The organism is Nonomuraea sp. NPDC004186, from assembly GCF_053603495.1.
In genome coordinates, this window is record NZ_JBSGFQ010000104.1 from 1 (window position 1) to 43973 (window position 43973).

The 43973-nt window shown below is 73.1% G+C and carries 37 protein-coding genes; 25 read left to right on the forward strand and 12 right to left on the reverse strand.

The window, feature by feature from the left end; genetic code table 11:
* The 3 genes from ACWEPL_RS50625 to ACWEPL_RS50635 form a co-directional block, all read left to right on the forward strand.
* A partial coding sequence (locus ACWEPL_RS50625) for an ATP-binding cassette domain-containing protein (RefSeq protein ID WP_452440582.1) occupies window positions 1-749 on the forward strand: 749 nt, incomplete at its 5' end.
* Entirely contained in the window at window positions 743-1756 is a 1014-nt protein-coding gene (locus ACWEPL_RS50630; protein ID WP_452440583.1) for an ABC transporter permease, read from the forward strand. The genes ACWEPL_RS50625 and ACWEPL_RS50630, both read left to right, overlap by 7 nt.
* Window positions 1753-2856 carry a substrate-binding domain-containing protein gene (locus ACWEPL_RS50635; RefSeq protein WP_452440584.1) on the forward strand — a complete coding sequence of 368 codons (1104 nt, stop codon included), beginning with the start codon at window positions 1753-1755 and terminating at the stop codon, window positions 2854-2856. Before ACWEPL_RS50630 ends, ACWEPL_RS50635 begins: the two co-directional genes overlap by 4 nt.
* A 3-nt stretch (window positions 2857-2859) precedes the next feature.
* On the opposite strand, the gene ACWEPL_RS50640 is transcribed toward ACWEPL_RS50635, so the two are convergent.
* Window positions 2860-3627, reverse strand: a complete 768-nt coding sequence (locus ACWEPL_RS50640; protein WP_350726953.1) for an alpha/beta hydrolase — start codon at window positions 3625-3627, stop codon at window positions 2860-2862.
* A gap of 75 nt (window positions 3628-3702) precedes the next feature.
* On the opposite strand from ACWEPL_RS50640, the gene ACWEPL_RS50645 reads away from it, so the two are divergent.
* From ACWEPL_RS50645 to ACWEPL_RS50660, 4 genes are read left to right on the forward strand one after another with little or no spacing between them, the layout of a single operon-like run.
* Window positions 3703-4950, forward strand: coding sequence for a CoA transferase (locus ACWEPL_RS50645; protein WP_452440586.1), 1248 nt, complete (start codon window positions 3703-3705; stop codon window positions 4948-4950).
* Window positions 4947-5813 (forward strand): FAS1-like dehydratase domain-containing protein, encoded by an 867-nt coding sequence (locus tag ACWEPL_RS50650; RefSeq protein ID WP_452440587.1) that lies wholly within the window; start codon window positions 4947-4949, stop codon window positions 5811-5813. Before ACWEPL_RS50645 ends, ACWEPL_RS50650 begins: the two co-directional genes overlap by 4 nt.
* Before the next feature lies 1 nt (window position 5814).
* Entirely contained in the window at window positions 5815-7431 is a 1617-nt protein-coding gene (locus ACWEPL_RS50655; RefSeq protein WP_452440608.1) for an acyl-CoA dehydrogenase family protein, read from the forward strand.
* Window positions 7432-7481: 50 nt separating this feature from the next.
* Window positions 7482-7934 carry a GNAT family N-acetyltransferase gene (locus ACWEPL_RS50660; protein WP_355198100.1) on the forward strand — a complete coding sequence of 151 codons (453 nt, stop codon included), beginning with the start codon at window positions 7482-7484 and terminating at the stop codon, window positions 7932-7934.
* Here the strand turns inward: ACWEPL_RS50660 and ACWEPL_RS50665 are convergent, their stop codons facing one another.
* Together ACWEPL_RS50665 and ACWEPL_RS50670 are read right to left on the reverse strand one after the other, a co-directional pair.
* Window positions 7935-11378: a BTAD domain-containing putative transcriptional regulator gene (locus ACWEPL_RS50665; RefSeq protein WP_452440588.1), complete on the reverse strand. Its 3444-nt coding sequence runs from the start codon at window positions 11376-11378 to the stop codon at window positions 7935-7937.
* 35 nt (window positions 11379-11413) lie between these two features.
* On the reverse strand, window positions 11414-12082 hold the full coding sequence (locus ACWEPL_RS50670; RefSeq protein ID WP_452440589.1) for a hypothetical protein: 669 nt from the start codon (window positions 12080-12082) through the stop codon (window positions 11414-11416).
* 159 nt (window positions 12083-12241) lie between these two features.
* On the opposite strand from ACWEPL_RS50670, the gene ACWEPL_RS50675 reads away from it, so the two are divergent.
* Both ACWEPL_RS50675 and ACWEPL_RS50680 read left to right on the forward strand, forming a co-directional pair.
* On the forward strand, window positions 12242-14281 hold the full coding sequence (locus ACWEPL_RS50675; RefSeq protein WP_363972581.1) for a sensor histidine kinase: 2040 nt from the start codon (window positions 12242-12244) through the stop codon (window positions 14279-14281).
* Window positions 14271-14918, forward strand: a complete 648-nt coding sequence (locus ACWEPL_RS50680) for a response regulator transcription factor (RefSeq protein WP_350726960.1) — start codon at window positions 14271-14273, stop codon at window positions 14916-14918. Before ACWEPL_RS50675 ends, ACWEPL_RS50680 begins: the two co-directional genes overlap by 11 nt.
* A gap of 38 nt (window positions 14919-14956) precedes the next feature.
* Here the strand turns inward: ACWEPL_RS50680 and ACWEPL_RS50685 are convergent, their stop codons facing one another.
* The gene (locus ACWEPL_RS50685) at window positions 14957-15634 is read right to left on the reverse strand and encodes a TetR family transcriptional regulator (RefSeq protein WP_452440590.1); all 678 of its coding nucleotides are present in this window, start codon (window positions 15632-15634) and stop codon (window positions 14957-14959) included.
* Between the two features lie 99 nt (window positions 15635-15733).
* Here ACWEPL_RS50685 and ACWEPL_RS50690 point away from each other — a divergent pair, with 99 nt between their 5' ends.
* From ACWEPL_RS50690 to ACWEPL_RS50700, 3 genes are read left to right on the forward strand one after another with little or no spacing between them, the layout of a single operon-like run.
* Complete coding sequence (locus ACWEPL_RS50690) at window positions 15734-17272, forward strand: acyl-CoA carboxylase subunit beta (protein WP_350726962.1); 1539 nt, start codon at window positions 15734-15736, stop codon at window positions 17270-17272.
* A complete protein-coding gene (locus ACWEPL_RS50695; protein ID WP_357735408.1) occupies window positions 17269-17457 on the forward strand; it encodes an acyl-CoA carboxylase subunit epsilon in 189 nt (62 codons plus the stop codon). Before ACWEPL_RS50690 ends, ACWEPL_RS50695 begins: the two co-directional genes overlap by 4 nt.
* Window positions 17458-17465: 8 nt before the next feature.
* Window positions 17466-19211, forward strand: coding sequence for an ATP-binding protein (locus ACWEPL_RS50700; protein WP_452440609.1), 1746 nt, complete (start codon window positions 17466-17468; stop codon window positions 19209-19211).
* Window positions 19212-19232: 21 nt separating this feature from the next.
* Here ACWEPL_RS50700 and ACWEPL_RS50705 read toward each other — a convergent pair whose 3' ends face one another.
* Window positions 19233-20591 carry a cytochrome P450 gene (locus tag ACWEPL_RS50705; RefSeq protein ID WP_452440591.1) on the reverse strand — a complete coding sequence of 453 codons (1359 nt, stop codon included), beginning with the start codon at window positions 20589-20591 and terminating at the stop codon, window positions 19233-19235.
* A 207-nt stretch (window positions 20592-20798) separates the two neighbouring features.
* On the opposite strand from ACWEPL_RS50705, the gene ACWEPL_RS50710 reads away from it, so the two are divergent.
* Together ACWEPL_RS50710 and ACWEPL_RS50715 are read left to right on the forward strand one after the other, a co-directional pair.
* Window positions 20799-22238 (forward strand): serine/threonine-protein kinase, encoded by a 1440-nt coding sequence (locus ACWEPL_RS50710; protein WP_452440592.1) that lies wholly within the window; start codon window positions 20799-20801, stop codon window positions 22236-22238.
* Window positions 22239-22411: 173 nt separating this feature from the next.
* The gene (locus tag ACWEPL_RS50715; protein WP_363972567.1) at window positions 22412-23464 is read left to right on the forward strand and encodes a TerC/Alx family metal homeostasis membrane protein; all 1053 of its coding nucleotides are present in this window, start codon (window positions 22412-22414) and stop codon (window positions 23462-23464) included.
* Window positions 23465-23473: 9 nt separating this feature from the next.
* Here the strand turns inward: ACWEPL_RS50715 and ACWEPL_RS50720 are convergent, their stop codons facing one another.
* A complete protein-coding gene (locus ACWEPL_RS50720; RefSeq protein ID WP_355198119.1) occupies window positions 23474-24034 on the reverse strand; it encodes a TetR/AcrR family transcriptional regulator in 561 nt (186 codons plus the stop codon).
* 77 nt (window positions 24035-24111) lie between these two features.
* Here ACWEPL_RS50720 and ACWEPL_RS50725 point away from each other — a divergent pair, with 77 nt between their 5' ends.
* The 3 genes from ACWEPL_RS50725 to ACWEPL_RS50735 all read left to right on the forward strand — a co-directional run bounded on the left by ACWEPL_RS50725 (window position 24112) and on the right by ACWEPL_RS50735 (window position 28473).
* A complete protein-coding gene (locus tag ACWEPL_RS50725) occupies window positions 24112-24984 on the forward strand; it encodes an NmrA family NAD(P)-binding protein (RefSeq protein ID WP_452440593.1) in 873 nt (290 codons plus the stop codon).
* Window positions 24985-25123: 139 nt separating this feature from the next.
* Entirely contained in the window at window positions 25124-26791 is a 1668-nt protein-coding gene (locus ACWEPL_RS50730; protein WP_452440594.1) for an RNA polymerase sigma factor, read from the forward strand.
* A gap of 68 nt (window positions 26792-26859) precedes the next feature.
* The gene (locus tag ACWEPL_RS50735; RefSeq protein ID WP_452440595.1) at window positions 26860-28473 is read left to right on the forward strand and encodes an AbfB domain-containing protein; all 1614 of its coding nucleotides are present in this window, start codon (window positions 26860-26862) and stop codon (window positions 28471-28473) included.
* Between the two features lie 155 nt (window positions 28474-28628).
* Here the strand turns inward: ACWEPL_RS50735 and ACWEPL_RS50740 are convergent, their stop codons facing one another.
* Together ACWEPL_RS50740 and ACWEPL_RS50745 are read right to left on the reverse strand one after the other, a co-directional pair.
* Window positions 28629-30560, reverse strand: coding sequence for an ABC transporter ATP-binding protein (locus ACWEPL_RS50740; protein WP_452440596.1), 1932 nt, complete (start codon window positions 30558-30560; stop codon window positions 28629-28631).
* Window positions 30560-30763, reverse strand: coding sequence for a hypothetical protein (locus ACWEPL_RS50745; RefSeq protein WP_452440597.1), 204 nt, complete (start codon window positions 30761-30763; stop codon window positions 30560-30562). The genes ACWEPL_RS50740 and ACWEPL_RS50745 overlap by 1 nt, the downstream gene beginning before the upstream one ends.
* Before the next feature lie 21 nt (window positions 30764-30784).
* Here ACWEPL_RS50745 and ACWEPL_RS50750 point away from each other — a divergent pair, with 21 nt between their 5' ends.
* From ACWEPL_RS50750 to ACWEPL_RS50780, 7 genes are all read left to right on the forward strand, one after another.
* Complete coding sequence (locus ACWEPL_RS50750; RefSeq protein WP_452440598.1) at window positions 30785-31087, forward strand: hypothetical protein; 303 nt, start codon at window positions 30785-30787, stop codon at window positions 31085-31087.
* Window positions 31088-31213: 126 nt separating this feature from the next.
* The gene (locus ACWEPL_RS50755) at window positions 31214-32425 is read left to right on the forward strand and encodes a cytochrome P450 (protein ID WP_452440599.1); all 1212 of its coding nucleotides are present in this window, start codon (window positions 31214-31216) and stop codon (window positions 32423-32425) included.
* Between the two features lie 75 nt (window positions 32426-32500).
* A complete protein-coding gene (locus ACWEPL_RS50760; protein WP_452440600.1) occupies window positions 32501-33490 on the forward strand; it encodes a class I SAM-dependent methyltransferase in 990 nt (329 codons plus the stop codon).
* A 52-nt stretch (window positions 33491-33542) separates the two neighbouring features.
* On the forward strand, window positions 33543-33878 hold the full coding sequence (locus ACWEPL_RS50765; RefSeq protein ID WP_452440601.1) for a hypothetical protein: 336 nt from the start codon (window positions 33543-33545) through the stop codon (window positions 33876-33878).
* A gap of 39 nt (window positions 33879-33917) precedes the next feature.
* Entirely contained in the window at window positions 33918-36131 is a 2214-nt protein-coding gene (gene secD / locus ACWEPL_RS50770) for a protein translocase subunit SecD (protein ID WP_452440602.1), read from the forward strand.
* Window positions 36132-36183: 52 nt separating this feature from the next.
* Window positions 36184-36510, forward strand: a complete 327-nt coding sequence (locus ACWEPL_RS50775) for a hypothetical protein (RefSeq protein WP_452440603.1) — start codon at window positions 36184-36186, stop codon at window positions 36508-36510.
* Between the two features lie 168 nt (window positions 36511-36678).
* Complete coding sequence (locus tag ACWEPL_RS50780) at window positions 36679-37899, forward strand: MalY/PatB family protein (protein ID WP_452440604.1); 1221 nt, start codon at window positions 36679-36681, stop codon at window positions 37897-37899.
* An 11-nt stretch (window positions 37900-37910) separates the two neighbouring features.
* On the opposite strand, the gene ACWEPL_RS50785 is transcribed toward ACWEPL_RS50780, so the two are convergent.
* The 4 genes from ACWEPL_RS50785 to ACWEPL_RS50800 all read right to left on the reverse strand — a co-directional run bounded on the left by ACWEPL_RS50785 (window position 37911) and on the right by ACWEPL_RS50800 (window position 43279).
* A complete protein-coding gene (locus ACWEPL_RS50785) occupies window positions 37911-40004 on the reverse strand; it encodes a SpoIIE family protein phosphatase (RefSeq protein WP_363972524.1) in 2094 nt (697 codons plus the stop codon).
* 228 nt (window positions 40005-40232) lie between these two features.
* Window positions 40233-40847, reverse strand: a complete 615-nt coding sequence (locus ACWEPL_RS50790; RefSeq protein ID WP_452440605.1) for a TetR/AcrR family transcriptional regulator — start codon at window positions 40845-40847, stop codon at window positions 40233-40235.
* Between the two features lie 124 nt (window positions 40848-40971).
* A complete protein-coding gene (locus ACWEPL_RS50795; protein ID WP_350726985.1) occupies window positions 40972-42375 on the reverse strand; it encodes an L-fucose/L-arabinose isomerase family protein in 1404 nt (467 codons plus the stop codon).
* 88 nt (window positions 42376-42463) lie between these two features.
* The gene (locus ACWEPL_RS50800) at window positions 42464-43279 is read right to left on the reverse strand and encodes an alpha/beta hydrolase family protein (protein ID WP_452440606.1); all 816 of its coding nucleotides are present in this window, start codon (window positions 43277-43279) and stop codon (window positions 42464-42466) included.
* Window positions 43280-43361: 82 nt separating this feature from the next.
* Between ACWEPL_RS50800 and ACWEPL_RS50805 the strand changes: the two genes are divergently transcribed.
* The coding region (locus ACWEPL_RS50805) for a TetR/AcrR family transcriptional regulator (RefSeq protein WP_452440607.1) at window positions 43362-43973 on the forward strand (612 nt) is incomplete at its 3' end.

A 43973-nucleotide genomic window follows, 5' to 3' on the forward strand; every position in this document is an offset into this window, starting at 1 on the left:
GGCGGGGAGAGGACCTGCTGAGCCTGGACGGCGGGCGCGCCGGCCGGGCGGGGCCGGTGGGGTTCGACCTGCGGTCCGGCGAGGCGCTCGGCCTGGTCGGGCTCACGGGAGCCGGGCACGTGGACCTCGGCCGCGCGCTGGCCGGCGCGTATCCCATGGCGGCGGGCCGCGTGCTGCTCGGCGGCGGCCCGTACCGGCCGGCCTCGGTCGCGGCGGCCGTCGGCGCGGGGGTCGGTTTCGTGTCCGGCGACCGGCACGAGGAAGGGGCCGCCGCCGACCTGAGCGTGCGGGAGAACCTGCTGGCCAACCCCGGCGTGCGCGGCCGATCGCCGCTGAGCCCGCTGAGCCCGCGCCGCGAGCGCGCCGAGACGGCGGCGATCGTCGAGCGCCTGCGCGTCCGCCCGGCCGACCCGGAGACGCCGTTCGCCGCCCTGTCCGGCGGGAACCAGCAGAAGGTGCTGATTGGCCGCTGGCTCGGGGCCGGCCGCCGGCTCCTGATCCTGGAGGAGCCCACGGCCGGCGTCGACGTCGGCGCCAAACCCGAGATCCTCCGGCTGCTCGACGAGGCCCTGGCGGCCGGGGCCGCCGCGCTCCTGGTCTCCGCCGACTTCGAGGAGGTCGCGAACCTGTGCGACCGGGCGCTCGTGTTCGCGCGCGGGACGGTGACGGCCGAGCTGAGCGGCGACGCCCTCACCGTCGCCGCCCTCACCCGGGCGGCCACGGCCACCCCAGGGACGGGTCGTTGCTGACGGACGACCGCACGCCCCGGAGACGGCCCTCCGCCGGCAGGCTGATCGGCGGTTACGGGCTGCTCGCGCTGGCCGTCATCCTGTTCGCCGCGTTCGCGTTCGCCCTGCCGGACACGTTCCCCACCATGGCCAACCTGACCGCGATCGTCTCCGCCTACTCGATCATCGCGGTCCTGGCGCTGGGCTCGATGATCCCCATCATCACCGGGAACTTCGACCTGTCCCTCGGCTACGGCCTGGGCCTGTGGCACGTCATGACGCTGCTGCTGATCGTGAACGCCGGCTGGCCGTGGCCCGCGGCCTGCCTGGCCGTGCTCGCCGGCGCGCCGGCGGTCGGCGCGGTCAACGGCCTGCTGGTGGAGTTCGCGCGCATCGACTCGTTCATCGCGACCCTCGGCACCGGCAGCATCCTGTACGCCGTCACGGGATGGGTGACCCATGGCGCCCGGATCTTCCCCGGCCCGCAGGGCCTGCCCGAGGGCCTGACCGGCCTGTACGACTCGACGCTCCTCGGCCTGCCGGCGCCCGCGTTCTACGTGCTCGCCCTGGCCGCCGCGCTGTGGCTCGTGCTGGAGCGGCTCCCCGTGGGCCGCTACCTCTACGTCATCGGCTCGAACCCGCGGGCGGCGGAGCTGGTCGGGATCCCGCTCCGCCGGTACGTCGTCCTCGCCTTCGCCGGATCCGGCCTGGTGACCGGCTTCGCGGGCGTGCTCCTCGCGGCCCAGCAGCAGATCGGCAACCCGAGCGTCGGGCTGGACTACCTGCTGCCGGCGTTCGTGGCCGCGCTGCTCGGCTCCACCACGATCAAGCCCGGACGGGCCAACCCCTGGGGCACGGTCGTCGCCATCGCGGTCCTGGCCATCGGGCTGTCGGGCATCAGCCAGCTCGGGGCGGACTTCTGGGTCACCCCGCTGTTCAACGGCGCCACCCTGCTCGTCGCCGTCGGGCTGGCCGGCTACTCCGCGCGGCGCCGGGCGCACGCCGGCCGGGTGCGGAGCCTCCCATGAACCTCGCCCGCCTCGTGGCGCTCGTCCTGGTCGCCGGCGGCTGCTCGCTCGGCACCCCGCCGCCCGCCCCCGGAGTGGGGTGCCACGACGTGGTGCACACCGCCAGGCGGGCGGTCGCCCGCGCCGAGGCGACGGACGTGCCCTGGGGCGGTCCCACGAGCGGGCCGCGCGCCGTCCCCGGCAAGAGCATCGTCTTCGTGGCCTCGACCATGACCAACCCCGGTGTGGCCGGCACCGCCGACGCCGTACGGGCGGCCGCCCGGTCCGTGCGGTGGAACTTCCGCGTGATCGACGGCCAGGGCACCCCCGCCGGGATCCGGGTGGCCCTGGGGGAGGCGGTCGCGCTCCGGCCGTCGGGCATCGTCATCGGCGGGTTCGACCCGGGGTCCGTGGCGCAGCAGGTCAAGCAGGCCAACGCCGCCGGGATCCAGCTCGTGGGATGGCACGCGACCAAGTCGCCGGGCCCCAGCGCGAACCCCCGCCTCTTCACCAACGTCACCAGCCGGGTGGAGGACGTCGCGCGGATCAGCGCGTACTGGATCATCGCCCGGTCGAACGGCCGGGCGGGCGTGGTGATCTTCACCGACTCCTCGATCCCGTTCGCCGAGAACAAGTCCCGGCTCATCAAGCAGACCCTGGCGACCTGCTCCGGCGTCCGGCTCCTGTCCTACGAGAACATCCCGCTCCCCGACGCGGGCACCCGCACGCCGCAGGAGGTCTCGTCCCTGCTGTCCCGCTTCAGGGACCTGTGGACGTACTCGGTCGCCATCAACGACGTCTACTTCGCCGACGCCGCTCCCGCGTTGCGCGCCGCCGGCAAGCCCGGGCAGGGACCTCCCTACTCCATCGGCGCCGGGGACGGGGACCCGTCGGCGTTCCAGCGGATCCGCGCCCGGCAGTTCCAGCACGCGACCGTCCCGGAGCCGCTGAACGCGCAGGGCAGCCAGATCGTCGACGAGCTCAACCGCGCGTTCGCCGGGCACCCGCCGAGCGGGTACGTGACGCCGGTGCACCTGACCACGACGGCGAACGTCGGCGATGCCACGTCCTGGGACCCGCACGGCTACCGCGACGCCTACCTGCGGATCTGGCGCGGGTAGGCCCTACCAGCCCCGGGACCGCAGGAAGGCGGCGCAGCGGCCGGTCCAGTCGCCCACGACGGGATCGGCCTCGGCCAGTCCCAGCCCGTGCCGGCCGCTGGGATAGACGTGCACCTCCAGGGGGATCCGGTGGCGGGCGAGCGACCGGGCCACCTGGAAGGTGTTCTCGACGGGGACCGCCTCGTCGTCGGCCGTGTGCCACAGGAACATGGGCGGCGTGGCCGGGCCGACGCGGTCGCCGAGCGACAGCTCGGAGCGTACGGACTCGGGCGCGTCCGGGCCGAGCAGGTTGGCGGCCGAGCCCTGGTGGGCGGCCGGTCCGGTGAGCGCGGCGACGGGATAGCAGAGCACGGCGAGCCCGGGGCGGGGATCGGCCCGGTCGACGGCGTCGTGCGGGCCTTCCGGCAGCATGGAGCCCGCCTCGGTGGCGAGCAGCCCGGCCAGGTGGCCGCCCGCCGAGAAGCCGAGCACCCCCACGCGGGCCGGGTCCACGCCGGTCGAGGCGGCGTGGTGCCGTACCCAGCGCACCGCCCTGGCGGCGTCGAGCAGGGGCAGCGGGTGGCGGTGCGGCGCGATCCGGTAGCGCACGACGAACGCCGCGATGCCCAGCGAGTTGAGCCAGCGCGCGACCGGCGCGCCCTCGTGGTCGGCGAGGTGGTGGTAGGCGCCGCCCGGGAGGACCACGACGGCCGGGCTCGGGCCGTCGTGTCGTACGGGGAAGGCGGTGATGGTCGCCTCGCCGGTCGTGGGCCACAGGGGGTGCTCGCTCATGCCGTGCCTTTCAGGTTTGTCTGACGACGGATGTTAGCGAGGGCCCGATGTGAGCGGTTCGGTTAGGTTGGTCGGGTGCGTGATCGGGACCACCCGTTGAGCAAGGATGCCGCGCGGCCGCTGAGCGGGCTGCGGATCGTCGAGCTCTCCAGCTACGTGGCCACGCCGCTGTGCGGGATGACGCTGGCGCAGCTGGGCGCCGACGTGATCAGGGTCGAGCCGATCGGCGGGGCTCCCGACCGTACGCGCTGGCCGCTGGCCGAGAGCGGGACGAGCCTGTACTGGTCGGGCCTCAACAAGGGCAAACGCGCCGTCGAGGTGGACCTGTCCGCCGAGGACGGGCGCCGGCTCGTCGCCGACCTGGTCGTCGGCGGGGGACGGCGCGGCGGGATCGTGATCAGCAACGCCGACCGGCACCCGGAGCTGACCTTCGAGGCGCTGCGGGCCCGCCGCCCCGACGTGATCCACGTGCTGCTCACCGGCCGCCGCGACGGCGGGACCGCGGTGGACTACACGGTCCAGGCGGCGACCGGGTTCCCGCTGCTGACCGGCCCGGAGGACGCCGGGCGGCCGGTGAACGGCGTGGTGCCCGCCTGGGACCTGGCCGCCGGCCTCTACCTGGCGGTCGGGCTGCTGGCCGCGGAGCGGCACCGCGTACTCACGGGGGAGGGGCAGCAGGTGCGGGTGGCGCTGGAGGACGTCGCCCTGGCGGTCGCCGGAAGCCTCGGCTACCTCGCCGAGGCGCAGCTGAACGGCACCTCGCGCGAGCGGATCGGCAACCACGTCTACGGCACCTTCGGCCGGGACTTCGTCACCGCCGACGGCGGGCGGCTGATGGTCGTGGCGCTCACCGACCGGCACTGGCGCGACCTCCTCGCCGCCACCGGCCTCACCGGCGTGGTCTCCGCGCTGGCCGCCGCCCTCGGGGTGGACTTCGGCGCGGAGTCCGAGCGCTACCGGCACCGCAGGGTGCTCGGCGACCTGATCGCGAGCTGGTTCGAGACCCGTACGCTCGCCGAGGCGTGCGAGGCGCTGCGGGCCACCCGCGTGCTGTGGTCGACGTACCGGAGCTTCACGGAGCTGGCTGCGACGCTGCCCGGGAACCCGCTGATGGGGAAGATCGCCCAGCCCGGGGTCGGCGAGCACTGGGCGCCGGGCTCGCCGCTGGTGATGGACGGCGAGCAGGCCCCTCCTGAGGCGTCGCCCGAGGTCGGCGGGCACACCGAGGAGGTGCTGCGGGCCGAGCTCGGCCTGTCGGGTGCGGAGCTGGCGGCGCTGCGGAGCAACGGCGTCATCCGGACGAGGCGGGGAAGGTCCACGTGAGCCGGGAACCGCACACCCTCACCACCCGGGAGACGGTGGACCCTGGCCCGGTCGCCGCGCTGTCGGCGCTGTTCGACGACGGCACGCCCGCGGTCGGCCCGGGAGACGCGCTGCCGCCGCTGTGGCACTGGCTCGCCCTGGCCCGCTGGCCCGTCTCGTCCGTGCTCGGCGCGGACGGCCATCCGGCGCGCGGGTCGTTCCTGCCCCCGGTGGAGCTGCCGCGGCGGATGTTCGCGGGCGGCGAGGTCGCCTTCCACGCCCCGCTCGCGGTGGGGAGCACGGTACGCCGCGAGGCGCGCGTGGAGTCGGTCACCGAGAAGCCGGGGCGCTCGGGCCGGCTGGTCGTCGTGGTCGTCACCATCCGGCTGTACGACGAGCACGACCGGCTCGCCGTCGAGGAACGGCAGGACCTCATCTACCGGGAGGCCGGGGCCGTCCCGGAAGAGGCCGCTCCGGCCGGGCCCGCGGCGGCCCTGGCGCCCGCCGGCGCGCCTTTCGCCCGGGAGGGGGAGGGTTCCTGGCGGTTCGCCACGGACCCGACGCTGCTGATGCGGTTCAGCGCGGCGACGTCCAACCCTCACCGGATCCACTACGACTGGCCGTACGCCACCCGCGTCGAGGGCTACCCCGGCCTGGTGGTGCACGGGCCCCTGATGACGCTCGCCCTGGCGGAGGTCCTGCGCCTGGAGGGGCACGGCGCGCCCGTGGCGCGCATGCGGCACCGGAACCGCAAGCCCCTGTTCTGCGGCCGGCCGGCGCTGCTGCGGCGGATCGACGCGGCCACGCTGGGCGTGTTCGGCCAGGACGAGGAGCCCCACAGCACCTTGGCGATCGAGTTCGGGGAAGGCGCCGGCCGTGCGTGAGATGACCGAGCCCGGCCGCGCGCGTGCCGTCGTGGAGGCGCTGCGGGGCGTCGTCGGCAGGGCCGCCGCCCACGTCGCCTCCGCGGACCGGGACCAGGCCGTGGCCTACGACGTGGCGTCCATGTCGGCGGCGGTCGCGGCGGCCGGGGCACTCCTCGACCACGTCGCGGACCCCGACGCGGGCTCCGGCGCAGGCCCTGGAGCCGGCCACGGCGCAGACTCCCGCCCTGGCCACGGCGCGGACCTGGCGCTGCTTTATGCCGCCGACGTCGCCGCCGACCTGGCCGGTCGCCTGACCGGCAGGGAGTCGCTGTGGGGCGTGGACGGGACGGCCCTGGACGGCGTCGCCGCCCACGTCGCCGCGGGACGCGACCCGGCGTTCCTGGAACGCGTCGCCGAACGCGTGCTGGCCACCCGCGAGGCGGGGCCCCGGCACCTGTCCGCCGAGCTGCAGCTGGTCCGCGCCGCCTTCCGCGAGTTCGCCGCCGACCGCGTCGCCCCCGTCGCCGACCGGATCCACCGCGAGGACGAGGACATCCCCGCCGAGATCATCGACGGGCTCGCCGGCATGGGCTGCTTCGGGCTGTCGATCCCGGCCGAGTACGGCGGCGCCGCCGAGGGCGACGAACTGGCCGCCATGGTGGTCGTGACCGAGGAACTGTCCCGGGCCTCGCTGGGGGCCGCCGGCTCGCTCATCACGCGTCCCGAGATCATCGCCACCGCGATCGCCCGCGGCGGCACCGAGGAGCAGAAACGGCGCTGGCTGCCGATGATCGCCTCGGGGGAGCGGCTGTGCGCCGTGGCGGTCACCGAGCCCGACTTCGGCTCCGACGTCGCCCGGATCACCACGAGCGCGACCCGCGACGGCGACGAATGGGTGCTGAACGGCGTCAAGACCTGGTGCACCTTCGCCGGCCGCGCCCACTACCTCCTCGTCCTGGCCCGCACCGACCCGGCCGGGCATCGGGGCCTTTCGCTCTTCGTGGTGGACAAACCCTCCTTCACCGGCCATGAATGGCGCCTCACCCAGGAGGGCGGCGGGTCCGTCGAGGGGCGTGCCATCCGTACGCTCGGCTATCGGGGCATGCACTCGTTCGAGGTGCGCTTCGACGGCTGGCGCGTCCCCGCGGCCGACCTGATCGGCGGGGAGGGCGGTCTCGGGCGCGGGTTCTACCTGCAGATGCAGGCGTTCGCGAACGCGCGGCTGCAGACCGCGGCCAGGGCCGTCGGGGTCATGCAGTCGGCGCTGGAGCTGGCCGTGGACTACGCGGGGCAGCGGTCGGTCTTCGGCCGGCCGCTCGCGGACTACCAGCTGACCCGCGCCAAGATCGCCAGGATGGCCGGGATGATCGCCGCGTGCCGGGCTTTCACGTTCGCCGCAGCCCGGGCCGTGACGGCCGGGGACGGCCAGCTGGAGGCCGCGCAGGTGAAGCAGCTCGCCTGCCGGGCGGCCGAATGGGTCACCAGGGAGGCCCAGCAGCTGCACGGCGGCTACGGGTACGCGGAGGAGTACGGCATCTCGCGGCTGTTCGTGGACGCGCGCGTGCTGTCCATCTTCGAGGGCGCCGACGAGGTCCTCGCCCTGCGGGTGATCGCCCGCAGGCTGATGAAGCCCTGACGACGAAATCGGTTGGCGGAGGCCGCGGATCGGTCGAGATCATGGCCCTCATGTCGATCCGTACGGCCCGTGAAGCCGATCTGCCCGCCCTGCTCGCCCTCGCCGTCGCCTTCTACGAGGAGGACGGCTTCACCACGCCGGAAGGCGACCTCGGCGCCAACCTCACCACCTTGGTCACCTCGCCCGCGGCCCGGGTCGCGGTGAGCGAGGAGCACGGCCGGATCATCGCGTTCGCGATCACCACGACCTCGTTCGGGCTCGAGTCCGGCCTGATCGCCGAGCTCGAAGATCTCTACGTCGCCCCGGAGGCGCGCAGGCGCGGCGAGGCCAACGGGCTGATCGAGGACAGCCGGAGCTGGGCCGCGGAGCTGGGATGTTCCCTCCTGGAGATCGTGATCGCCCCCAACGGCAACGACGTGAGCCATCTCTTCGACTTCTACGGCAAGCGTGGATTCCAGGACGAGGGGCGCCGCCTGCTCAGCCAACCGCTGTCCAGGACGTGATCACGCTCTGGTGGCGACCTGGAGAGGCCGGCGGACGCCGGTGGCGGCGGCGCGGTCGCGCCACCAGTGCAGGCCGGCGGCGTCGGCCTGCTGTTCGAGGGTGGTGAGGTGGGCGGTGGCGGTGTCGTGATGGCCGGTGGCGGTGGCGAGCAGGGCGAGGTACCAGTCGACGGGGCCCAGGCAGAGCACGGCTGACAGGGCGGAGATACGGCCGCTGTAGGGGAGCAGGGCGGTGTAGGCCGTACGGCATTCGTGGGTGCGGCCGAGCGCGGCGACGGCGGCGGCGCGCAGGCAGGTGGCCGACAGCCAGGACCAGTCCCGGGGAGGGGCTTGACGGGGGCCGCCGTTGAGGCGCCGCGCGTGGTCGAGGTGGCCCTGGGCGCACAGGTGCAGGGTGGTGGCGTCGTGGTGCAGGGTGGGATGGACGCCGCGGACGGCGGCGATGAGGGGCGCGGCGTCGGCGATGGCGCCGCGGTGGTAGCTGAGCGCGACGCGGCCGGTGGCGACGGTCTGGCGGGCGTGCCAGAGGTTGAGGTGGCGGGCCTGGTCGCCGGCGTCGTCGTAGAGGCGGCCGGCCTCGTCGAAGCGGCCGTCGAGGGTGAGCCGGTTGGCGTGCCAGAGGGTGTGCTGGAAGCGGGGCCAGGGCAGCGGGTGGAGTTCCAGGAGTGTGTCGCAGCGGGCGGCGGCCCGGTCGGCGCCGGCCACGTCGAACGCCTCCAGGCGGCCACAGGCGTCCACCATGCCGGCGAGCAGCTCGACCTGAGGGTTGTCGGTGTGTTCCGCCAGGTCGTGTAACTCGCCGGTGAGGTCCGTCAACCCGGTGAGGGCCCGGGGCCGGGGCACGGTGAGACGGCGGTCGTCGCGAGCGCGGGTGCGGGTGAGCGGGCGGGGGTCGTCCACCGGGTGCCAGCCCACGTGGTGCTGGCCCACGTGGTGCTGGCCCGCCAGGTGCTGGCCCGCCGGGTGCTGGCCTGCCGGGTGCTGGCCTGCCGGGTGCTGGCCTGCCGGGTGCTGGCCTGCCGGGTGTCGGCCCGTCAGGGGCCGGCTCGCTTGGTACGGGTCGCGTAGCAGCGACAGGGAGGGCTTGCCGAGCGCGGTGAGAGCGCGTACCACCAGGCCGGCGCCCGCGTCGGCGCGGTCGGCGGCGCGCAGGGCGGCGGCTCCGGAGCGGCGGGCGGCGTCCCGGTCGCCGGCCGCCTCCAGGGCCTGGACGTGGTGGAGGAGCAGCTCCACGTGCTGGGCGGGGTCGCCGCCCGAGGCGTCGTGGGCGGCCACCGCATGGCCCCACCACCTGGCCGCCTCCGCGTACGCCAGGCGCAGGCCGGCCTGCTCAGCGGCGGCCACGGCCCAGCGCACGGCCTCGCCGTGCGAGCCCGCCTGGATGGCGTGCCAGGCGATGGCGGCCACGTCGGCGGACGGGCGGGCGGCCAGGGCGGCGGCCAGGTCCCGGTGGACGGCGGCCCTGCGCCGTGGCGGCAGGCCCCCGGCCAGCGCCTCCCGCACCAGATCGTGCACGAACACCAGCCGCCCACCCCCGGCGACGGCCGGTTCCACGCGAAACGCGCGCCCGCCCCCGACGGGCAACCCCGCGCCGACGGCCCGGCCGGGCGCATCCTGCGCACTGGGCAGCCCCATATCGGTGGGGAGGTCGAATGCGTCGCCGGAGACGGGTAGTGCCGCGTCGGTGGTGAGGTCGAGCGCGTCGCCGGAGAGGGGCAGTCCCGTGCCGGTCGCGAGGTCGAGGGCGGTGTCGGGGACGGGCAGTCCCGTGCGGGCCGTTAGGTCGGCGCTGGGGGCGAGCAGGCCCGCGTGGGTTGCGCGGTCGAGCAGGTCGGCCGCCTCGGGGCCCGCGACCTGCGTCACGATCGCCGGGTCGAACTCCCTGCCGAGCACCGCCGCGACCGCCAGCACGTCCGCGACCTCGGCATCGAGCTGCGACCGCACCAGCCCGGCGACCGTCTCCGGGACGGCGTCCACGGCGTGGCCGCCGGCCCTCAGCCGGAGGCATTCCCGTACGAAGAAGGGGTTGCCGCCGGTCCGGTCGGCCAGCCGCGCCGCGGCCTCGGCGTCGAGCTCAACGCCCATCCCGGCCGCCATGGACCGTACGGCCTCCGGCGCCAGGCCGCGGACGCGCAGGCGGACGAGGTCGTAGCGGGCCAGCCGGCTCAGCGGGTCGTCGAAACCCGGGCGGAACGCGGCGACCAGCGTGACGGCGGCGCCGTCCAGCCGCATGACCAGGTCCCTGAGCAGCTCCAGCGACGCGGGGTCGGCCCGCTGCAGGTCGTCCAGGACGATCACCAGCGGCCGGACGCGCGCGGCCGCGGTCAGCCACCGCGCGACGGCGTGCGCGTCGGCCGGGCGGTCCGCGTCGAGCAGGCCGGCCAGGGTCTGCCGGTCGCCGGGCGGGCAGTGCTGTTCGAGCGTCCGCAGCACCTGGACCCACGGCCACAGCGGCGGCAACCCTTCGGCGTCGTGGCAGCGCCCCCAGAGCACGAGCTGCCCGAGCGCGGCCGAGCAGTGCTCGCCGAACTCCTCCAGCAGGAACGTCTTGCCGATCCCCGCCTCGCCGCTCACCGCCGCCAGCCGCAGGCCGGTGCGGGCGGCCCGCTCGGGCAGCGCCAGCAGCTCGGCGAGCCGGTCGTCCCGGCGAGCCGGCCGGGGCTGGGTCGGCACGACCAGGGTGGCCGGGGCGGCCGGCTCCAGGGAGTCGGCCTGGCGGAGGATGTCCTGTTCGAGGGAGCGCAGCTCGGGGCCGGGGTCGAGGCCGAGCTGGTCGGCCAGCTGCCGGGCCGCGCGGCGCAGTACGGCCAGCGCCTCCGCCTGCCGCCCGGTGCGGTACAGGGACAGGGCGAGCAGGCACCACAGCCGCTCGCGCAGCGGGTTCTCGGCCGTCTCCGCCTCCAGGTCCGTGATCACGGCCTGTGGGCGGCCCAGGTCGAGCAGCGCCCGGGCGCGCCGCTCGAGCGCGACCAGGCGCAGCTCGCGCAGCCGGCTCACCTCGGTGAGGGCCCAGGTCTCGTCCCCGAACTCCCCGTACGGCACGCCCCGCCACAGCCCGAACGCGGCGTCCAGGCAGGTCAGCGCCTCCCCCGGCGACTGGAACTCCGACCGGCCCACCAGCTCCTCGAACCGCGACGCGTCCACGTCATCGGCGGCCAGCAGGTAGCCGGGCGGCCGGCCGATCAGCACCTTGGGCTTGGCCCACGGGCCGCGGTCCGGCTCGATCGCCCGGCGCAGGTTCGACACGTACGAGTGCAGCGACGACAGCCCGCTGGGCGGCGGCGTGTCCCCGTACATGTCATGGATCAGGGTGTCGGTGGAGACCACGACCCCCCGTGCGATGAGGAGCCGGGCCAGCACCGCGCGCGGGCGGGCCCCGCCCAGGCCGACGGGCTCCCCGCCGTCGGCACGGACCTCGAGAGGTCCCAGAACTCGAAATTCCACAGCACGTCCGGTTCGCTCAGGCGGATCTGGAGAAGTCAGGCGGATCTGGAGAAGAGGGTGGCCGCGGGCCGCAGGGCCATCAGCAGGCCGAGCGCGGCGTACCCGATGACCAGGTGGGTGCCGCCGACCCAGCGGGCCAGCTGCTCGCCGACCAGCAGGTAGCAGGGGACGGTCACGACCGCCCAGCTCTCCGCGATGAGCGGCCACCAGCGCAGCACCCCGCGCCACCGCGCGGTGACGGCGAGCTTGACGCTGATCGCGGCCATGCCCAGCATCGACAGCGGCCAGCAGATGTCGAGGAAGGCCAGCCAGGTCTCGTCCTTGACGCCGTCCGGCAGGACGCCGTGCAGCAGCGACCAGACGCCGGCGAGGCCGAGCACCGCGGCCTCGAGCTTGAGCGCCACCGCGGCGCCTCGCGAGGTGCCGATCGCCCGCGTCTTCATCTGCACCCAGAGCAGGCAGAAGATGCCGAGCTGGAACACCAGCCCGGTCAGGTCGATGATCCGCTCGCCCACGCCGACGCCTTGCGTGCCGTGGATGTAGATGGCCGTCGCCCAGGTCAGCGAGCCGACCATCAGCCCGATCCCGGCGCGGCGGACGGCACTCTCGCTCGCGGCCGGGGCGGCGCCGGTGTAGGGGGTGGAGTTGAGCACCTGGGTGTCCGTACGGGCCCGGGCGGGCTCGTTGCGGATGTGGGCGTCCATGGGGTTCCTTCCGGTTTGTTGCGATGCCCCCAACGATGTCCGCCCGCTGTCCCGGGCCGGCAGAGCCGCCCGTCCCTGATCCGGTCCCGAGGCGCCCCGCCGTGTCCCGGGACAGGCTGTCCCGGGACAACGGGACACATATCCGGCGACAATGCTCAGGTGACAAAAGCCAGCCGCCTGTCCGCGGTCCCGGCGGCGCTCGCGGTCGTGCTCACGGTCGGCACGGTGCTGCTGGACGTCCGCAACTCCGGGATCTCGTTGCCGCCCGGCGCGGGCCTCGAAGCCGTGAGCTGGCCGGCCGCGGTGTCGGGCCTGGCCCAGGCGGTGCCCGGCGCGCTGCTGCTGCGGCGGCTGCCCCGGCATCCCGTCGCCTGGGTGCTGACCCTGTCGGGCGTGCACTGGGCGCTGAACGGCTTCTCCGGCGCCTGGTCGGTGTACGCGATCTACACCTCGCCGGGGGCCTTCGCGGCCGCGCCGGCCTACTGGTTCTACGCCCGGTTCGGCGCGGCGCTGCTGGTCGGGCTGCCGCTGCTGATCCTGCTCTTCCCCGACGGGCGGCTGCCCGCCGCCAAGGGCTGGCGGCGGCTGTCGATCGCCGGACTGGGGCTGGCCGGCTACCTGCCGCTGGTGTGGATATTCGTGCCGGCGTCCGCGATGATGCGGTTCGAGAACGCCCCGTTGCCCCCGGAGATCCTGCGGCTCGGCCTCGACGCCGTCAGCCTGGAGCTGCCGTACGAGGCGTGGGCGGCCCTGCTCGGCCTCGCCCGAGCAGGGGCGGCGGTGAGCCTGATCATCCCCTGCGCGGTCATGGTGCACCGCTACCGGCGGGCGGACGCGGAGCGGCGCGCCCAGATCCGCTGGCTGACCTGGGCCGCGCTGGCCGACATGTTCGTGCTCCTGGTGCCCCTGGAACAGCTGTCGTCGGTGCTCATGTGCGTCGGGATCGCGCTCACCTCCGCCGCGGTGCTGATCGCGGTGACCGAATACCGCCTGTACGACATCGACCGGCTGCTGCCGGCGACCTTCCTGTACGGGATGCTCGCGGTCCTGGTGGTCGCGATCGACGTGGCCGTGTTCACCGTTGCGGGCAGCGTGCTGGGCGAGCGCGACTCCGCGCTGGCCGCCATCGCGATCGTCTCGGTGGCCTACGCGCCGCTGCGGACGTGGTTGTGGCGGGCGGCGCGGCGGCTGGTGCGCGGGGCGCGCGACGACCCGTACGCGATGGTCTCGACGCTCGCCGAGCGGCTCGAGGTCACCACCGAGCCCGACGCGCAGCTCGCCGCGCTGGCCCACACGGTGTCCGAGGCGTTCCGGCTGCCGTACGTACGGGTGGAGATCGAGCGGCCGGGCGGCGTGCGTACGGTGGTCGAGCACGGCGCCCCGGACGGGCCGCAGCTGTCGCTGCCGGTCGCCTACCGCGACGAGGCCGTGGGCCGGCTGGTCCTGTGCCGGGCCGACCTGACCGAGCGCGACCAGCGGCTGCTCGGCGACCTCGTCCGGCAGGCCGCCCAGGCGGCGCGGGCCAGCGAGCTCAGCGCCGACCTGCAGCGCATCCGCGCCAGGCTCGTGACCGCGCGCGAGGAGGAGCGCCGCCGGATCCGCCGCGACCTGCACGACGGCCTCGGGCCCAGCCTCGGCGCCGTCGCGCTGCGCATAGAGACCGCCCGCAACCTGGCCGCCACCGCGCCCGCCGAGTCCGATCGCATCCTGGAGCAGACCGCGGCCGAGGTCTCCGTCGTGCTGGCCGACGTCCGCCGCCTGGTGCACGACCTGCGCCCGCCGGCGCTCGACGAGCTCGGCGTGCTCCGGGCCGTGGAGCAGCAGGCCGACCGGGTCCGCTCCGGCGGCCTGCAGGTCGCCGTGACCGGCGACGACGCGCTCGGCTCGCTGCCCGCCGCGGTGGAGGTGGCCGCGTACCGCATCGTGTCGGAGGCGCTGGCCAACGTGGTGCGGCACGCCGCGGCGACGCACTGCGAGATCATGCTCGGTGTGCGCGGGCGGACCCTGGAGATCACGGTACGCGACGACGGCCGCGGCATCGGCCGCGACGTCGAGGCCGGGGTCGGTATGTTGTCCCTGCGCGAGCGGGCGGCCGAGCTCGGCGGGGAGTGCCAGGTCACCTGCCCGCCCGGCGGCGGGACGCTCGTCCGCGCGCGACTTCCCCTCGAACAGACCACGGAGGTGGCCGGTGTCCGATGAGACGATCCGAGTGCTGCTCGCCGACGACCATCCGGTCTACCGCGACGGGCTGGCGGCGCTGCTGGCCTCCTTGCCCGGCATCGACGTCGTGGGCACCGCCGCGGACGGCCGGCAGGCCGTCGCGCTGGCCGCCGACCTGCAGCCGGACATCGTGGTCATGGACGTCAGCATGCCGGAGCTGGACGGCATCGAGGCCACCCGCCGGGTCGTCGCCGACAGCCCGCACATCGGGGTGGTCATGCTGACCATGTCGGAGCAGGATGCCACCCTGTTCGCGGCGATGCGCGCCGGAGCCCGCGGATACCTGCTCAAAGGGGCGAACCAGGCCGAGATCGTCCGCGCCATCCAGGCAGTCGCCCACGGCGAGGCCATCTTCGGGCCGTCGATCGCCCGGCGGGTGACCGAGTTCTTCACCGCGCCGCCGACCGAGGATTCGGCATTCCCGCAGCTCACGCCGCGCGAGCTGGAGATCCTCACGCTGATCGCGGCCGGCCGGTCGAATCCGCAGATCGCCTCGGAGCTGTTCCTGTCGCCCAAGACCGTGCGCAACAACGTGTCCAACATCTTCGCCAAGCTGCACGTGGCCGACCGCACCGAGGCCATCATCCGCGCCCGCGACGCGGGTCTCGCCCGCTGATCCCCTTCGAAAAGAGGGGGTTGTCAGGGGTTGCGTTTCTACGTGGACGACTCCAGGTGCTGCTGGATGACGGCCATGACGTCCTGGGGCGAGGCCGCGCGGCTGAAGGTGGCGACGACGATCTGGTCGCCCTTGTCCTGCGGCTGCTCCAGGTGGCGGAAGGTGGCGATCACGTACCGCAGCGCGTGGTCGAGGGGGCCGGACGGGTCGTACGTGCCGCCCGCGCGCAGCCATCCCCGCAGCACCTGGTTGTGCGCGGCCACCACGGAGGCGGCCATGAGCTCGGCGCGCAGGCCGGCGTCGGGGGAGTCGCCGAGCCACTCGCCGACGAACTCGCGGAACAGCCGCTGGTAGCGGGCCACGCTGGCGATCTCCCTGTCGCGTAGCGCCGGCACGCGGCGGACCAGGCGATATCGGCGCAGCGACACCTCGGCGTCGTCGACGTAGCGGGCGAGCACGATGCGCACCGCGTCGGTGATGGCGACGATCGCGGTGTCCGCGGTCGAGGCCCGCAGCCGCGCGGCGATCCTCTCCAGCAGGGTGTCGTGGTCGGGGAAGATCGCGTCTTCCTTGGAGCGGTAGTAGCGGAAGAACGTGCTGCGGCTCACGCCTGCTCGCGCGGCGATGTCGTCGACGGTGGTCTCGTCGTAGCCGCGCTCGTCGAACAGCGCCACGGCGGCTTCGGCGAGGCGCTGGCTGATGGGCGGTTTCGGCACGTGGTCATTCTCCCGAAAGTTAGGGGTATCCAAGCGTGCGAAACTGAGTATCGTCAATATGAAACTGAGTCTTATCGTGGGTCTTATCGGCGGTGGTGCATGTCAGCGCAAGGCACAGCGGGCAGCCTGGCCCGCCTCAAGGAGCGGTTGGATGAGGCAGTTCACGTGGGCGAGGCCCGGGCGGCGGCCAAGCAGCACGCGAAGGGCAGGCTGACCGCGCGGGAGCGGATCGAGCGGCTGCTGGACGCGGGCTCTTTCGTCGAGCTGGACGCGCTGGCCCGCGGCGGGCTCGTGTACGGCGACGGCGTGGTGACCGGTTACGGGACGGTCGACGGCCGCCAGGTGTGCGTCTTCTCGCAGGATTTCACGGTGTCCGGCGGCAGCCTGGGGGAGGTGTACGGGCAGAAGATCTGCAAGGTCATGGACCTGGCCATGAAGAACGGCGTGCCGATCATCGGCATCAACGAGGGCGCCGGGGCGCGCATCCAGGAGGGCGTCGTCTCGCTCGGCCTCTACGGCGAGATCTTCCGCCGCAACATCCGGGCCTCCGGCGTGATCCCGCAGATCTCCCTGATCATGGGCGCGTGCGCGGGCGGCCACGTCTACTCGCCGGCTCTCACGGATTTCACGATCATGGTGGACGAGTCGTCGCACATGTTCGTGACGGGCCCGGACGTCATCAAGACCGTCACCGGTGAGGACGTCACCTTCGAGGAGCTGGGCGGCGGCCGGGTGCACAACAGCCGCAGCGGCATCGCCCACTACCTGGCCCATGACGAGGACGACGCGCTCGACTACGCCCGGGCGCTGCTGTCGTACCTGCCGCAGAACAACCTGGACGACGCGCCGCACCCCGAGTTCGAGGCCGATCTGGAGCTCGGCGCCGACGACCTGGCGCTGGACGAGCTGGTGCCGGACTCGCCGAACCAGCCGTACGACATGCACGAGGTCATCGCGGCCCTGCTGGACGACGGCGAGTTCCTGGAGGTGCAGCCGCTGTTCGCGCCGAACATCGTGGTCGGCTTCGGGCGCGTGGAGGGCCGGTCGGTGGGTGTGGTGGCCAACCAGCCGATGCGGCTGGCGGGCACGCTCGACATCGACGCCTCCGAGAAGGCCGCCCGGTTCGTGCGCACGTGTGACGCGTTCAGCATCCCGGTGCTCACGCTCGTGGACGTGCCCGGCTTCCTGCCCGGCACCGAGCAGGAGTGGAACGGCATCATCCGGCGCGGCGCCAAGCTCCTGTACGCCTACGGCGAGGCCACGGTCCCGCTGGTCACGGTGATCACCCGCAAGGCGTACGGCGGGGCGTACGACGTGATGGGCTCCAAGCACCTGGGCGCGGACGTGAACCTGGCCTGGTCGACCGCGCAGATCGCGGTGATGGGCGCCCAGGGCGCGGTCAACATCCTGCACCGCAAGCGGCTGGCCGCCGCCGACGACCCGGACGCGCTGCGGGCCGAGCTGGTGCGCGAGTACGAGGACACCCTCGCCACCCCCTACCTGGCGGCCGAGCGCGGCTATGTGGACGCGGTGATCGCGCCGAGCGAGACCCGGCGCGAGGTCACCCGCGCGCTGCGGCTGCTGCGCGGCAAGCGCGACGCTCTGCCGCCCAAGAAGCACGGGAACATCCCGCTATGAACGTGATCAAGGGCGATCCTTCGCCGGAAGAGCTGGCCGCGCTGGTCGTGGCGCTGCGCGCTCTCGCAGATGACGACGTTCCCGAGCCGCCACGGCCTCCCCGCCGCCGTGTGCTGCGCCGCCCGTTGGTGACCGGCCCCCGCGGATGGCGGGAGTCGAGCTGGAGTCTTGGAGGATCCCTGTGAGCACGACCTTGCGCAAGGTGCTCGTCGCCAACCGCGGCGAGATCGCCGTCCGGATCGTCCGGGCCTGCCGCGACGCGGGGATCGCCTGCGTGGCGGTCTACGCCGACCAGGACCGCGACGCGCTCTTCGTCCGGATGGCCGATGAGGCGTACGCGCTGGGCGGCGCCACGCCGGGGGAGACGTACCTGTCGATCGAGAAGATCATCGAGGTGGCCGCGCGGTCGGGCGCCGACGCGGTGCACCCCGGGTACGGCTTCCTGGCCGAGAACTCCGGCTTCGCCCAGGCGGTCATCGACGCGGGCCTGGTGTGGATCGGGCCGCCGCCCGCGGCGATCACCGCGCTCGGCGACAAGGTGCAGGCCCGGCACATCGCCCAGAAGGTCGGCGCGCCCCTGGTGGCCGGGACCCCCGACCCGGTGTCCGGCGTGGACGAGGTCCTGCGCTTCGCCGAGCAGCACGGCCTGCCGATCGCGATCAAGGCGGCCTTCGGCGGCGGCGGGCGCGGGCTCAAGGTCGCCCGCACCCTGGAGGAGATCCCCGACCTGTACGACAGCGCCGTGCGCGAGGCCGTGACCGCGTTCGGGCGGGGCGAGTGCTTCGTGGAGCGCTACCTGGACCGGCCCCGCCACGTGGAGACCCAGTGCCTGGCCGACGCGTACGGCAACGTGGTCGTGGTCTCCACCCGCGACTGCTCGCTGCAGCGCCGCCACCAGAAGCTCGTCGAGGAGGCGCCCGCCCCGTTCCTCACCGGCGAGCAGGAGGCCCTGCTGCGCCGGAGCTCCAAGGCGATCCTCCGCGAGGCCGGCTACGTCGGCGCCGGGACGTGCGAGTTCCTCGTCGGCCAGGACGGCACGATCTCCTTCCTGGAGGTCAACACCCGCCTTCAGGTGGAGCACCCGGTCACCGAGGAGGTCACCGGCATCGACCTGGTACGCGAGATGTTCCGGATCGCGGCGGGGGAGGAGCTCGGCTACGACGATCCCGAGCCGCGCGGCCACTCGATCGAGTTCCGGATCAACGCCGAGGACGCCGGACGCAACTTCCTGCCCGCCCCCGGCACCATCACCGGCTGGCGGGCCCCCTCCGGACCGGGCGTGCGTCTCGACGCCGGGTACGAGCAGGGCGAGACCGTGCCGGGCGCCTTCGACTCGCTGATCGCCAAGCTGGTCGTCACCGGCGCCACCCGCGAGCAGGCCCTCCAGCGCGCGGGCCGGGCGCTGGCGGAGTTCGGGATCGACGGCATGCCGACCGTGCTGCCGTTCCACCGGGCCGTGGTGGCGGAGGAGGCGTTCACCGCCGTCCCCTTCACCGTGCACACCAGGTGGATCGAGACCGAGTTCGACAACCTGATCGCTCCCTACGACGGCGTGCCCGGCGAGGCCCCGGAGCAGGGCGAGCGCGAGCGGATCACCGTCGAGGTGGCGGGCAAGCGGCTGGAGGTCGTGCTTCCCGCCGGCACCGCGAAGCCGCGCGCGGCCGCCAAGGCCGCTCCCCGGCGCGAGAAGAGAGGCGCGGCCAAGGCCGCAGCCGGTGGGAACGCCCTGGTCAGCCCGATGCAGGGCACCATCGTCAAGGTGATGGCCACCGACGGCGACGACGTGACCGCCGGGGCCACCATCGTGGTGCTGGAGGCCATGAAGATGGAGCAGCCGCTCACCGCCCACAAGGCCGGGACCATCGTCGGGATGTCCGCCCAGGTCGGAGCCGCGGTGGCGGCCGGGACCGTGATCTGCGAGATCAAGGACCCGGCCTGACGCCGAGGCGGACCCGGCCGGTCAGCGCTTGAGGCGCAGGCCGCGCAGGAAGCCCCACAACCCGCCGGACCGGGACGAGTCCGGCCCCGCCTGGGCCTCGCCCGCCGCGGACGGCTGTGCCGCGGGCGCGTCGGCGCCGTCGCCGGCGCGCTCGCCCGCCGGTACGTAGCCCTCGGCGAGCTCGAACTGGACCGGCAGGGACCGCAGGGCGCGCATGAAGGGTGAGGGGCGCCAGGGCAGCTGGTCGGCCGGGAGCGCGAGCTTGATCTTGGTGAGCCGGCTGAACAGCCGGCGTACGGCGATCGTCGTCATCTGGGTCGCCAGCCGGTGCCCCAGGCAGCTGTGCGGCCCCGCGCCCCACGCCAGGTGCGCGCGGGTGCTGCGGATGGCCTCGTGGTCGAGCGCCCCGGCGAAGCGCGGATCGGCGTGGGCGCCCGCGACGGAGAGCATCACCGGGTCGCCGGCGGCGATCGTGTAGTGGCCCATCTTCACGTCGGTCTTGGGGAAGCGGAAGGTCAGGTTGGCCATCGGCGGGTTGAGCAGCGCGACCCGGTTGACCGTCTCGTCGATCGCGCCCACCGACAGGCTCGCCCGCACGTCCCGGTTGGAGACGACCTCGACGACGACGTTGCAGACGAGGCTGGCGGTGAAGTCGAGCAGGCCGGGCAGCATGAGCAGCTCGCGGGCCAGCTCGTCCAGCGTGAGGTCCGGAGCGGCCGCGATCATGTAGGAGGGCAGGTCCTCGCCGGGACGCTCCCGCTTGGCGGCCGCGAGCTCCGTCATGGCCGCGTACAGCCGCTCGAACGCCGCGGCCGCGTCGGGCCCGGCGTCGATCATCCGCCAGATGTCCATCACGACCTCTTCGCCGCGTGCCGCGGAGAAGCCGAGCATGCGGTTGGCGACCATGAGCGGGAGCGGCCGGGCGTACTGGGCAGCCAGGTCGGCCCACCCCGTGGAGCCGCCTTCCGCCAGCACGCCGATGAGGTCGTCGGCGTACTGCACGACGGCCTGTTCGAGCAGCTGGGCCTGCGGCTGGGTGTGGTCCTGGAACGGCGCCAGCGCCTGCGTCCACGCGTTGCGGAACCGGCGCTGCGCGGCGCCCTCCGCGAAGGCCGAGTTGTTGATCTGGAAGACGGGCAGCAGCGGCCAGTCCGCCGGGATCCGGCCCTCGACGTTCATCCGCCATCTGTCCACGCTCTTGGTCCAGATGCCGCCCGAGTTCTGCAGGACGCGGAGCACCTCCTCGTAGCCGAGGACGAACCAGACCGGCACGCCGAGGACGTCGACCGGGGCGACTGGGCCGTACCTCTTGCGCAGGCGTTCGTGGACGAAGGCGGGGTCCGCGTCGTAGTCCCTGGTCAGCAGCGGTTCTACGGACATCGACAGCAAGGGTTCTGCGGGCTGCTGGGCCCATGGGCCGTGGGTCACGGGGATGAACTACCTCTCTGGGAGCTTTGGGCCGGTTCGCTCAAGAGATCTGAAAGCATCACGCAAAGCGCCCGTCATGGCAAGAGGAAAGTGTACGGCCTGTCTTGAATCATGGACGCAGCGTGGTCTCCGGCGGTCTTTCAAGCGATCTGCTATCGAATGTCATGCATCGACGATCACAATCCTCTGGTGAGCCCTGAACCCCAGCAAATAGGCCCATACACCATCATCCGCCCCTTGGGTCAGGGCGGTATGGGGGTCGTCTACCTGGCCCGGGACCAGGGATCCCGGCTCGTCGCGCTGAAGAGGCTGCGCGAGGGACCGGCCGGCGACGCGGGCTTCCGCCGCCGGTTCACCAGGGAGGTCGAGGCGGCGCGCAGCGTGGCCCGCTTCTGCACGGCGCCGGTGCTGGACGCGGGCATCGACGGCGAGAGCGCGTACATCGTCACCGAGTACGTGGACGGCCCCGACCTGGCCACCGCCATCAGGAAACGCGGTCCGATGGCCGGGGCCGACCTGGAGGCCCTGTCCGTCGGCGTGGCGACCGCGCTCACCGCCATCCACCAGGCCGGGGTCGTGCACCGCGACCTGAAGCCGCAGAACATCCTGCTCAGCCCCGTCGGCCCGCGGGTGATCGACTTCGGCATCGCGCAGCTCGTGGAGCCGGACGCGAGCCGGTCCACCGGGATCGTGGGGACTCCTGCGTACATGTCGCCGGAGCAGGCCACCGAAGGCCGGATCACGGCCGCGAGCGACGTGTTCGCCTGGGGCGGCGTCGTGGCGTACGCGGCGACCGGCCGGCCGCCGTTCGGGTCGGGCGGCGCGCCCGAGGTGCTGTTCAGGGTGGTGCACTACGCGCCCGAGCTGACGGGCCTGGACGAGCGGCTCAGGCCCCTGGTGGAGCAGGCGCTGGACAAGGACCCGGCGCGGCGGCCCACGGCCCAGCAGCTCCTCGACCGCCTGCTCGGCCGGGAGTCGGTGTCGGTGGACACCGGGGTCCGCAAGGTGAGCAACTCGTGGGCGGCCTCGCCGGCCCGCCGCCGGGACCCGCGCCCCCCGGGCCGCTGGAAGGCCCCCGTGGCGATCGCCACCGCGCTCCTGGTGACCGGGGCCACGGTCGCGGCGACCTGGCGCCCCTGGGAGACGCCGGCGCGGTCCCAGGTCACCGGCACGACGCCGCGGCAGAGCGGCCCCGTGCTGGCCCAGCGGAGCGGGTACGTGTACAACCTGGACAACGAGTACATGCCCGTCCACGTCGCGATCGAGAAGCTCTACCGCGTGGGGGACCACGTGCGGCTCGAGTGGACGGTCAGGAACGACGCCGGACATGGCGAGGCCGCGGACCTGCCCATGATCCTCGGTACGGATGCCACCGACGCCTCGGGCATCACCCTGAACTACAAGGGAGCGCCCCGGCCACTCAACCCCCACATCGAGGAGAACGGCTCCTGCTCGTGCTCCGGCTGGGGCTATCACAGCCTCGCTCCGTCCGGATCCATCCGCCTCAACGCGGAGTTCAGCGGTGTGCCAGGGAAAACGTCGAAGGCCGACGTCAACTTGCTGGGGCTGGGCTTCTTCAGGGACCTCCCCATCACCTGATCCGGGCAGCATAGTGGAGCCTTGGCGGGATATGTCCTACTCTGGGGCTGCGAGGGGAGTACTTCCCAAGTGCCGATCCGGTCAGTACGGACGTACCATGCGTCCCCGGACGGCCGCCCGCTACCCCCGGGTGAAGGAGACCTCGAACGGCTGAGCACGTTCGAGGAGGTTTCATGTCCGCGGGGACATTTCTGGCTGCGCCCGAACAGGGCAGCATCGCGTCCGTCACCCTGTGGGCGGTCACTGTGGCCGCCCTGGTCCTGCTGTTGGTGATCGACATCCTGCTGACCCGGCGCCCGCACGAGGTCCACATGCGCGAGGCCCTGGCTTGGTCCGCGTTCTACCTGGTGCTCCCGCTGGGCTTCGGCGCGTACCTGTGGGGCTCCTTCGGCACCGGGGTGGCCGTGGAGTTCTTCACCGGGTACGTGGTGGAGAAGTCGTTGTCGGTCGACAACCTGTTCGTGTTCATGCTGCTGCTGACGGCCTTCGCCGTGCCGAACGAGCTGACCCAGCGAGTGCTGCTGTACGGCATCATCGGGGCGCTCGTGCTGCGCGTGATCTTCATCGCGCTGGGAGCGGCCGCGCTGCAGAGCGGCACGTGGGCGTTCCTGCTGTTCGGGGCGGTCCTGATCGTCACCGCGGGCAAGGTGCTCAAGGAGGCGCTGAAGGGGGACGAGCAGCACGTCGACGTCTCCTCCATGCGCAGCGTCCGGCTGCTGCGCCGGTTCGTCCAGGTCACCCCCGACTACCGCGGCTTCCGCCTGATGGTGCGCGAGCACGGCCGCCTGGCGATCACCCCGCTGGCCCTGGCCACCGTGGCGGTGTTCGCCACCGACATCGTCTTCGCCGTCGACTCGGTGCCCGCCGTCTACGGGGTGACCGAGGACCCCTTCCTCGTCTTCGCCACCAACGCCTTCGCGCTGCTGGGCCTGCGGGCGCTGTACTTCGTGCTGCGGGACGCGCTGGCCAAGCTGCGGCACCTCAACCACGGCCTGGCCGTCATCCTGGCCTTCATCGGCGTCAAGCTGGTCCTGCACTGGGCGCACGGCATCTGGGCGTGGGTGCCCGAGATCCCCACCCTCGCCTCGCTCGGCGTCATCGTCGCGGTCCTGGTCACCGTCACGCTCACCAGCCTGTACGCCGGCCGGCGCGCCGATTCGGCGCCCGAGCCCGGCGAGGACGCCGAGCGCCCCAAGGCGCTGCAGCACGACCCGATGGACCCGTGAGATCGGTCGTCAGGGGGAGGCGGCGAGGCCGTCCAGGGTGACGGTGATGTGGCGGTCGGCGGCGGCGGGCGACACCTGCTCGTGGAGCCAGGCGGCGGCGGACGTGAGGGCGGTCACGTCCGCGCCGGTCGCGTCGGCGCGCAGGGCGCCCGATTCGCGCCCCCGCGCGACGAGCCGCTCGCCGATCTCGGCCATGCGCACGCACGAGGCGTGCAGCTCCGACGCCTCGTCGTCCAGGCCGCCGGCGATCAACGCGGCCAGGCCGCGATAGGTGGCGGCGTGCGCCGTGGCCGCGCGGACCCAGGCGGCGAGCGCGTCCGGCGCCGGGCCGGTCAGGAGCCGCTCGCCGAGCTCGAACAGGGCCGCGTTACGGTCCCTGAGCAGCGCGCCGATCAGGGCGCGGCGGCTGGGGAAGTGGCCGTAGAGCGTGCCGATGGCCACCCCGGCGCGCCGGGCGATGCCTTCCAGGCTGGACTCCACGCCCTGCTCCCTGAAGGCGGCGTCGGCCTCGGCGAGCAGGCGCTCGTAGTTGCGGCGGGCGTCGGCGCGGGGCCGTCGGGTCGTGGTCATGCGGGCTTCCCTAGTAATTCGAGGCTGCCTCGATATAGCCTTAGTCGAGGTTGCCTCAGTTTAGCGGAAGGCTTGTCATGATCTTGATTACCGGAGCCACCGGATCCATCGGCACGCACCTCGTGCGGCTCCTGGGGGAGAAGGGGGTGGCGTTCAGGGCGCTCGTCCGCGACGAGGACAAGGGGCGGGCCCTGGGCTGCGACGTCGTGATCGGGGACTTCGACGACCCCGGCTCGCTCACTGCCGCCATGGAGGGCGTCGACCGGCTCTTCCTCAACGCCGGCGGCGCCCAGCCGGTGGACGGCGAGCAGCCGATGGTCCGCCAGCAGAGGGCGGCCATTGACGCGGCGCGGGCCGCCGGGGTGTCGAGCGTGGTGAAGGTGTCGGTCTCAGGAGCCCAGCGGGGCGGCCGCCTGGCCCAGGGCGCGCACTGGGAGATCGAGGAGTACCTCAAGGCGTCGGGGCTCGGCTGGTCGATGCTGCGGCCCGGCGGATTCATGCAGAACTTCATCACCGGGACGGCGGCCTTCACCGCCGACGGCAAGCTCCTCGACGTTTACGGAGGCGCGCCGGTCTCGTACATCGACTGCCACGACATCGCCGCCTGCGCCGCCGCCCTGCTCACCGGATCGGGCGGCCTCGGCGAGACGTACGAGCTCACGGGCCCCCGGGCGCTCACCTACGCCGAGCTCGCGCAGGAGTTCTCGGCCGCGCTGGGCCGGAGGGTCGAGCACGCCGAGCTGTCCCCGGACGAGCTGGCCGCCGGGGTGCGCGCGCAGGGGTTGCCCGCGCGGTTCGCCGACGACCTGGCCGAGCTCTGCCGGCAGGTGGCGGGCGGCTCGCTGGCCGCCACGACGACCGCGGTCAGGGACCTGACGGGTCGCGAGCCCCGGACGTTCGGGGAGTTCCTGGCGGCCAACGCGGAGGCACTGCGAACCACGGTGGGCTGAGCCGCGGTTGTACGCCAGGTTGACGCGAGCATTGACACCTCGTAGGCGATAAGTGGAACAATGCGCGTTTTGTGTTATCGGAACGGTGACACTCCTGTCTCCTGATCGGAGCAGCGGAGGCTCCGGATCGAGGTGCTGGATGTACGCGCGGCCGACGTACGAGGTCGAAACGGTGCTCGCCGCCATGGCGGGCGACCGTGACGCGATCGACGAACTGGTCAGGAGCCACCTGCCGCTCGTGTACAACATCGTGGGCCGCGCCATGAACGGCCACGCGGACGTGGACGACGTCGTTCAGGAGACGATGGCCAGGGTCGTGACCGGCGTGTCCGGGCTGCGCGACCCGGGCAGCTTCCGCTCCTGGCTCGTCGCCATCGCCCTGAACCAGGTACGCGAGTGGCGGCAGGCGCCGGGCGCCGCGCTCGCCGCCATCGACGAGGCGATGGGCCTGGCCGACGCGGCCTCCGACTTCGCCGCGCTCACCGTCACCCGGCTCGGCCTGTCCGGGCAGCGCAAGGAGGCCACCGAGGCGGCCCGCTGGCTCGACGCCGACGACCGCGAGGTGCTCGCGCTGTGGTGGATGGAGGTGGCCGGCGAGCTGGCCAGGACCGAGCTGGCCGCCGCGCTGGGGACGAACGAGCAGCACGCCGCCGTACGCGTCCAGCGCACCAAAGGCCGCCTGGAGACCGCCCGCGCGGTGGTGCGCGCGCTGGCCGCCCGCCCGCCCTGCCCCGAGCTGGCCGCCGTGGCGCAGACCTGGAACGGCGCCCCGTCCGACCTGTGGCGCAAGCGGCTGTCCCGGCACGTGCGCGACTGCCCGGTCTGCGGCGAGCACACCTCCGACCTGGTGCCGGCCGAGCGGCTGCTGGCCGGGCTCGGCCTGGTGGCCGTCCCCGCCGGCATCGCCGCCGGTCTGCTGGAGATCGCGCGTACGGCCGCCGCGCCGGTCGTCAAGGGCGGCCTGCTGGCCAAGGGCAAGGCGGCGGCGGGCTCGGCGCTGGCCGCCAAGCCGATCGCGGTCACCGCGGCCGGCGCCACGCTGATCGCCGGGGGAGCGGTGGTCGTCCAGACCCTCCTGCCCGAGCCCGCGCCGCCCCGGCGGGCCACACCGGTGGTGGTGTCGTCCTCGCCCGCTTCTTCGCGCCGTCCTGTGAGGCCCGCGCGGAGCCCGTACGGACTGACGGTCGACGCCGTGGACCAGGCCCCGCCGAAGAACCGGCCGCCCGCCCCGCTGCCCCGGCGCCCCGCCGGCACGGTGGTCATCGGCGGCAAGCACGGATACTCCAGGTACGGCGGAGCCCCGTCGATCACCCACAGGGGCGACTACGTCACCGTCACCGGCCGCGGCTACGTCCAGGTCCGCTGGGGCATCCTCTACCGCAACCGCGTAGGCCCCTTCCCGCCCGCGACCTGGACCGGGCTCAGGGGCAAGCTGTTCCACGTCGCGTCGGGCGGCGGCCGGCGGATGGACGACGAGCAGGCGCCCGGCGTCACCTGGATGGGCTCGCCCGAGACCGGCTTCGCCCGGCTGCCGCGCGGCCAGCAGCAGATGTGGCAGAACGAGTTCTACTACCTCGACGGTCGCGTGACCTTCCACAACAACGAGAGCGGCACGGACATCGACCTCACCGTCGCGCCCAAGTCCTGGCAGGAGGTCTGGGCCGACCTCTCGGCCAGGCCCGACCCGGCCAAGGGCATCGTCCGGTACGGCCTGACCCGCGACACCGGCGACGACCGCGCCCCCGTCCCCCAGTACGTCACCAGGGCCGCGAACCCGGAGCGGGTCCCGCAGCGAAGCCGGGTCTGAGATTTGTGTTATCCGGGCCCGGCCAGGGGGTCTCCTGTGACGAGAGTGACCCCTGAGGAAGGATTCACATGACCACGCAGCCCTCCCGCCGGAGCGTGCTGAAGGCGGCCGCGACCGCGGGCGCCGCCGCCGCACTGCCCGCCGCGCTCCCCATCGGGCCCGCGGCCGCGGCGGCCTTCAAGCACCCCGGCCTGCTGCACACGCAGGCCGACTTCGACCGGATGCGGGCCCAGGTGAACGCCGGCGCCCAGCCCTGGAAGGCCGGCTGGGACAAGCTGACGGCCAACGGCCGCTCCAGGAGCACCTGGAAGCCGCGCCCGCTCGAGACGGTGGTCAGGGGCGGCACGGGCGCGAACCACGTCCAGCTCGCCATCGACGTGGCCGCCGCCTACCAGAACGCGCTGCGCTGGAAGATCAGCGGGGAGAAGGCGCACGGCGACGCCGCCCGCGACATCCTCAACGCCTGGTCGGCCGTGCTCAAGGCGGTGACCGGCAACGCCGACCGCTACCTGGCGGCCGGGATCCTGGGCTGGCAGCTCGCCAACGTCGCCGAGATCATGCGCGGCTACCCCGGCTTCGACTTCGAGCGCTTCACGAAGATGATGCTGACGGTCTTCTACCCGATGAACGACCGGTTCCTGAAGGAGCACAACGGTGCCTGCATCACCAACTACTGGGCCAACTGGGACCTGTGCGCCATGGCCTCCGTGCTCGCCATCGCCGTCCTGTGCGACGACCGCGCCAAGGTCGACCAGGCCGTCGACTACTTCAAGCACGGCAAGGGCAACGGCTCCATCATGAACGCGGTGCCGTTCCTGCATCCCGGCGGGCTCGGGCAGTGGCAGGAGAGCGGCCGCGACCAGGGACACACCAGCGTCGGCGTCGGGTGGATGGGCGTGCTCTGCGAGATGGCCTGGAACCAGGGCATCGACCTGTACGGCTACGCGGACGACCGGTTCATGAAGGGCGCCGAGTACGTGGCCAAGTACAACCTGGGCGAATCGGTGCCGTTCACGACGTACAAGTGGGGACAGGGCACGACCTGTGTCCAGCGGCAGCAGACCGAGATCTCCGCCGCCGGGCGCGGGGCCGCCGACCCGATCTGGGCGCTGCTCCTCAACCACTACGGCCTGCGGCGGGGGCTGGCGGTGCCGTACATCGAGGCGTACGGCAAGCGCGTCGCGCCGGAAGGGGGCGGCGGGGACTACGGCGGCTCCAAGTACGACCACCTCGGCTTCGGCACCCTGACCTTCACCCGCGCCACGGCGGGGAGCGGTGGCGGGCTGCTCGCGACGGGGGTGTCGAGGGTGTTCCGGCCGGTCAACCGCCCGGGGACGTACCTCCAGGCCACGGGCCGGATCGGGGCGGAGCCGGTCACCCTCCGCGTCGTGCCCGGTCTGGACGACGCGAAGGCCTACTCCTTCGTCGACCCTGAGGGGCGTTACCTGCGGCATCGCGACTTCCTGATCCGGTTCGAGACCAACGACGGGACCGCTCTGTTCCGGCGCGACGCCACCTTCCACGCCCGGCCCGGCACGGCCGAGGGCTCGGTCCGCCTGGAGTCCCTCAACTACCCGGGCCGCTTCGTCCGCCACCGCGCCGAGCTGCTGCGCCTGGACAAGACCGACAACACATCCCTGTTCCGCGCCGACTCCTCCTTCCACCCCACCCCACCCGCCTAACCCCCACCCACCAGCACGCACGCGTTCCACCGCCCGGCCCGGCCCGCCGTCCGTCCCCCCGAGGGACCTCAGCCGAAGTGCGGCCTGTACTTCGGCTGGGGTCCTTTAGGGGAGCCGCTCGGTGGTCTCGGCGGCCGCCCGAAGGGCCGGGGGTGTCAGTCGGCGTGGGCGTACTGGGCGGCCTGGAGGCGGTACATCGCCGCGTACGAGCCGCCCACGCGCATCAGGCTCTCGTGGGTGCCATGTTCCACGACCTTCCCGGCCTCGAACACGTAGATGCGGTCCGCGCGCGTCACCGACGTGAGGCGGTGGGTGATGAGGATGACCGTGCGCCCGACGGCGGCCAGTCCCGCGACCTTGTCGAAGATCTCGATCTCCGCCCTGGGGTCGAGTGCCGAGGTGGGTTCGTCGAAGACCAGTACGGACGCGTCCCGGAACCACGCCCGGCCCAGTCCGATGCGCTGCCACTGCCCTCCCGACAGCTCGGTCCCGCCCATGAACTCCCGGGCCAGCAGCGTCTCCCAGCCGTCGGGGAGGGACGCCACCACGGTGTCCGCGCCGCTGGCCGCCCCGGCGCGCCTCAGGCGTTCGCGGTCATCGGCCCGGTCGGCGCGGCCGAGGGCCAGGTTGACGCGGGCCGTGGCGGGCCAGCGGGCGAAGTCCTGGGCGACGAGGGCGATCCGGTCGAAGACGCTGCGGCGGTTCAGGAGCTCGATGGGCACGCCGCCCCAGCTGACGCTGCCGCCGGTTGGCAGGTAGAGGCCGGCCAGCAGCTTGGCCAGGGTGCTCTTGCCGGAGCCGTTGGCGCCGACGAGGGCCACGATCTCGCCGGGCAGGATCCGGACGCTGACGCCGTCGAGCGCGGGCCGGGTCTGCCCGGAGTAGGTGAAGGTGAGGTTGTCGGCCCGGATCTCGACGGGGTGCGGCGGAAGGGGGATGGGTCCGCTGCGCAGGCGCTGCCTGGCGGCCTCCGCGCAGGCCCGTTCCCATTCCAGGACGAACAGGCCCTGCTCGTACACCTGGTTGATCGACAGCACCAGGCTGGTCAGCCCGGCCTTCGCGGTGCGGATGGCGATGACGGCGGCACCGGCGGCGGCGAGCGGGATGGCGTCGGTGATCAGCAGCCCCGCGAGGGTGGCGTACGTGATCGCGGTCGCGACGCCGGAGACGGCGTCCCCGGCCAGCGCGAGGCGGGCCTCGTCCTGGCCCAGCCGGGCCTGTTCGCCCTCGGCCAGCGAGGAGAGCCGGCCGTAGTGCCCGAGCAGGAACGGGCCCGCGCCGTGGGCGCGGATCTCCGGCGCGACGTCGGGACGGGTGAGCAGCCCGCTGAGCACGTCGAGCTGCCGGGTGAGCTCCAGCTGGCGTTTGACGGAGGCAAAGCGCGCGCGGGCCGAGCGTACGGCGCTCCAGCCCTTCGGGACGACCGTGGCCAGCAGGAGCGGCAGGAGCAGCGGATGGAGCACCCCGAGCACGCTTCCGACGGCGAGCAGGGTGGTGAGCCCGGCGAGCAGCTGAGCCGCCTCCGTGATCACGATGCGCGCCGAGCGGGTGCCCTGCCGGGCGGCTTCCAGGAGGTTGTGGAACCCCGCCTCCTCCAGCGCCCCCAGCTCCGCGCCTGCGGCCCCCTCCAGCAGGCGCGTGTAGGCCAGGCGTTCGATCCTGGGCCCCAGGCGGCTGACCGCCGCCTTGCTGATCGCCCGCATGACGCTGCCGGTCGCGGCCGCGCCGGCCATCGCGGCGAGCGCGGGGATGCCCGCCGCGATCCGCTCCGCCGTCGGGCCGCCGGTCATGAGAGGTACGAGCACCCGGTACGTGGCCAGCAGCGTGACCACCGTCGCCACCCCGCCGAGGAACTCCGCGACCAGCACGGCGACGAGGGCTCTCGGCGCCGCCTGCCGCGCCAGCCGCACCGAGACGGAGATCAGGCCGGGCAGCTCGCGCAGCATCGACAAGAAGCCGGTACGCAGTCCCGCCCCTTCGTGCCTGAGCTGGCCGAACGACAGGCGGATGCCCCGGCCGAACAGCGGGTCGCGCCCGGGGACCCCGCGGACCGAGGCGTCGTGCGCGCCCGCGCGATGCCGCCCCATCAAGCCGCCAGGAACATGGACGCGGCCTCCAGGTCATCCGTCACGGCCAGCAGTGCCAGGGCGATCCCCGCCGCGCCGTTGAGCAGTCCGGGCCCGGATACGTCGAAGCCGAGCGGCAGGCGGCTGTCGTAGGCGGCGCACAGCCGATCGAACAGCCCCTCCACCGCCGACCCGAATTCGGCGCCCGCGAAGGTCGCCGTCATCAGCATCAGCCCGGCGAGCCCGTGGCACACGCCGCCTTCGGGGAGGCGCACCAGGGCGGGCTCTTCAGCCAGGTGCTGCTCGGTGCCCCGATCGGGCCGTCCGACCGGATCTCGCTGCGTCCCGGCACGTGGCCGCTGGTCGGCGAGGCGCGGATCAAGGCCGGCCACCGGACCTTCCGCGCGCCGGAGGCGGTCGCGGCGGCCTGCGAACTCCTCATGAGCGGCCCGGTGAAGGTCGGCGAGCTCTCCGGGGACCCCGGCGAGGCCATCAAGATCGCTCAGGCTCCGGTCGAGCTCGGCCTGTGCGCGCTGCCCGCCCCCTGAGCGCTCTCCCGGCGCTGGACAGCGGGCGGCGTGGGTGTCAGCTTGGGTGCAAGCGATGAGGAGTGCCGCGATGGCCGAGTCTCATGCACCACCTGTGTTCCCGCTCGCCACCGGGCCAGGGCGGCCATGAGCGATCCCGAGGCGCGGTCCTACCCGCTCGGCCCGCCGGACCGGCTGGAGCTCGACGCCGGGTACGCCTGGCTGCGCGAGCACGAGCCGCTGGCCAGGATCGCCATGCCGTACGGCGAACCGGCCTGGCTGGTGACCCGTTACGAGGACGTCCGCACGGTCCTCGGCGACTCCCGCTTCGGCCGCGCGGCCGCGGCCACGCGGGACCCGCCGCGCATGTACCCCGAGCCGGTGCCCGGCGGGATCACCGACCTCGACCCGCCCGAGCACACCAGGATGCGGCGGCTGATCGGCACGGCCTTCACCGCCCGCCGGGTGGAGCTGCTGCGCCCGCGGGCCGAGGGGATCGCCGACGAGCTCCTGGACCGGATGGTGCGCGAGGGGCCGCCCGCCGACCTCGTCGAGGCGTACGCCGTGCCGCTGCCCGCCGTCATCATCTGCGAGCTGCTCGGCGTCCCGTACGAGGACCGCCCGACGTTCCAGACCTGGGCCGACGCGTACATGACGACGACGGCGATCCCCCTGGAGGAGAAGACGGCGCGGCTGGGCGAGCTCGGCGCCTACTTCGCCGGGCTGGTGGCGCGGCGGCGCGAGACCCCGTCGGACGACCTGATCAGCGCGCTGACGCAGGCGCGGGACGAGCGGGACGGCCTGTCGGAGGAGGAGCTGATCGGGTTCCTGATGACGCTGCTCGCGGCCGGGTACGAGACGACCGCCGGCCAGATCGCCAACTTCGCCTACGCGCTGGTGTCCGACCTCGCCCAGCTTCTGCTGGTCAGGGGTGGGAAGGTGGACGTGGCGGGGGCGGTGGAGGAGCTGTTGCGATACGTCCCGGTGATGGCGACCGGATCGACGTTCATCCCCCGGTACGCGACGGAGGACGTCGAGCTGAGCGGCGGGACCGTGCGGGCCGGGGAGCCGGTGTTCGCCGCGTTCTACGCCGCCAACCGGGATCCGCGCGTGTACGCCGACCCGGAACGGCTCGACCTGACCCGCCCGCCCCGGCCCCACCTCGCCTTCGGCCACGGAGCGCACTTCTGCGCCGGCGCCGCGCTGGCACGGATGGAGCTCCAGGTGGCGCTCGCCGCCCTGCTACGGCGTCTCCCCGGGTTGCGGGCGGCGGTCGCGGACGAGGAACTGGTCTGGAAGAGCGGGATGGTCGTACGGGGACCGGTGGCGCTGCCGGTGACCTGGGAGCTCTCCATGTGAGCCGTCGCCGCAGGACACATCGGTGCCGGGGATAATCCGTGGAGCCGTCCGGAGCCGGGTCGTTATCGTCGGGCGGTGACCTATCTGAGCCCGTTGGGCTACCTGCTGGGCCTGGAGGGTGTGGCCTTGCTGCGGGCCTTCAGGGAGGGCCGCTCGGACCGCGCGTTCGTGCGGGCCCGGATCGCCGAGGTCCGCGCGCTGCTCGACGCGCCCGCCCTGGCCGACGCGGACGGGGTGACGGCCGAGGTCGGCGCGATCGGTTCGCGGGAGGTGTACCGGACGTGGGCGCCGCACTATGACGCGGGCGGCAACCAGATGATCGACTCCGAGCAGCCCGTCGTCCGCCGCATCCTCGACGGCCTCCCGGTCGGCATCGCGCTGGACGCCGCCTGCGGCACCGGCAGGCACGCCGCGTACCTGGCCGCGCTCGGCCACCGCGTCATCGGCGTCGACACCTCACCCGAGATGCTCGCCCAGGCCCGGCGGCGCCCGGAAGCGGATGTTTCGCCCGCGCGGAGCCGGTGGGGCTCGGAAGCGGACATTTCGGCTGAGCGGTCGGGTCAGGTCGTGCGCGGCCTGCCCGCCGTGGGGCTGGCCATGGGTGATCTGCATCGGCTGCCGTTGCCCGACGACGCGGTCGACACCGTCGTGTGTGCCCTCGCGCTGGTGCACGTGCCGGATCTGGCGCCGGTGCTGGCGGAGTTCGCGCGGGTGCTGCGTACGGGCGGTCACCTGATCATCACCGACCCGCACCCGATGGCGACCTACCTGGCCCCGGCCGCGCCCAGCCCGGGTCCGGACGGCAGCCCCGCGCTGCCGGCCGACCGGCCCCGCTCGCTCAGCGACTACCTCGCCGCCGCGCTCCCGCTCGGCTTCCAGGTACGCCACTGCGAGGAGCCGCGCCGCCCGCCCCTGCCGCTGGTCCCCGGCACCCGCCCGCCGGACCCGCTCCCGCCGCAGGGCTCCTACGAGATCATGTACTGGTGCCCGGAGGCCGCGGACGCGGCCATGAGCGGCATGCCGGTCGCGGTCGTCTGGCACTTCCAGCTCAGCCCTCGTCCTTGACCCGGTGACGCCTTTCCTGGGCTAGGTTGAGGCTCGAGGAGAAGGAGGCGACATGCGCACGACACTGCCTGCCGCGTTGCTTCTTCTCCTGTCGTGGTTCCTGCCGGCCTCCGCCCATGCCCAGGTCGCCTCGCACGTCGTGGCGGTGCACGCCAGGGTCCAGGAACAGCCGGGGCTCCAGCGGGAGCCGTACCGGGAGACCGTGGGCCAGGCCCGGCACGGCCTGCTCGGCACCGCCCCGCCCGCGGGGCCGGCCGTGCTGCCGTCGGTCCTGCCGCAGCCGCGGCGGGGCTGGGCGGCCGTGGTCGCGAGCCCGGCCGCCGACGTCCCCGCCGACCGCCGGCCGGCGGCGGCCCCCGCGCGGGGGCCTCCCTCCACAGGGTGCTGAAGATCCCCCTTTCGCACATCTGAGCCTGTGGAGGCTTTCATGTTCCGTGCGCCTGTTTGGCGTGCGGTGACGGCCCTTGCCGTCATCGCGATCTCCTTGGTCCTGGCCCTGGTCAGCGCCCCGCGCCTGGGCCTGGATCTACGCGGTGGCACCCAGCTCGTCTTCGAGACGAGGGACTCGCCCACCGTCAAGGCCGACTCGGCCGCCACCGACCGCGCCCTCGACGTGCTCCGCCAGCGGGCGGACGCGCTCGGCGTGGTCGATCCCACCCTGGTCCGCTCCGGCGAGCGGCGGATCATCGTCGAGCTGCCCGGCGTGCTCGACCCGCGGCAGGCGGCCGAGGTCATCGGCCGTACCGCGCAGCTCGCCTTCCACCCCGTCCTCGGCAACGAGGGTGACGTACGTGACGAGAACGGCGGGAAGTTGCGGCTCGGGCCCGCCGCCATCACCGGCGACGGCATCGCCGACGCCGTCCAGCAGAGCGACCCCCAGCGCGGCCCCGGCTGGTGGGTGAGCATCGACTTCCGCGACGCCGGCGCCTGGCAGCGGATGAGCGGCGCGGCGGCGTGCGAGCCGGTGGGCGACCCCAAGCGCCGGATCGCGATCGTGCTCGACGACGAGGTCATCTCCTCGCCGCCGCTCGACCCGTCGATCCCCTGCCGTACCGGCATCTCCGGCGGGAGCGCCGACATCACGGGCTCGTTCACCCACGACGAGGCCCGCGACCTGGCCGTGCTGATCAAGGGTGGCGCGCTGCCCGTGCCGCTCACCATCGTCGAGCAGCGTACGGTCGGCCCGACGCTCGGCGCGGCGGCCATTGACGCGAGCGCCAAGGCGGCGATCGCCGGGCTGGTCCTGACGGCCGCCTTCATCGTCGCGGTCTACCGGATGTCCGGGCTGCTCTCGACGCTCGCGCTCGCCTGCTACGGCCTGATCTCGTACGCGGCGCTGGTGGCGATGGGGGCGACGTTCACGCTGCCCGGGCTGGCCGGGTTCGTGCTGGCGATCGGCATGGCCATCGACGCCAACGTGCTGGTCTTCGAGCGCGCCAGGGAGGAGTACGACCAGGGGCGCGGCCGCCGCGGGCTGAAGGCGGCCCTGGACCGGGGGTTCAGGAACGCCTGGAGCGCCATCGCCGACTCCAACGTCACCACCCTCATCGCCGCCGGCCTGCTGTTCTGGCTGGCCTCGGGGCCGGTCAAGGGCTTCGGCGTGACGCTGGCCGTCGGCGTGCTGGCCTCGCTGGTCTCGGCCATGCTGATCACCCGCGTGCTCGCCCACGCCGTCATCGGCCGGGTCGGGCCGCGCCTGTCGGGCCTGGGCTCGCCGGGAGCCGTACGGACCTGGCTGACGCGCAGGAACCCCCAGCTCATGAAGGCCAGAAGGCTGTGGCTGGCGGTCGCGGGCACGCTGGTGGCGGCGGCCGTCGCCGGGCTGCTCGCCCGCGGGCTGAACTTCGGCGTGGAGTTCACCGGCGGGCGGCTCGTCGAGTTCGCCACCGCCAAGCCCCTGTCGGCCGACGCGGCGGGGCAGGCCGTCTCGCGTGCCGGGTTCCCCTCGGCGGTCGTGCAGGCCAGTGGTGACGGCGTCACCGTACGCGCCGGGCGGCTCGGCCTGGACGACGTGGCCAGGATCGAGCAGGAGCTGGAGCGGCAGGCGGGGGAGGTGACCAAGCGGAGCGAGGAGTTCGTCGGCCCGAGCCTGGGCGAGGAGCTGCGCCGCAACGCCCTCGTCGCGCTCGGCGTGGCCGTGTCCATGCAGCTGGCCTACCTGGCGATCCGGTTCAGGTGGACGTTCGGCGCGGCGGCGGTGCTGGCGCTGCTGGTGGACGTGACCGTGGTGGCGGGTATGTTCGCGTGGCTCGGCAAGCCGGTCGACGGGATCTTCCTGGCCGCGATGCTGACCATCGTCGGCTACTCGGTCAACGACAAGGTCGTGGTCTTCGACCGGGTACGCGAGCTGTGGTCGCCCCGCAGCCCGTTCGTCACGGCGGTGAACTCGGCCATCCTGCAGACCATGCCGCGCACGGTCAACACCGGCCTCGGCGCGCTGTTCATCCTGCTCGCGCTCATGGCCTTCGGCGGGGACTCCCTGCGGGACTTCGCGCTGGCGCTGGTGACCGGGATCGTGACGGGCACGCTGTCGTCCGCCTTCGTGGCCGGGCCGCTGGCCGTCTGGCTGGCCCGGTACGACCGCAAGCCGCCTCCGGGGCCGCCCGTCAAGCGCCGGCGCGTCTCCGGAGCCGTGGTCTAAGTCCTTACTTGGGGACTTGAAAGTCCTCTTATGGGGATATAGCGTGATCCGCATGTATGCGATAGTCAGGCACTACAGCGCGGACGCGAGCGCGATCACCGAGATGGTGAAGCACGTGGACCGGGAGTTCGCCGACCGCGTCCCCGAGCAGGTGGGGTCGGTCCTCTACACCGCCGTCGACACCGGCGGGGGGACCGTGATGACGATCACGATGTTCGGGGACGCGGAGGCGGCCTCCCGCGCCGAGAGCGCGGTGATCGGGGTTCAGGAGAGCCTCGGGGTCCGGTTCGGGGTGCGGGAGACCGCCGTCGAGCGGGGGGAGGTGATGGTCAGCCGCGCCACGCCGTCCGTCGTCGGACGGGTCAGGTTCGAGCCGTAGGCGCCGCTGCGACGACGGGGTCAGCGGGCTGTCCGGCTCCGTCACGACCACGCCGGCCATTCACGTTGCTTATTGCCGCATTCAGCAGGAGCCTCTGGCCGGGCCGTCGGCACTCGCCTAACCTTGCTGGTCAATCATCGAGCGGGAGAGGGCCACGAGGTGAATCGGATGAAGAGGGCAGGTTCCGAAGGGCGGGCCGATCCTCTCGTGCGGCTGTCGCTCGAACAGCTACGCGAGCGCACGAGCATGAAGTGGCGCGCGCACCCCGATGACGTGCTCCCGCTCTGGGTGGCGGAGATGGACGTGCCGCTGGCCCGTCCCATCGCCGACGCGCTGCACCGAGCGATCGACCTCGGCGACACCGGATACCCGTACGGGACCGCCTACGCCGAGGCTCTCGCGGAGTTCGCCCGCCGGCGATGGCGGTGGGACGGCCTGCGCATCGAGCACATGGCCGTCGTGCCCGACGTCATGATGGGCATCGTCGAGGTCCTCCGCCTGATCACCGGCCCCGGGGACGCGGTCGTCGTGTGCTCGCCGGTCTATCCGCCCTTCTACGCGTTCGTCACGCACGACGCGAGGAAGATCGTCGAGGCGCGGCTCGGCCCGGATCTGCGGGTCGACCTCGACACCCTGGAAGAGGCGTTCGTCCGCGCGCGGAGCCAGGGCCGTCGCGCGGCGTTCCTGATGAGCAACCCGCACAACCCGACCGGCGTCGTCCACACCCGTGATGAGTTGCAGGCGATCGCCCAGCTCGCCCGAAAGCACGGCGTCCGGGTGATATCCGATGAGATCCACGCCCCGCTCGTGTTGCCCGGAGCCACTTTCGTCCCGTTTCTCGGCATCGAAGGATCCGAGAACGGCTTCGCGCTGGCCTCCGCGTCCAAGGCCTGGAACCTCGCCGGTCTCAAAGCGGCCCTGGTCATCGCGGGCGCCGACGCCGCCGACGACCTCCGGCGCATGCCCGAGGAAGTCGGTCACGGCCCCAGCCACCTGGGCGTCATCGCGCATACCGCGGCGTTCCGCGCGGGCGGAACCTGGCTCGACGAGCTAGTACTCGGCCTCGACGCGAATCGCACCCTCCTGGGTCAACTCATCGCGGAACACCTCCCTGAGGCGCGTTATCGACCGCCCGAGGGCACCTACCTCGCCTGGCTCGACTGCACCTGGCTCGGCCTGCACGAGGAGGGGCAGAGCGACGAGCTCGGCGTCGTCAGCGACGTCGCAGGACCGGCGAAGCTGTTCCTCGACCGCGCCCGCGTCGCCGTGAGCTCAGGGCATGTCTTCGGCTCCGGCGGGGCCGGCTGCGTGCGGCTCAACTTCGCCACGTCGCCGGACATCCTGCGCCAGGCGCTGTCCAGGATGGGTCGCGCGGTGCGCGAACTCTGAAGGCCGGCGCCTCACGTCCTGCAGAGGAGCACCGCGATGTCGTCCATGCGCTGCTCGGCCGTGGCCTGCTTGATGAGCGACTCGGCCAGGTCGTGCAGGGGCTGGCCGGGCGAGGGCGTGAAGCGCTCGGCCAGGTCGTCGATGGCCTCGCCGATGCTGCGGCCCGGCTCCTCGATGAGGCCGTCGGTGTAGAGGGCCAGGACGGAGCCGGGCGGCATCGGCACCTCCGTGGTGGCGTACTCGGAGTCGGGGTCCACACCGAGCAGCAGCCCGGGGGAGGAGTCGATGGCCTCGGTACGCCACCCGGGCCGGCCGAACAGCGGCGGCAGGTGCCCCGCGCTGGCCAGGCAGGCGATGCGCTTGCGCAGGTCGATGTTGACGTACAGGCAGCTGGTGAACCGGTCGGGGGACAGCTCGCTGAGCAGCCGGTTGGTGCGCGCGAGCACCTCGCCCGGGCTGGCCCCGGAGGTGGCGTGGGCGTGGATGGCGGTGCGCACCTGGCCCATGAGGGCGGCCGCGGTCACGTCGTGGCCCTGCACGTCGCCGATGACCGCCGCGGCCATGGTGTCGGTCAGGCGGATGAGGTCGTAGAAGTCCCCGCCGATGTCCATTCCCGGGGTGGCGGGCAGGTAGTGGGCGGCCAGTTCGAGGCCGGAGATCTCGGGCAGCCTGCGCGGCAGCAGGCTCTTCTGCAGGCATTGGGCGAGCTGGTGCTTGACGTCGTACAGCCGGGCCCGCTCGTACGCCTGCGCGATCAGCCCCGCGAGCGCGGTCAGCGTGGCCCGCTCGCTGGTGCAGAACTGGTGCGGCCGGTTGTAGGCGAGGACGCACGTGCCGATCGGATGGCCCGAGATGACCAGCGGCAGGAAGGCCCAGGCGGACATGTCGTCCGAGCGGACGGCACCCGGGTACGCCTTGCGCAGCTCGTCCCAGGTGGAGAAGAACGTCGGCTGGCCGGCGTCGAAGGAGTGGTTGGCCGGGTCCGGCGGGATCACGGGACGGCCGTCGAACTCCTGGATGGCCTGCGGGCTGTAGCCGCGCGAGGCGTCCACGCGCAGCCGGCCGCCCTTCGAGGTCAGGATGGCCAGGGCCTGGACGTTGTAGACGGGCATGACGTGGTCGGCCACCAGGTCGACCACCTCCTGCGCGGTCACCGCCCGCGAGAGCTTGGTCGCCAGGTACAGAACCTCGTGCAGCGCGACGTTCTGGGCCGGCCGCTCGGCTCCGGCCGCCAGGTGACCCGGGCCGCGGGCGCCGACGGCCGGCGTGATGCGCACGGTGATCCCGGACAGGCCGGGGAAGAACCGGAGCGACAGCTGGCGCCCGGCGGGGTTGCGTATCGTGAAGTGGGTGACCTGGCGGCCGACGACCGCGGCGCGGTAGGCGTCCTCGTACGCGGGGTCGTTCATCCACGGCAGCGCCTGGTCCAGGCGTTTGCCGAGCAGCTCGGACGCGGAGCTGAGCAGCAGGTCGGCGGCCGGGGCGCTGAGGAGGGTCACGCGCCCGTTCACGTCCAGCGCGCCGTGGCCCTCGGGCAGCCGGTTCAGGCAGTCGAGCGCGATCAGGTCGGGTCGCGGGTCGGCCTTGCGCTTCGGGTCCAGCACCCGGGGCCGCGGCCCCGGCTTGATCGGCTGCCCCTGCTCGGCGGCCTCCTGGAGCACCTCGGCCATCTGGCCGCTGATGTCCTCGATCCGGTCGAGCTGGCGCTGGGTCAGCCGGCTCACCCGCCCCGCCGGCCACAACAGCACGAAGCCGCCCCAGACGGTGCCGTCGGAGATGAGGGGGTGCGCAGCGGACGCGAAGTCGTACGGCACGGACAGCGCCGCCGACGGGAACTCGCGCGCCAGGCCCTCCCTGTCGGGGACCCAGACCAGCCGCTGCTCGCACACCGACGTGGCGATCGGCGCGCGGTCGTTCGTCCTGACCCTGGCCCACGCCTTGGCGATCATGGGGGGAAGCCCCAGCTGACTGTCCATCTTCAGGACGTCGCCGTCCTCGTCCAGGAGGTAGAGGTTGCCGATGTGCGCCCGTGTGCTGACGACGGCTTCGACCAGCAGCTCGTCCAGGAGGGACGAACCGGTCGTCAGGGCGCCGTTCCCCCGCACCGCCTCAGCCCGTCTCGCTCACGACGTGCGAGCGCCCGAATTGTCTGAAACCTCGCATATGGGCAGAATACACGCACGCATGTAGCAGATTGCTTACGGTGTGCCAGGGTGTAGATCTAGCGGAGGGGCGCCGCGGAAGATCTCGCTTGACGTGTTCGCGAAATGTTCGTCATGAAGCGGCCCTCCCGTTCGGAGATTCTTGAAGCCCTCTCCGCGGGGCGGCGACGATCACGCGGACAGCTTGAGCGCCCGGTCGAGCAGCTGATGCATGTGCGCGCGGAAGCGCCGCAACGTGCGGGGATCGTCGGTGTTGCGGCGCTGCCCGGTCCCGTCGAGCACCCCGCTCAGCGTGAACCCGTGGATGCACCAGATCATCGTGTACGTGGTGAACTGCGCGTCGGCGTCCGCGGGCTTGGCGATCGCGTCGATGCTGTCGATGGCGCGCTGGGTCAGCGGCTGGGCGTTGAGCGGCTCCAGATCGATGTCGCTGGCGTCGGACAGCCAGCGGTGCATCCACAGCGCGGGCACCTCCGGATGCTCGGCGCACAGGTCGATGTACCCGTCGACGAACCGGTGCAGCGCCTCCCGCCGCCGTTCGGGCGGCGTGTCCCGCAGCTCGTCGGCCCTGGCCACGATGGCCTCGGACAGCACCCGGTGGGCCTCCTCCATGACCGTGAGGTAGAGCCCCCGTTTGGTGGGGAAATGCGCGCTGAGGGCCGCCGTGTCCAGCCCCGCGGCCTCCGCGATCTGCTCGGTGGAGGTGCCGTCGTAGCCGAGCGCGGCGAACAGCCTGGTCGCCGTCCGCAGGATCAACTCCCGCTCGCCGCCTTCTGGAGAGCCCATGGACGCGACCCTAGATCCGGAGCGGCATGCTGCCCGTTAATCGATCGACAAGCGGAGGTAAAAGTAGTCCCTCGAACACCCTTGCCGGGCCCCGGCGGCCCGGGCCCGGCAGGGGCGCCCGGGGTCACACCTGGATGTAGTCCGTTTCCAGCAGGTGGGCCAGGGCCTTGAGCTCGGCGCCGCGGTGGCCGGTGCCGAGGGCCCAGTGGTGGGACATGCCGGTCGCGCTCCAGTCGTCGGTCCACTCGCCGGGGTCCCGGCCGAAGTCCACGCGGGACGTCGTGTTCCCGATCTGCAGGTGCGGCCCGTCCACGGTCTCGCCCTCCGAGGCCACCAGGGCGAAGCGGCCGTCGCGGCGCTGGATGATCCCGAACGCCGTCACCGGCCCGTGCTTGACGTCGAACTCCACGGAGACGCCCCAGCCCCGCTTCCCGTGGTACACGCCGAGCCCGCGCAGCAGCGGCCTGCGGGCGCTGATGGCCAGGTGGGCGGGGCCGTCGTGGCCCATCTCGACGTGGCCCCGGTGGAAGTCCAGCGCCTGGAGCTCGGTGAACGACCCGCCCGCGCCCATCCGGTCCATGATCAGCATGGCCAGGCTGGTGCGCAGCTCGAACTCGCCGGCCGCCGGGATGCCGCGCGCGGTGAGCAGGGACGCGCCCAGGATCATCCCGGCCCCCAGCCGCTCGTGCGTCTCCCCGTCCAGGCCGCGGTGATAGTACGCCAGGCTGTCCAGCGAGAAGTCCTCCACCAGCCGGTCCAGGCCGACGGAGACGCGGCAGGCCCACTCGAGGTCGACGGCGTTGACGCTGTCGGCCAGCTCGAAGATCTTCTCGGTCTCGGCGCGCTTGGCGGCGACCTCGGCGTCGGTGACCTTCTCCACGCGTACCCGCAGGTCGTCGAACTCCAGCACCTCGACGTGCCCGCCGAAGTTCGCCGAGACGAGCGTGAGGTCGGTGGAGACGTCCAGCATGCCGGGGTAGAGGTGCCCCATCAGGCCGTGCCGGCCGTGCCGCAGGGCCGCGCGGGCCCCGGCGGCCCGCACCCAGCTCGTGATGCGGGCCCAGGCGCGCTCGTCCTCCAGGTAACCCGACACCGACCGGAACGGGATGCCGCACCGCTGGAAGGCGTTGGCCATCTCGGGCAGCGGGCAGGCGCCGCAGTAGGCGAGCCACTGGCCGGTGTCGAACGTGGCGTGCTCCATCGACTCGGTCGGCTGCAGGTTGATCAGCAGCACGGGCGCGCCGCTGCGCTGCGCGATGGGCACGAGCATGGTGGCCGTCATGTACGTGGTGAGGAACCCGACGATGAGGTCGCAGTCCGCGGCCCGCAGCTTCTCGGCCGCGACCGCGCCCTCCTGGGCGTCGGAGATGAACCCGACGTCCACGATCTCCGCGTCCAGCTCCCGCATCCGTTCGGAGACCCGGTCGGCCGATCGCTGGAGCTGGGGGAGCAGGTCGGGGAACTGCGGCCAATATGCGCCCAGCCCGCCGGCGACCAGTCCGACACGGGTCTTCGTCTTGCTTGCCACGGTGATGCCCTCCTGAGGGGTGAAGGGTGGGTGCCGGGAGAGTTTCGGACAAAAGTATAGATCTTTTCCGAAACCTCACCATAGGGCATCAAGAGTGGAGCGTGCGGTCCAGGAAGTCCACGACCGTGCGGGCCAGGGTCAGCCGGTGATCGGACAGGGCGTGGTCGGTGGGGAAGAGGTGGTGCTCCAGCCGCGGCACCGGATGCGCCTCGTAGGCCCGGACCAGCGGATGGTGGTGCGTCTCGGCGGGCGTGACGGGGTCGCGTCCCGTCCCGACGAGCAGCACGGGCCGGTCGGCCAGGCGCGGCGCGAGCGTCGCCAGGCTCCACTCCTGCCCCGCCGCCTCCATCTCGGCGACCAGCGCCGCGGCGCTGGTGCCCTGGAGCGGCAGCAGCTCGCCCTCCCAGTCCCGGAGGAACCCCTCCCGCGCCGCCGGGTCCGCCAGGCAGGCCGCCGCGCCCGCGCCCACGTCGAACGCCGCCACCGAGGCGACCGCGCGGACCGCGGGGTCGGCGGCGGCCGTCATCAACGCCGCGAACCCGCCCATGCTGTGCCCCACCACGCCCAGCCGCGCCGGATCCAGCCGGGCGTCCAGGCGTACCGACTCCACCACGCGGGCCGCGTCCTCCAGAAGGTGGTGCCATGAGTAGGTCCCGCCCACGCCCCACGACCCCCGGTAGTGGAAGACCAGCGCCGCGTAGCCGGCCCGGCGCAGCGCCTGGGCCAGGTCGAAGTTGCGCTCGTTGCCCGGGAACCCGTGCAGCAGCACCACGATCGGATGGGGTCCGGGCCCGGCCGGGAGGTGCAGGACGCCGAGCAGCCGGTGGCCGCCGCTCTCGAACGTGACCGCGGGCGTGCTGGCCGGCGGCTCGAGGGTGGCGGGAGGGTCGTACACGTCGGTCACGCGGGTCTCCGTACGTCATCGAACCGGTCGTTTCGATGTGAAACTTAGCAGAGACTTGGAACCGGCCGGTACCATCTGACGCATGCCCGTACCCAAAGGCGCGTCCCTCGACCCCGTCCAGACCCGGGCGACCATCCTGCGCGCCGCCACCGGCCTGCTGTACGAGCGCGGTCTCGACGGCATCGGCGTGGCCGAGCTGTGCGCGACCGTCGGCGCGTCCAAGGAGACCCTCTACCGGCACTTCGGTTCCAAGGACGGGCTGGTCGAGGCCGTGCTCGAGGCCCGCAGCGACCACGTCGTACGCTGGCTGCGCGAGGCCGCGGAGGCGGCCGGCGACGACCCGGCCGCTCAGCTCGCCGCGGTCTTCGACGCGCTCGCCGGCTGGTACGCCGAGCCCGCCTTCCGCGGCTGCGCGATCGTCAACGCGTCCTCCCAGTGGCACGACGGCGTCCCGCGCACCGTCGCCGCCCGGCACCTCGACCGCCACCTCGACCTGCTGACGGGCATCGCCCGCCGGGCCGGGGCCCGGCAGCCGGAGGTCCTGGGCAGGCAGTTGCTGATGCTGGTGGAGGGCGCCACCGTGCTGGCCGACCACCACGCGCCGGTCAACGTCCAGGCGAGCTCCATGAAGGCCGGCTTCGCCACCATGGACCGGCTGGTCGAGGCCGCCAAGCGTGAGGGCCGGCTCAACGTG

What these genes read in the sequence shown, in the direction of transcription:
- ACWEPL_RS50660 (WP_355198100.1), top strand. Translation starts at nt 7,482, where the DNA reads ATGTCGATCCGTACGGCCCGTGAAGCCGATCTGCCCGCCCTGCTCGCC.
- secD (WP_452440602.1), top strand. Translation starts at nt 33,918, where the DNA reads ATGTTCCGTGCGCCTGTTTGGCGTGCGGTGACGGCCCTTGCCGTCATC.
- ACWEPL_RS50655 (WP_452440608.1), top strand. Translation starts at nt 5,815, where the DNA reads ATGACCGAGCCCGGCCGCGCGCGTGCCGTCGTGGAGGCGCTGCGGGGC.
- ACWEPL_RS50790 (WP_452440605.1), bottom strand. Translation starts at nt 40,847, where the DNA reads ATGGGCTCTCCAGAAGGCGGCGAGCGGGAGTTGATCCTGCGGACGGCG.
- ACWEPL_RS50705 (WP_452440591.1), bottom strand. Translation starts at nt 20,591, where the DNA reads ATGTCCGTAGAACCGCTGCTGACCAGGGACTACGACGCGGACCCCGCC.
- ACWEPL_RS50695 (WP_357735408.1), top strand. Translation starts at nt 17,269, where the DNA reads ATGAACGTGATCAAGGGCGATCCTTCGCCGGAAGAGCTGGCCGCGCTG.
- ACWEPL_RS50740 (WP_452440596.1), bottom strand. Translation starts at nt 30,560, where the DNA reads ATGGGGCGGCATCGCGCGGGCGCGCACGACGCCTCGGTCCGCGGGGTC.
- ACWEPL_RS50715 (WP_363972567.1), top strand. Translation starts at nt 22,412, where the DNA reads ATGTCCGCGGGGACATTTCTGGCTGCGCCCGAACAGGGCAGCATCGCG.
- ACWEPL_RS50720 (WP_355198119.1), bottom strand. Translation starts at nt 24,034, where the DNA reads ATGACCACGACCCGACGGCCCCGCGCCGACGCCCGCCGCAACTACGAG.
- ACWEPL_RS50725 (WP_452440593.1), top strand. Translation starts at nt 24,112, where the DNA reads ATGATCTTGATTACCGGAGCCACCGGATCCATCGGCACGCACCTCGTG.
- ACWEPL_RS50670 (WP_452440589.1), bottom strand. Translation starts at nt 12,082, where the DNA reads ATGGACGCCCACATCCGCAACGAGCCCGCCCGGGCCCGTACGGACACC.
- ACWEPL_RS50690 (WP_350726962.1), top strand. Translation starts at nt 15,734, where the DNA reads ATGTCAGCGCAAGGCACAGCGGGCAGCCTGGCCCGCCTCAAGGAGCGG.
- ACWEPL_RS50735 (WP_452440595.1), top strand. Translation starts at nt 26,860, where the DNA reads ATGACCACGCAGCCCTCCCGCCGGAGCGTGCTGAAGGCGGCCGCGACC.
- ACWEPL_RS50765 (WP_452440601.1), top strand. Translation starts at nt 33,543, where the DNA reads ATGCGCACGACACTGCCTGCCGCGTTGCTTCTTCTCCTGTCGTGGTTC.
- ACWEPL_RS50775 (WP_452440603.1), top strand. Translation starts at nt 36,184, where the DNA reads ATGTATGCGATAGTCAGGCACTACAGCGCGGACGCGAGCGCGATCACC.
- ACWEPL_RS50730 (WP_452440594.1), top strand. Translation starts at nt 25,124, where the DNA reads ATGTACGCGCGGCCGACGTACGAGGTCGAAACGGTGCTCGCCGCCATG.
- ACWEPL_RS50640 (WP_350726953.1), bottom strand. Translation starts at nt 3,627, where the DNA reads ATGAGCGAGCACCCCCTGTGGCCCACGACCGGCGAGGCGACCATCACC.
- ACWEPL_RS50635 (WP_452440584.1), top strand. Translation starts at nt 1,753, where the DNA reads ATGAACCTCGCCCGCCTCGTGGCGCTCGTCCTGGTCGCCGGCGGCTGC.
- ACWEPL_RS50755 (WP_452440599.1), top strand. Translation starts at nt 31,214, where the DNA reads ATGAGCGATCCCGAGGCGCGGTCCTACCCGCTCGGCCCGCCGGACCGG.
- ACWEPL_RS50745 (WP_452440597.1), bottom strand. Translation starts at nt 30,763, where the DNA reads ATGACGGCGACCTTCGCGGGCGCCGAATTCGGGTCGGCGGTGGAGGGG.
- ACWEPL_RS50710 (WP_452440592.1), top strand. Translation starts at nt 20,799, where the DNA reads ATGTCATGCATCGACGATCACAATCCTCTGGTGAGCCCTGAACCCCAG.
- ACWEPL_RS50780 (WP_452440604.1), top strand. Translation starts at nt 36,679, where the DNA reads ATGAAGAGGGCAGGTTCCGAAGGGCGGGCCGATCCTCTCGTGCGGCTG.